Raw genomic sequence first — 57,671 nt, forward strand, 5'->3', positions numbered from 1 at the left:
ACGAGGCCGGCGCCGGTCTCCCGCTGCGCGAGCCTGAGCACGTCGAGGATCTGGGCCTGCACGGTGACGTCGAGCGCGGTGGTGGGTTCGTCGGCCACGAGGACGGCGGGCCGATTCGCGATGGCCAGCGCGATGACGACGCGCTGGCGCATGCCGCCGGAGAACTCGTGCGGGAAGGCGGTGGCCCGGCCGCGCGGGTCGGGGATGCCGACCAGGTCGAGCAGTTGCACGGCCTGTTCCCAGGCGGCCCGCCTGGTCAGGTCCTGGTGGACGCGCAGAGCGTCGGCGAGCAGCCTGCCCACCGAGTAGATCGGCGTGAGGGCGGACAGCGGGTCCTGGAAGACCATGCCGATGGACTTGCCGCGTATCTTCGACAGCGCCCGGTCGTCGAGGCCGACGAGGTCCTGTCCGTCGAGCAGCACCTGGCCGCGCACCTCGGCGGAGGGCGGCAGCAGGCCCATGACGCCCAGGGCGGTGGCGGACTTGCCCGAGCCGGACTCGCCGACGACGCACAGGGTCCGGCCGGGCAGCAGGTCGAAGCCGACGCCGCGTACCGCCCGCACGGGGCCCGCTTCGGAGGGGAAGGTGATGTGCAGGTCCCGTACGGACAGCACGGGCCGGCCGTCCTTTCCGGGCGCCGGGTCGAGCAGCGGCGTCGCGAGGGTCATCGTCGGCCTCCTGCCGAGCCGGTCGCCGAGGTGGGGTCGAGGGCGTCGCGCAGGCCGTCGCCGATGAGGGTCATCGAGACGGTGAGCAGGACGAGCAGTCCGGCCGGGAACGCGAACAGCCAGGGGGCGCTGGTGAGGGTGGTCGCGCCGTCGGCGAGCATGGTGCCGAGGGAGACGTCCGGGGTCTGGACGCCGAACCCGAGGAAGGACAGGGCGGTTTCGCTGAGCACGGTGGCCACGACTCCGAGCGTCAGGTTGACGATCAGCAGCGATCCGAGGTTGGGGATGAGGTGGCGCAGGATGACGCGCAGCGGGCCGACCCCCATGAACTCGGCCGCCTTCACGTAGTCCCGCTCGCGCAGGGAGGTCGAGACCGCCCAGATCACCCGCGCGGTGGACATCCAGCCGAACACGGTCAGCACGACGATCAGCACCCGCCAGTCGCCGGCCAGCCGGTGGGAGACCAGGGCGAGGATGAGGAAGGAGGGGACGACCAGCAGGAAGTGGATGACGGCGAGCGTCGCCCGCTCGACCCGGCCGCCGAAGTAGGCGGCGCCGGAGCCGATGACCGCGGCGAGGACGACCGTCAGCACAGACACGCTGACCGCGATCGTCAAGGAGCGCTGGAGGCCGTGCACGGCGCAGGCGTAGACGTCGTTGCCGCCCTGGTTGGTGCCGAACCAGTGCACGCCGCTCGGCGGCGCGGTGAGCGCGGTGAAGTCGGCGTCGGTGTACGCGTAGCGGGTGAGGTGGCCGCCGAGGGCGGCGAACAGCACCAGCAGCGCGAGGATCACCACTCCGGCGACGGCGAGGCGGTTGCGCGCGAAGCGCCGCGCGTACAGCCGGCCGAGGCCGAGATGGGCGTGCTCGCGGGCGGGGCGCGCAGCGCGCGGCGGCTCCGCGTCCGGGCGGACGGGCGCGCCGGACGGAGCGCCGGCTCTCGCGTCGGTGCTCATGTCAGCTCACCCGCACTCTCGGGTCGAGGAAGACCGTGGCGATGTCCGCGAGGATCGCGCCGACGGCGGTCAGGGTCGCGGCGAAGGCGGCCGTGGCGACCGTGCCGTGCACGTCGTTCTTGCTGATCGTCTGGACGAAGTAGCGGCCCATGCCGTTCCAGGCGAAGACCGACTCGGTGATGACCGCGCCGGTGAAGACGGCCGGGATGCTGAACGCCACGGAGGCCGCGGTCGGGATCAGCGCGGTCCGCAGGGCGTGCCGGCGGATGGCCTGGGCGCGGGTGAGCCCGGTGGCCCGGGCGGTGCGCACGAAGTCGGCGCCCAGGGTGTCGAGCAGCAGCGAGCGCTGGGTGAGGTGGTAGCCGACGTACCCCATCAGGGTGAGGCTCGCGGTCGGCAGGATCAGGTGCAGCAGGCGGTCGGCGATCGTGGGCAGCAGGCCCTCGACGCCGGGCGAGTTCTCCCCGGCGACGTAGAGGAAGCGCAGCCCGGCGTGCTGGTTGAGCCAGATGGCGACGAAGACCACGAGCAGGGCGGCGACGGAGGCGGGGACGTTGAAGACCAGGATGGACACGGCCTGCGAGAACCGGTCGGCCCAGCCGTACTGCCGGGCGGCGGTGTAGACGCCGAGCGCGACGCCGATCACCACGGACAGGACGGTCGCGAGGGTGACCAGCTCGGCGCTGACCAGGGCACGGTAGCCGATCTCGCCGTTGACGGAGACGCCGGTCGGGGACCTGCCCCAGTCGAAGTGCAGGGTCACCGAGGTGAGCCAGTCCCACCAGCGGTGCACGAGCGGTTCCCGGGGATCGAGGTGGTACGGCGCGAGGGCGCGGTCGATCTGGTCCTCGCTGCGCACGGGCCGCAGGTCCCGGTAGTTCGACCGTGGGTCCAGGAACCAACTGGCGAGGAAGTAGGTGGCGTTGGTGGCGACGACGATCATCAGGAGCCAGCCGGCCGCCTTGCGGATCACATGGCGCACCATGCGCGGAACCTCCTCTGCGCACCTGTGGGCCGCGCCGGGGGAGCGCTGGGAGGAGGGGCTTGATACATGGGTGGGGGAGGCTTTCTGCGGAAGCGATACGAAGACCCGTGGGGGGGCGATGTCAGCCTGGTCCGCGCTTCGCCGTCACGCCAGCCTTCGCCCGGCGCCGCCACGAGGTCGTCATGCCGCCGTAGCAAAGAAACCGGTGTACGGGGCGAATCGGATGATCTCGCGGCGGTGGCCCCGGACTACGGGAAGAGCCGGCCCGCGCTCGGGTGGTCCTGGGCGGCGTCCACGCAGACGTTGGCGCCGTTGATCCCGCCGGCGCGGGCCGAGAGCAGGAAGCACGCCACGTCCGCCACCTCGCGCGGCTCCACCAGCCGCCCCCGGGGGAAGTCGTCGCGGGCGAACTCCTCGTACCGCTCGGGCCGGTTGTCCCGGAACCAGGCCCAGCCCCCGCCCTCGAACAGCACCGAACCCGGACTGAGCGCGTTCACCCGGATGTTGCGCGGCCCCAGCTCCTGGCCGAGGGCGGCGGCGAGGTGGATCTCCGCCGCCTTCGCCGAGGCGTACGACGACTTCGGGCCCGGCTTCCATCCCGTGATCGACGCCACGACGAGCGCGCTGCCGCCGCCGCGCCGCTCGAAGTGCGGCACCGCGCTGCGGATGGCGTGGGCGGCGTGCAGGACGTTCACCTCGTAGGTGCGCAGCCAGTCCTCGGGCGTCGAGTCCAGCAGGCCGCCGCCGGACGCGCCGCCGGCGTTGGCCACCAGCAGGTCGAGACCGCCCATCCGCTCGGCCGCCTCGTCGACGGCCCGGGCGAGCGCGTCCGGGTCCGTGACGTCCGCCCGGACGCCGGGCAGTCCGCACTCCTGGAGCCGCCGCGGGTCCCGTCCGCAGACGGTGACCGCCGCGCCCTCCTCGTGCAGCGCGCGGCCGATGGCCAGCCCGATGCCGCCGCTTCCGCCGGTGATGAAGGCCGTCTTCCCCGCGAGTCCCAGATCCATGGCGGCAGCGTCCCAGCACCCGCCGGCATGATCAACCCATCGCGCCCGGCCCGTGCCCGGCCCGTCCGGGCCGGGCGGCGGTCACACGGTGGTGCGGGGCCCCGCGGCGCGGCGCAGCCGGTTGGCGATCGCCAGTCCCAGCCCCTCCTCCGCCGGCAGCGACGCGACGATGAGGTCGCACCCCTGCTGGTCGAGGTCGCGCAGGAACCCGTACAGCCCGCGCGCATAGGCGGCCGTGGAACCGGGCACCCGCGCCACGGCGTGCGCCCGCACCGGGGTGTCGGCGAGGGCGGGCGGCAGGAAGACGCCCACCCGGTGCCCCAGCTCCCGCGCGAGCTCCGCCTCGGCGACGACCTTCTCCGGCTCGACGAGGACGACCCGCGCACGCGGCGCGTAGTGCGACGGGTGCTGGCCCGGCACCCGGACGGAACTGGTCGCGGGGACGGCGAGCGGGTGTCCCAGCACCGCTTCGAGCTCCTCGCGCGTCACCCCGCCGGGCCGCAGGATGCTCGGCGCGTCGCCGGTGACGTCCACGATGGTCGACTCGACGCCGACCTCGCAGGAGCCGCCGTCCAGCACGAAGTCGACGGCGTCCCCCAGCTCCGCGCGGACGTGCTGCGCGGTGGTGGGGCTGACCGAGCCGAAGCGGTTGGCGGAGGGGGCCGTGACACCGCCGCCGAAGGCCGCGAGCAGCGCGAGCGCCACGGGGTGGTCGGGGACCCGCACGGCCACCGTCTCCAGACCGCCGGTGGCTTCCAGGGGCACCCGGCGGCCGCGCCGCAGGACCAGGGTGAGCGGCCCCGGCCAGAAGTGCTCGGCCAGCAGGCGCGCCGTCTTTGGCACCTCCTCGACCCAGTCGTCCAGGAGCCCCGCGCCGCCCAGGTGGACGATCAGCGGGTGGTTGGGCGGACGCCCCTTGACCTGGAAGATGCGCGAGACGGCGACGGGGTTCTCGGCGTCGGCGCCCAGACCGTAGACGGTTTCGGTCGGGAGGGCCACGAGCCCTCCGGCGCGCAGCACACCGGCTGCCTTCTCGATGTCACTGGTTCTTGCCGTCACCCTCACATCCTAGGCGTCCGTCCGCACCCCACCGCACCGCGCGGCGGCCGCCCGGTCAGTCGCCGGCGCCGCCGCGCAGGTCCAGCGCGCGCAGGACCGCCTCCAGGGCGAAGCGGTGGTCGGGGTCGGTGAGCCGGTCGCCGAGCCGGGCGTCCAGGTTGCGCAGGCGGTAGCGCACCGTCTGGGCGTGCACGCCCAGGATCTCGCCGACCTGCTCCGCGGTGGCCCGGGTGGACACGTGCACGCGCAGCGTCTCCAGGAGCCGGTCGCGCCGGCTGGCGGGCAGCTCGCGCAGCGGGGCCAGCTCCCTGGCCGCCACCTGGGACATGAGGGGCGGGTCGGACAGCAGCCAGAGGGTGACCAGGTGGTCCTCGCAGGAGATCAGGGGGGCGTCGGCCAGGACGCCCTCGTCGACCAGTTGCAGCGCGCGCCGGGCCCAGCGGACGGAGTCGGCCGCCTGGTCGTGCGGCACGGTCAGGCCCACGGCGGCCTGCGTGCCGGCCAGCGCCTTCTCCAGCGTCGCCAGCCGCTGCGGGGTCATGGCTCCGGGGAACAGCAGGTGCGGCTGGGGGATGTCCAGGTCCGCCAGGACGTCCGCCGGGAGTCCCGCCTCCAGCTGGTCGGGGACGGGGGAGCGCAGGGCGACGAGGGTGACCTCGGCCGGCAGCTGCCAGGCGGCGGCCTCGCACAGCTCCATGACGGTCGACTGGGACAGCGGCGGCGCGGCGAGGATCAGGTGCAGCAGCTTCCTGCGCAGCGCGGAGACCTCGGAGGCGGCCCGGGACTGCACCTCGACATATCCCTCGCGGGAGATCGCCTCCAGTTCCTCGACGTAGGCGAACAGGGCGTCGGCGAAGGCCAGGACGACGGTGGCGGAGAGGTGGTAGTGCCGGCCGACGGCCTTGGCGCGGCGCAGGGCGACCCGCGCGCCGAGCCGGTACGCGCCCTGGAGGGTGCCCATGTCGCGGCCCTCGTAGGCCTCCACGCGCCCGAACTTGCGCAGCAGCTCGTCGCGCACCGTCGAGTCCTTGCCCGGTTCGGCCACCCGGTCCACGAAGGCGGACAGGGCCTGCTCGACGCCCTGGCGGATGGCGTCGGCGTTGGGGCCGTTGAGCAGGCGGGCGTAGACGGGATAGGCGCGGATGACCTCCAGGCGTATCTCCTTCATGAGCCCGGGTAATTCCGGTCTGATGAGGGCCGCGAACTCCCTGGGCAGGGGGTCGAGCGGTTCTCCGAGTTCCGGTGGCCTCATGGTTGACGGCATGAGTCTGTCGTTCCTCGCTCTCGACGCGCCTGGTGGGGGAGAGCGACCGGTGTCACCCGTCCCGGGGGCGGGTGACACCGGCCTGCCTACAGGTGCATGTCAGTGTGAAAGGTGAAGTTAAATCAACTCCTCCGGGATGTGCACCAGTCGTGCGCACATTGGTGTCGTGCGGGGGCCGTCGGCGGCCGGGTCGGCTGATACTCGCCGGTGGGCGGCCATTACCTGACGGCGGAGTGCCAGCCCTGGGAGAGCACCTTGCCGGCGTCGGGCGCGACCGTGCCGGGGGCCAGCAGACCCGCCAGCGAGGTGTGGGTGTCGTTGAGCGTGAGGTTGTTCTTCCCCGCGGCCGACGGCAGCCCGGTCTTGAGGTTGACCGCCGCGTCGATCAGGCCGAGCAGTCCCAGCCCGCAGCCGCTGGCGCCGGGCACGGCGAAGGTGCTGTCGCTCTGGACCGACCCGGTGAGGTTGATCCGGCTCATCTCGCCGTCGTCGGCGAGGGTGCCGTCGGCCTTGAAGAACGTCATGCCGAAGTCGGGCAGGTTGAGGTTCTTCGGGCGCAGCACGATCGGGTTCGACTTGGTGCCGATGTAGCAGTTGGAGCCCAGGAACGGGTTCTGGAGGTGGATGCGGACCGGGATGGCGACGATCGTCTGGTCCGTGAGGATGCCCGCGGTCTGGTCGAATTCGCTGGGTGTGCCGACCGACTCCACGGTGGCCGTGATCTTGTTGAGGCTGCTGTCGGTGATCTGCCGGCAGATGGCCGAGACGGCCGGGATGTTGCTCGGACACATCAGGCCCAGCAGACCGCCGGGCACGGTCGCCGAGTCGGCGATCAGGGAGCCGCCGGCCGGGGCGGCGACGGTGCTGGTGCCGTCCGCGTTCTCCACGACGCCGATCTGGAGGTCGGTGCGGCCGGTGGTCACGGTGGTGTTGCCCAGCTTGATGGAGCCGCTCGCCGAGGTCGACACCACGCACTGCGGGGTCCGGTCCAGGCCGTCCGCGGCCACCAGCGCCGGGGCGTCCACGGGACAGCGGGTGAAGGGCGCCCACTCGCCGTTGAGCTGGGTCGTCGCGGCGGTGGCCGCTCCTATGGCGGCGAAAGAGGCGAGGGCGGTGCCGAGCGCGGTGACGGTGGTGACGAGTCCGGCACGGCGGGAGATTCCGGTCATGAGATGCCTTCCGTGAGGGTACGGGGAGTGGCGGGATTCAGCGCTGGGCGACGGGGATCTTTATCGGCTGCTTGTCATCGGTGCACTCGGTTCCGTAGTGGGGCTCGAACTGGCCGCATGCCTGCCCCTGGATCTGCTTGACGTAGTTGTCCGGCCCGGACACCGAGGCCGTCAGCAGCCGGTCGACGTTCTCGCCGTCCGCCGTCCTGCAGCCGGTGAACTCGGGGATCGTGACGCTGCCGGTCAACTCGCCGCCGGAGGACAGCTGGTAACCGGTGGCCGGCATGCCGCCGACGTACTCGCCGTGGCCCTTCACCAGCAGATGGTCCCCGGGGTGCTGCGCCGGGTCCGGGTCGGGCGAGCGGAGCGACGTCCTGGTGCGGCAGGAGGCTCCCACGTCCAGGGGCGTGCCGTTGACGCTCAGCGAGGTGACATGGAGCACCACCGGGACGCGGATGTAGGTGTCCAGTGAGCCGCCGAAGGTCGACATGTCCAGGGCGCCGACGGAGTCGACGGTCAGGGGACCCGTCTGCTCCAGCACCATGGTGGCCGTCGCCGGGACGAAGTCGAAGGTCAGGAAGGTGGCCGTGAACGGCGCGGTGCTGGCCTCCTGCCGATAGTAGAACTGGCCCTCGGAGTGCTGGGTGAGGAGGTATTGACTGCCGTCCGGCGACAGCGACCCGAGCAGGTCCCCCTGCTCGATGAACGTGCACGACGGCGGGAGCAGCGTCGCGGCCTTCTGCTTGCGCACGTTCGTGTAGCCGGTGACGTACGTGTCCAGCGACCTCGTCGTCGCCGGGTGGTGCTCGTCGTACTTGCACGGTGCCACGCCGGCGCGGTCCGTGGTGGTACCGGGCGTGTCCCCGGCGATCCTCGGGGCCCGCCGGCTCTGCGAGGCGCCGGGCTGTCCGGACGGCTGTCCGGAGGGCGAGGACGACCCGGAGGGCGTGGCGGAGCCGGAGGGCGAGGACGGCCCGGAGGGCGAGGACGACGGCGAGCCGCCCGACGTGAACCCGACCGGCACGGTGGCCAGCAGGCCGTGTCCGGACGCGTCCTTGTCGAGGGTGCAGGCGACCGTGAGCGGAGCGGGCCCGGCGCCCGCGCCGTCGGTCGTGGTCACGGCCAGATCGACGGCCAGGTTCCCGGCCGAGATCGTCAGGTCGCCGGCGCTCTGCCCGGTCACCGAGGGGACGTCGCCCGTCGCGGACAGGGTGAGCGGCCCCGAGCCGGGGACGGCGACCGGGGCGGCCGTCCCGTGCCAGGTCGCCTCGGCCGTGGCGTCGTTCTGGGCGACGCCGACGGAGAGGCGGGTCGCGGCTGTGATCCCGGCCCCCTCGGGCGCCTTGAGGTCCGTCACCGCCTCGGCGGGGAGTTCCACGGTGGTGGTGACGTCCGAGGGCCGGATCGCCTCACCTGGCACCACCCGGTCCGGGAAGGCCGCCGAGACCCGTACCGTCGCCTGCCGCTGCCCGGACGGAAGCGTGCACACGTAGGGCAGCGTGGTGTCGACCTGCTGGGTGCCCGCGGCGGCGACCGCGGCCGGGACCATGGCGGCGAGCACGACGAACGCGGCGGTCGTCGCGGTCCTGGCCCGGGCGTGCGCGGCGCGCCGGGCGGCCACGCGGGGGAACGCCGGCCGCTGCTTCGTCCGGGCGGGTGCGGAGGGAACACCGCGGGGCCGCTTCACGGTTGGGAGCCAGTGATCTTCGGGATGGTGCTCGTGCCCTTCACCTTGACGAGGTAGTCGCCCTTGAAGGTGGGTCTGGTGGAGGTCGTGACGAGCGTGCCGCAGTTGGTGGCCGAGGCGACGGTCAGTTCGCCCGGGACGCTGTTGACGGCCAGGACGCCGGTGGAGTTGTCGTACGAACTCGACGCCTTGCCCGCCACGGTGAAGAAGCAGGCGCCCAGGACCGCCTTGGCGCTGATGTCGCCGACGTGGCCGGTGGTGACACCGGTCGAGGGGTCGTAGTCCCGCGCGACGATCGACCACGGGGTGGTGGCGGTGATCGTGATGTTGCCCAGGATGGTGCTGCAGGGCGAGGTGATGGTGCCGATGGTGACGGCGCCGACGCTCCCGACCTTGGCCGGGTTGCCGTTGCCGCCGGTCAGGGTGCCGGACGCGCTGGATGCCGTGCAGGTGACCGGAATGTTGAAGGTCATCGTGATGTTCCCGCTGTTGACCGCCGTGAAGCCGGCCGCCGAGGGACTGACGGTCCAGACCGTGGACGGGTTCGCGGAGGCGGGGACGACGGCGATGCCGAACGCTGCCGTGCCCGCGCCCACCGCGACGGCGACCCTGCCGAGGGGCCTCTTCATGACTGGGTGACTCTCCTTCTTCCGGGCGGCGCCGCCGGGGACGCCGCGGTGCCGGTACGCCCCGGACCGGCGGCAACCGCCCGGCCGGGGGTGACCCGGCCAGGCGGTTGCGAGCGGACTCGTCGGGACTACGGGTTGGAGCCGACGATCGTCGGGATGGTGCTCGTGCCCTTCACCTTGACGAGGTAGTTGCCCTTGAAGGTGGGCTTGGTGGAGGTCGTGACGACCGTGCCGCAGTTGGTGGCCGAGGTGACGACCAGTTCACCGGAGACGCTGTTGACGGCCAGGGTGCCGGTGGAGTTGGTGTACGTGCCCGACGCCTTGCCGCTGACGTTGAAGACACAGGCGCCGGCGCTGACCTTGGCGCTGATGTTGCTGACGTAGCCCGTGGTGACGCCGGTCGAGGGGTTGTAGTCCTTCGCGACGATGGTCCACGGGGTGGTGGCCACGGTCGTGACGTTGCCCAGGAGGCTGGTGCACGGCGAGCTGGCGGTGCCGAAGTTGATGGCGCTGATGCTGGCGACCGTCGCCGGGTTGCCGGTGGCGCTGGCCATGGTGCCCGAGGCGCTCGACGTCGTACACGTCATCGGGATGTTGGCGGTCAGCAGGATGTTGCCGCTGTTGGTCGCCGTGAAGCTGGACGGCGACGGGTTGACGGTCCACACCGTGGAGGCGTTCGCGGAGGCGGGGGCGACGGCGATGCCGAACGCGGCCGCACCCGCGCCCGCCACCACCGCGAGCGTTCTGAGGGTCTTCTTCATGGCTCTGGGACTCTCCTTGTGGATTGACCGGCAGAGATCGGCCGCGACGGAACCGACGGAGGGCGGAGCAGCGGCCCGCGGTCCGGATCTGTCGACCGCGAGCACCGACGTTACTTGCGGGAAACTTGACCGAACAATGCCGCCGACCATGATTCTTTGAAAAGGACAACCATCTGTTGCTCAGGTGAGCAGCCCGCGCCGCCGCTTCATCACCCGCTGCCAAGAAAGACGGCCGCCGGTTGTGCACCCGTCGCGCCCGTGAAACAGCGCGCGCAGCTCCCGGAAACAGTCGTCAGGGGCGGCCCGTACGCATCCGATGACAATTCCGGGCGGGGAAATTATCACTGCGTTGACAGCTCGCCGAAGAGCGGATCACATATCGCGGTAAATATGCGATCGCCTATTGCCCGTCCAGGTTACTCGGCCGTAACGTGCCGGATGCAGCACTGACCTCCGCATCGGCGGCCCCCCGTCGGCCGGAGGTGTGGCGGTCGTGCGGCCCGTGTCCTCCTTCAGGGCCGTGCGCCCGCCGGCAGGGCCTCGCGTATCCCACCCCCCGGAGACGCGCGGCCCTGCTCTGTCGTCCGGAGACAAGGTCGTGGACCGCACCTTGTCTGCGCGGTGACAAAGTCCGGGAGGGCATCGGGAAACCGGTGCCGTCCCTGTTGCCACAGAACCGCGCACCGGCTTAGCGTGCGCACCCGGTGCGCACTGGCTCACCCTTGGCGGAGGTGATATGGGAATCGAAGTCGTGGTCGAGGGCCTGACCAAGTCGTTCGGCAAGCAGAACATCTGGCAGGATGTGACTCTCACGCTTCCGGCCGGTGAAGTCAGTGTCATGCTCGGCCCGTCCGGCACCGGTAAGACGGTGTTTCTTAAATCGCTCATCGGTCTCCTCAAACCGGACCGCGGCCGTGTCCTCATCAATGGGGTGGACATGGTGAACAGTCCGGAGCGCGAGATTTTCGAGACCCGGAAACTCTTCGGGCTCATGTTCCAGGACGGCGCCCTCTTCGGCTCCATGTCCCTCTTCGACAACATCGCCTTCCCGCTGCGCGAGCACACGCGCAAGAAGGAGGCCGAGATCCGCCGCATCGTCATGGAGCGGATCGAGGTCGTCGGACTCCTGGGCGCCGAGCGCAAACTGCCGGGAGAGATCAGCGGCGGCATGCGCAAGCGGGCCGGCCTGGCCCGCGCCCTGGTGCTCGACCCGCAGATCATCCTGTGCGACGAGCCGGACTCCGGCCTCGACCCGGTGCGCACCGCCTACCTCTCCCAGCTGCTGATCGACCTCAACGCCCAGATCGACGCGACGATGCTGATCGTCACCCACAACCTCGACATCGCCGCCACGGTTCCCGACAACATGGGCATGCTCTTCCGCCGCGAACTGGTCACCTTCGGCCCGCGCGAGCTGCTGCTCACCAGCGAGGAACCGGTCGTCGCCCAGTTCCTCGCCGGCCGCCGCGAGGGCCCCATCGGCATGTCGGAGGAGAAGGACGCCGCGGCCCTGGCCGCCGAGGCCGCCGATCCCCGGACCCGGGCGAACACGCCCCGCGAGATCGTCCCGCAGCTCGAACCCTCCCCGGGCCTGCCCGCGCGGCGCGCCGCCGCCCGGCGCCGCGAACGCGTCCTCGGCATGCTCGACCGGCTGCCGCCCGCCGCCCGCGCGGCCATCGAGCGCACCTACGCCTCGGCCCCCACCGCACCCGCCATGCCCCTGCCGGCGACCGGGAGCGGCTCATGATCACCGGGGCGCTGCGGCAGACCGGACGGCTCTTCGCGCTCTCCGCCGAGGTCAGCCGGGCCATCTTCAAACGCCCTTTCCAGTTCCGGGAGTTCGTCGAGCAGTTCTGGTTCCTCGCCAGCGTGACGATCCTGCCCGCCGCGCTCGTCTCGATCCCCTTCGGCGCCGTGATCGCCCTCCAGGTCGGCTCGCTCACCCAGCAGCTGGGCGCCCAGTCCTTCACCGGCGGGGCCAGCGTGCTCGCCGTCGTCCAGCAGGCCAGCCCCCTCATCGTGGCCCTGCTGATCTCCGGCGCGGGCGGCTCCGCCATCTGCGCCGACCTCGGCTCCCGCACCATCCGCGAGGAGCTGGACGCGATGGAGGTCATGGGCGTCTCGCCGGTGCAGCGCCTGGTCGTACCGCGGGTCCTGGCCGCCATGGGCGTGGCCGTCCTGCTCAACGGACTGGTCTCGGTGGTCGGCATCCTCGGCGGCTACTTCTTCAACGTCTACCTCCAGGACGGCACCCCCGGCGCCTACCTGTCCAGCTTCTCCTCGCTCGCCCAGCTGCCCGACCTCTACGTCAGCGAACTCAAGGCCGTCATCTTCGGGTTCATCGCGGGCATCGTCGCCGCCTACCGCGGCCTCAACCCGCGCGGCGGACCCAAGGGCGTGGGCGACGCCGTCAACCAGTCCGTCGTCATCACCTTCCTCCTGCTGTTCTTCGTCAACATGGTGATCACGGGCGTCTATCTCCAGATCGTCCCGCCGAAGGGGGGCTGAGGAACCGTGGCCTCCCCGCTCGTATGGCTCGACCGCTCCGGCGAGCGCATGATCTTCTACATCCGCTCCGTGCTCTGGGTTCCGCGCACCCTGCGCCGCTACCTCAAGGAGGTGCGGCGGCTGCTGGCCGAGGTCGCCTTCGGCACCGGCGGCCTCGGCGTCATCGGCGGCACCATCGGCGTGATGATCGGGATGACGCTGTTCACCGGGACCGTCGTCGGACTCCAGGGCTACGCGGCCCTGGACCAGATCGGCACCGCGGCGTTCACCGGTTTCGTCTCCGCCTACTTCAACACCCGCGAGATCGCCCCCCTGGTCTCCGGGCTCGCCCTCTCCGCGACCGTGGGCGCCGGCTTCACCGCGCAGCTCGGCGCCATGCGCATCAACGAGGAGGTCGACGCCCTGGAGGCCATGGGCATCCGCTCCCTGCCCTACCTGGTCACCACCCGCATCATCGCCGGCGTCGTCGCCATCGTCCCGCTCTACGCGATCGGCCTGCTCTCCTCCTACCTGGCCTCCCGCGTCGTGACGGTCATGTTCAAGGGCCAGTCCAGCGGCACCTACGACCACTACTTCAACCTGTTCCTGTCCCCCACGGACGTGCTGCTGTCGGTGCTGAAGGTGCTGATCTTCAGCGTGATCGTGATCATCGCGCACTGCTACCACGGCTTCCACGCCCACGGCGGGCCGGCCGGCGTCGGCGTCGCCGTGGGCCGCTCGGTGCGCAACGCCATCGTGCTGATCTCGGTCACCGACTTCTTCCTCTCGCTGGCCCTGTGGGGCGCCACCACGACCGTGAAGGTGGCGGGGTGAGATGAGCAGTCCACGAGGCGAGAAGCTGCGCCGCCGGCTGGCGGGCGTGGTGTTCGTGACCGTGCCCGTCCTGCTGATCTGGCTGGCGGTCGCCGTCTACGACAAGACGTTCACCGACAGCGACCCGGTGGTCGTGGAGACCGGCTCCGTCGGCAACGAGATGCACCTGGGCGCCGAGGTGAAGGTGCGCGGCGTCGTCGTCGGCGAGGTGCGCGCCATCGACCCCACCGCCGACGGCGCCCGGCTCACCCTGGCCCTGCGCCCCGGCGCCCTGGACCGCATCCCGGCCGACGTCAGCGCTCAGATGCTGCCCACCACCCTGTTCGGCGAACGCTTCGTGGCCCTGGTCCCGCCCGCGCACCCCGACGGCCGGACGCTGGCCGCGGGAACCGTCATCCCGCAGGACCGCTCCGCCAACGCCGTCGAACTGCAACAGGTGCTCGACAACGTGCTGCCGATGCTCACCGCCGTCCAGCCGCAGAAACTCTCCGCCACCCTCTCGGCCGTCTCCCAGGCGCTGTCCGGACGCGGCGGCCGGCTCGGCGAGACCCTCAGCCGGCTCGACGACCACCTGCGCAGGTTCAACCCCGAACTGCCCACCCTCAACCGCGACCTGAAAGAACTCGTGAAGGTCAGCAACGTCTACGCCGACGCCGCGCCCGACATCGTCACCGCGCTCACCGACTTCACCACCACCAGCCGCACCCTGGCCGAGAAGGACGGCGACCTGGCCGCCGCGCTCGGCGCCACCACCACCACCGCCCAGGACCTCACCACCTTCCTGCGGCAGAACAAGAGCAACATCATCCGGCTCAGCGCCGCCTCCCGGCCCACCCTGAGCCTGCTCGCCGAGTACTCCTCGTCCTTCCCCTGCACCCTGCGCACCCTCGCCGACTTCGTGCCCCGGATGGACCAGGCCCTCGGCAAGGGCACCGGACAGCCCGGACTGCACGTGGACGTCACCACCGTGGCCTCACGGGGCGCCTACGAAGCCGGCCGGGACACCCCGTCCTACGACGCCACCGGCGGCCCGCACTGCTACCCCGTGCCCTACCTCGGCGTACCCGCCGCGGCCGCCGCGCAGGTGCCGGCCACCGCCGCCCAGAGCCTCGGACCGGCCAACTCCCCGCAGGAGAACCAGCTCGTCAACGAACTGCTCGCCCCGGCCACCGGCCGGCAGCCCGACGACCTGCCGGACTGGAGCAGCCTGCTGGCCGGGCCGACGCTGCGCGGCGCGGAGGTGACGCTGCGATGAGGATCCGCCGCAGCGCGGGCGAACAGCGCGCCGAGGCGCACCCGAGCCGCCGCCCGCTGACCGGACCCCTGCTGAAGTCGCTCGTCTTCGTGGTGGTGACCGCGCTGGCCACCACCGTGCTCGGCCTGAGCGTCGCCAACACCGGCGTGGGCGACGGCACCCTCTCCTACAAGGCCCTGTTCACCGACGTCACCGGCCTCGTCGACGGCGACAGCGTGCGCGTGTCCGGGGTGAAGGTCGGCGAGGTCACCGACGTACGCGTCGTCGACCGGCGCACCGCCCAGGTCACCTTCGCCGTGCGCGAGAGCCAGTCCCTGCCCCGCTCGACCACCGCCGCCGTGAAATACCTCAACATGGTCGGGCAGCGCTACCTCGCCCTCGACCGGGGCAGCGGAACCCTCACCGGCACCCTGGAGTCCGGCGACACCATCCCGCTCGACCGCACCCAGCCCGCACTCGACCTCACCCTGCTCTTCAACGGATTCAAGCCGCTGTTCGAGGGACTCTCCCCGAAGGACGTCAACGAACTGGCCGGCTCCATCGTCCAGGTGCTCCAGGGCGAGGGCGGCACCGTCGACAGCCTGATCCAGCACATCGGCTCGCTCAGCACGACGGTGGCCGCCAAGGACCAGGTCGTCGGGGAAGTGGTCAAGAACCTCGACACGGTCCTGACCACCCTCAACGACCGCGAGGCCGGATTCGACGACCTGGTCGACACCCTGCGCCGGCTCGTCAGCGGATTCAACGACGACCGCAAACCGCTGGGCCAGGCCGTGGCCGCGATGGGCGACCTCACCACCGTGACCGCCGGCCTCCTCCAGGACGGACGCGCACCCCTCAAGCAGGACATCGGCGAACTGGGCAGGCTCTCCGGCAACCTCGGCGACGGCACACCGCAGATCGAGAACTTCCTCGCCAAGAGCCCCGCCAAGATGACCGCCCTGGCCCGCCTGTCCTCCTACGGATCATGGTTCAACCTCTATCTCTGCGAGGCCCGAGTGAACGGAGTGACGACCAGCGACGGCTCCAAGGCGCCCACCGGCATCCAGGTCACCGAGGCGAGGTGCGGCGCATGACCCTCCTGCAGCGGCCCGAACGCCGCACCGAGGACCGCGCCCCCCGCACCCGCCGGCCGCTCCTGAAGCCCGTCAAGGAACGCGACCCGGTCGCCGTCGCCCTCGTCGGCCTGCTCCTGCTCGCCCTGCTCGTCCTCCTCGCCTACAACGCCGACCGGCTGCCCCTGGTCGGCGGCGGCACCGCCTACAGCGCCGACTTCAGCGAAGCGGCCGGCCTCGACAAGGGCGACGAGGTACGCGTCGCCGGCGTCAAGGTCGGCAAGGTCACCGGCGTCTCCCTCGACGGCGACAAGGTCAAGGTCACCTTCGAGACCAAGGGCGCCTGGATCGGCGACCGCACCACGGCCGCCATCGCCATCAAGACCCTGCTCGGCGACAAGTACCTGGCCCTCGACCCGCTCGGCGCCGCCCGCCAGGACCCTGGCAGCCGCATCCCGCTCAACCGCACCACCTCGCCCTACGACGTGACGCAGGCCTTCCAGGACCTCGGCTCCACCGTCGACGCCATCGACACCCAGCAGCTCGCCAAGAGCTTCGAGACCATCTCGCAGACCTTCAAGGACTCGCCGCCCGACGTGCGCAACGCCGCCACCGGCCTGTCCGCCCTGTCGCGCACCGTCTCCAAACGCGACCAGGAACTCTCCAAACTCCTCCAGGGCAGCCAGCGGTTCACCAAGACCCTCCAGGACAAGAAGTCCAGCTTCGAGACGCTCATCGAGGACGGTGGCTCCCTCCTCGGCGAACTCCAGGACCGCCGCGACGCCATCCGCGCCCTGCTCACCGGCAGCAGGGCCCTGTCCACCCAGCTCAGCGGCCTGATCGCGGACAACGACAAACAACTGGCGCCCACGCTCAAGGCGTTGGGCCGCGTCACCGACGTCCTGAACGCGAACAGCAGCCAGCTCGACCGGACCCTGGCCCTGGTCGGCCCCTACTACCGCCTCGTCGGCAACACCCTCGGCAGCGGACGCTGGTTCGACAGCTACCTGTGCGGAGTCGTGCCCCGAAGCTACCTGCCCGCCAAGTCCCAGCCCAGCACCGGGTGCATGCCGCCGAAGCAGTCGGGGCAGGCCCAGGGGAGCGGTGAGTGATGACCGAGCGCCGAATACCGCCGCCCAAGCGCCGCATACCGCTGCCCAGGAGCCGCGGCGCCCGGCTCCTCGCCGCCGCCCTCGCCCTCGTGGTGGTCGCCGCCGGCCTGGCCGTCGCCGGGACCTTCGACTCCACCGGCACCCGCCTGACCGCCTACTTCGACCGCGCCGTCGGCATCTACGCCGGCTCCGACCTGCGCATCCTCGGCGTCCGCGCCGGCGAGGTGGCGTCGGTGCACCCGCAGGGCACCCAGGTACGCGTCGAACTCCACCTGGACGACGGGGTGAAGGTCCCGGCCGGCGCGCGCGCCGTGATCGTGGCGCCGAGCGTCGTCGCCGACCGGTTCGTGCAGCTCACCCCCGCCTACCGCGACGGGCCGGCCCTCGCCGACGGCGCCGTGCTGCCCGCCTCCGGCAACCGCACACCCGTCGAGATCGACCAGCTCTACGCCTCGGTCACCGACCTCAGCAAGGCGCTCGGGCCCAACGGCGCCAACGCCACCGGCGCCCTGTCCGACCTGCTGAAGACCGGCGCCGCCAACCTCGACGGCAACGGCGCGGCCATCGGCGACAGCATCGAGCAGTTCGGCAAGGCGGCCAAGACCCTCAACGGCTCCAGCGACTCCCTGTTCACCACCCTCAGCCAGCTCCAGACGTTCACCACCATGCTCAAGGACAAGGACACCGACGTCCGCACCGCCCAGGAACGCCTGGACACCGTCGTCGGCTTCTTCGCCGACAACAAGGACGACCTGGCCGGCGCGCTCAAGGAACTCGGCACGGCGCTCGCCCAGGTCAAGCAGTTCATCAAGGACAACCGCGGCGAGCTGAAGAAGAACGTCGACAAGCTCGTGCCGATCACCCAGACCCTCGTCCGGCAGCGGGCCTCGCTCGCCGAGGCACTGGACGTGGCGCCGCTGGCCGCGAGCAACCTCGTCGGCGCCTACGACACCGACACCCGCTCCATCGACGGCCGCGCCAACCTCAACGAGATCAGCATGGGCGGCCCGCTGCTGCCGCTGCCGGCCACCGGCGGCGCGGCCGCCTCCGGAGAGGGGGCGCGGTGAAGCGCCGCACACCACGGCCCGAGGACGCACCCGAGCCCGAGGAGACGACCCGGCGGGAGACGGCGGCCACCGAACCGCCCGAGGACGGGGAGCCGACCGTGAGCGGCCCGCGGCACGCCGCCGCGACCGCGGCACGCGGCCTGCGCACCGGCGCGATGGCCGTCGGCACCTCCGCGGGCGGCCTCATCGCCCTCGCCCTCGGCTTCACCCTGGCGCTCGGCGCGTTCACCCTCACCGTGCCCCGCTTCGACGGGATCGAGGACCTGCCGCTGCCCGGCGGCGCCGACCTGGGCTCCCACCCCTACACCGTCACCGCCGAACTCGACGACGTGCTCAGCCTGGTCCCGCAGGCCGCGGTCAAGGTCAACGACGTCGCCGTCGGCCGGGTCACCGCCATCCGCCTCGACGGCTGGCACGCCCGCGTCACCATGAAGATCAACGGCGATGTGCGGCTGCCCGCCGACGCCGGCGCCCGCCTGGAGCAGTCCAGCCTGCTCGGCGAGAAGTACGTCCAGCTCGTGGCCCCCGCCAAGGACACCACCACCGCGCGCCTCGCCGACGGAAGCGTCATCCCGGTCGCCCGCACCGGCCGCAACACCGAGGTCGAGGAAGTCTTCGGCGCGCTGTCCCTGCTGCTCAACGGCGGCGGCGTCAACCAGCTCAAGTCCATCACCCAGGAACTCAACGCCGCCCTCGGCGGACGCGAGAGCACAGTGCGTTCCACCCTCGAACGGGTCAACACCCTCGTCACCGACCTCGACGACCACCGCGGCGACATCACCGACGCCCTCGACGCCGTCAACCGGCTCTCCGCGACGCTGGCCGGCCGCAAGGACGACGTACGGACCGTCCTCACCGACCTCTCGCCCGGCCTGAAGACCCTGGACGAGCAGCGCGGCTCCCTGCTCACCATGCTGCGCTCCCTCGACACGCTCTCCGGCGTCGCCGTCTCCACCGTCAAGGCAAGCAAGCAGGACATGGTCGCCGACCTCAAGGCGCTCGCACCCACCCTGCGGGCCCTCGCCGACGCGGGCACCGACCTGCCCGACTCGCTCCAGGCACTGCTCACCTACCCCTTCACCGACGAGGTGCTGAACGGAGTGAAGGGCGACTACCTCAACGTGTACCTGAACATGACCGCCACGCCCGGTACGCAGATCATCCCGCCGCTGGTGCCGCAGAGCACGGCCGCCCCGTCCGCCTCCGCCCCGGCCGGCGGACAGGGCGCGGCGGCCGGACCGGGCGCGAAGAAGGGCGCCGCCGGCAAGGACGCCGGGAAGAAGGGCGCCGCGAAGAAGAGCCCGGCCCGGCCGTCGGGCGGGGCGACCCCCTCCGGCGCGGCCTCGCCCACGGCCGTGCTGCCGCTGCCGACCGTCTCCACCTCGGCCCAGGACGGAGGCGCCTCCCGGTGATCACCCTCGCCGTACGCCTGAAGAACCTCGCCTTCCTGGTCATCGCCGTCCTCGTCCTCGGCTTCGTCGGCATCCGCTACGCCGACCTGGGCCGCTTCGTCGGGGTCGCCGACTACTACACCGTCGACGTCCGACTCCCGGCCACCGGCGGCCTGTTCACCCACTCCGACGTCACCTACCGAGGAGTGTCGGTGGGGCGCGTCGGCCCCATCGACCTCACCGGCGACGGCGTGGTGGCCGAACTGCGCATCAAGAAGTCCGCCCCGCACATCCCCGCCGACACCCGGGCCGTCGTGGCGGGTCTGTCCGCCGTCGGCGAGCAGTACATCGACCTGCGGCCGCAGAGCGACGACGGCCCCTACCTCGCCGACGGCTCCCGCATCGAGCAGGACGACACCCAGATCCCCGCGCCCGTCACCGACGTCCTCAGCAGCGTCGACGACCTCACCCGGTCGGTGCCGCTGGACGACCTGCGCACGGTCGTCGACGAACTGGGCAAGGCGTTCGAGGGCCACGGCGACGACCTCCAGGTGCTGCTCGACAACGGCAACGCCTTCGTGGAGGCCGCCGACCGGGCGCTGCCGTCCACCACCCGGCTGATCGACGACGGCGAGACGGTGCTGCGCACCCAGGCCGAAGAGGGCCGCGCCGTACGCGACTTCGCCACCGGAGCCAGAGAACTCACCAAGACCCTCAAGGGGTCCGACGCCGATCTGCGCCGGCTGCTCACCGTCACCCCGGACGCGGCCACCCAGATCAGCGGCGTCCTGCGCGACCTCGACCCGAGTCTGGGCGTGGTCCTCGCCAACCTCCTGACCACCTCCGAGATCGCCGTCACCCGTCAGCACGGCATCGAGGAACTCCTCGTGAAGTACCCGGCGGCCATCGCCGCCGGCGCCACCGCCGTCGACGGAGGAAAGGTGCACCTCGGCATGGCCGTCACCTTCTTCAAGCCACTGCCGTGCACCGCCGGGTACGGCGGCACGCGCTACCGCAACGGACTCGACCTCGGCACCGCGCCCGCCCTCAACACCGGGGCGTCCTGCACCGCGTCGGCCGCGTCGGGAGTGAACGTACGGGGCTCGGCGCACGCCCCGGGCGGCGGCGCGGTGCCCGAGCCGGCCAAGCCGGGCTCGCTGCCCTCGGGCAGCGCCGGCGCCACGGCCGAGGGCGCCGCCGCCCCCGAACTGCCCGGCGCCCTCGCCCTGCCGAACGCCGCCGAAGGCGGCCCGGCGGGCATGGCGGGGCTGCTCGCACCGGCCGCGGGGGACGCCCGATGAACAAGGCCCGCGTCGTCATCGGCGCGGCGCTCGCCCTGGCGGTGGGATTCTGCGGCACGGGCGCGTGGACGTACGCCCGGGCCCGCGGCGACGACTCCCTCGCCTACGGCCGTGCGCGCGACGAGGCGCTCGCCGACGGGCGCGCCGCCCTCACCGTGCTGACCAGCCTGGACGCCTCCACCCGGCAGCGCGCCCAGGCGGGCATCCGGGACTGGGGCGCGGCGTCGACCGGACCGCTGCGGGACGAACTGGCCAGGACCGCGCCCAAGGCGGGAGCGTCGGCGCGCGGCACGGTCACCGAGGCCGCCGTCACCGCCCTCGACACGCACTCGGGCACGGCGAAACTCATCGCGACCGTGCGGGTGGACGTCACACCCGCCGGGACCAAGACGGCCACCACGGACCGCAAACGCCTCGAAGCGGTCCTGGAGCGCACCGGCGCGGGCCGGTGGAAGGTCAGGGCACTGGACGCCGTACCGGTCGCGGGCGCGGCACAGGAGGACGACGGCCGATGACACGTCTGGTGCGCGAGGACGGGACACGCGAGGACGCCGCCGCCCCGGCGGACGAGACCGCCCGGTCCACGGCGGGCGACCTGCCCGCGAAGGACTCCGAGCCCGGTGCGGGCGGCAGCGGCCCGGAGCCGCGCGGGGAGGAACGCGGCGCGGCGGAGTCCGGCACGCGGGCCGTCGACGGGCGGGCCGGGGGTTCGGTGGCCGATGGTCCGGTGGCCGATGGCGCCGTGGCCGGTGATCCGCAGGCCGGGGGTTCGCTGCCCGACGGCGCGGAGGCCGCCGGTTCGCGGGCCGGGGGTTCGGTGGCCGCCGGTTCGCGGGCCGGGGCTTCGGAGTCCGGGGCTGCGGAGGCCGGCGGGGACGGGCCGGGTACGCGGGCCTGGGAGGACCGGGCGGACCGGGCGGACCGGGCGGCCGGTGAGGATCAGGCGGACCCGGAGGCCGGTGAAGACGCCTCGGCGGGGGAGACGGGCGGGCGCCGCCGCTTCGGCGGCCGGCGGCTGCGGGCGACCGCCCTCGCCGTGCTCGCCGCCGTGCTCGTCCTCGCCGGCTGCGGCTTCTTCTACCGTGCCCACGAGCTGAGGTCCGCCCCGGCGGCCGAGAACCGGGCGCTGACCGACACGGCGGCCACCACCCGCGTCGCGGGTGACATCGCCGACGACCTCGCCCGCGTCTTCTCGTACACACCGGACGGCCTCGACGCCACCGAGCGCTCGGCGCGCACCGTCCTCACCGGGCGGGCGGCACGCCAGTACACCCAGCTGATCGACCGGATCCGCGCGGACGTCACCAAGCAGCGCGTCACCCTCAGCACCCAGGTGGTGCGCACCGGAGTGATCCGGCTCGACGGGGACGACGCGCGGCTGCTGGTCTTCCTCGACCAGGTCTCGCGCCGCGGCAAGGCCGCCGGCGCCTCCGCCGCCGCCCAGCTCACGATCACCGCGCACCGGGAGAACGGCCAATGGCGGATCGTCGACATCACCACCCGCTGAACGTGCGCGGGAGACGGGAGACACCCATGGAAGGCACGGCCCGCACGGCCCGCCCGCTCGCGAGGCTCCGGTCGCTGCCGGCCGTGCTCCTCGCCCTGGCCCTGGTCGCGGGCGGCTTCGCGGCCTGGGCCGGCTGGGACTGGTACGCGGCGGCCCACGACGACTCGGCGGCGTACGCGGTCCAGCGGGACCGTGCCCTGGCCGCCGGCGAACAGGCCGTCCAGAACCTGAACACCCTCGACCACGACGACCTCGACCACGGCCTCGATCTGTGGGAGTCCTCCACGACCGGCGAACTGCACGACCAACTCGCCTCAGGACGCAAGGAGTTCGCCGCGCAGGTGCAGACGGCGAAGACCGTCACGACAGCCCGGGTGCTCTCGGGCGCGGTCACCGAGCTCGACGACCGGGCGGGCCGGGCCCGGGTGCTCGTCGCGTTGCGGGTGACCGTGAAGGCGCCCGGCGGCAAGAGCACCGACAAGGACAGCCGGATGCTCGGCGAACTGACCCGCACCGGCGGTCAGTGGAAGCTCAGCGCCCTGGGCCAGGCGCCCGTCGGCGGCTCATCGGCCGGCTGATCGGACGGCACGCGACGACAGCCGGCAGCACGAGAGGACCACACCCGATGCCCACGACCCGCCACACCCTCAACCACCAGCGCCGCCGCCAGGCCCGCGAGGCCGCTTCCCCCGCCCCGGCCGCCCCGCCCGCGCGCACCCCGGAGCCCCCCGCCCCCGACCGCGCCGGGGCCGCCCGCGCACAGCGGCAGGCGACCGCGCCCGGGAAGGAGGCGCCGAGCCGGGACACGGCGACGAGGGCGACGACCCCGGCACGGGCGAAGCGGGCGGACCCGGTGCGGGACACACCGCGCCCCGGGCGGATCCGCCGGCCGCCCCGCTCCGTGGGTCTGGCGCTGCTGTGCCTGCTGACCCTCGTCCTCGGCGGCTTCGCCGGCTGGGCGCACGCCCGCGCCCAGGACCTGCGCGCCGACCCGGCGGTCCGCAACACGGCCCTGACCGACGCCGCCCGCACCAGCGAGATCAAGGGCCAGACGGAGAAGGCCGTCGCCGCGCTCTTCTCCTACGACCACGCCGACCCCGCCGCCTACGAGAAGGCCACCAAGACTCTCCTCACGGGGAAGGCGGTCGCCCAGCACAAGGCCCTGCTCGACGCCGTCCGCACCCGGGCCGACCAGCAGAAGGCGGTCATCACCACCACCGTCACCGACAGCGCGGTCGAACGCGTCGACGGCGACCGCGCCCGGGTCCTCGTCTACGCCGACCAGAGCAGCGTCAGCACCGCCGGGACCAAGGCATCGGCGAGCGGCAAGGGCAAGCAGTCGGCGCAGGACGAGGGAACCTACGCCGGAGCCATGTTCGCCGTCGACGTGCTGCGCCGCGATGGGCGGTGGCTCGTCTCCGGCATCGACACCTTCGGCCGCTGACGCCGGACCGCCCGGCGCCGGCCGCGACCGCGCCCGGCCGTACCGACGCGGCGAGCGGACCCGTCGAACCCACGGATGCACCGACGCAGCGCTGTACCGATGTACCGACGTACCGACAGGAAGGGACGCCCATGCCCGCACGCCGTGCGCGACGTCTGCGAGTCCGGACCCGACAAGGTCTGCGGAGCACCGCCATCGCCGCCGCGGCCGTGGCGGCCCTCACCGCCTCGCAGGCGCCCGTCCCCCAGGCGGCGGCCCGCAGCGCGCCCGACGCCCCGGCCGCCGGGGAGCAGCCTCCGCCGCCCGCGGAGGTTCCCCGGGTGACGTCGGCGCCGCCGCCCGACGACGGCACGTATCACACCGAACTGCCGCCGCTGACCACCCGGGGCGCGCCGCTGACGCCCCGCCAGGTCAGCGAGGTGCGGACCGAGTCGGGCATCCCCGCCACCGTGCTGCGCGCCTACCGTGCGGCCGAGCGGTCCGTCGCCCGCACCGACCCGGGATGCCGGCTGCCGTGGCAGCTGCTCGCCGCCATCGGCAAGGTGGAGTCCGGCCAGGCGCGCGGCGGCGCGGTGGACCCGCGGGGCACGACCCTGGGCCGGATCACCGGCCCCGCGCTCGACGGGCGGGGTTTCGCGCTGGTCCGGGACACCGACGGCGGGCGCGAGGACGGGGACGCGGTCTACGACCGGGCGGTGGGGCCCATGCAGTTCCTGCCGTCGACCTGGGCCGGGTGGGGCGTGGACGGCAACGGCGACGGCCGCGCCGATCCGAACAACGTCTTCGACGCCGCCCTGGCGGCCGGACACTACCTGTGCGCCGGGAACAGGGACCTGGGCCGGGCGGCGGACGTGGACGCGGCGATCCTCAGCTACAACGACTCCCGGCCCTACCTCCAACTGGTGCGGTACTGGCTGGACTTCTACCGTCGCGGTGTGCACGGCGTGCCCGACGGCAAGGGGGTGATCCCGACGTCCGCAGGTGCGGGCAGCGACACCCAGGCCACGAAGCCCGTGGACGACAAGGGCGGGAATAACGACAAGGGCGACAAGAACGACAAGGGTGACAAGGGCGGGGGCGGGATCGTCATCGGTCCCGATCCGGCGGGCTCCGTGCCGGGCTCCCCGGCGACACCCGCGCCCTCGTCCAGGCCGACCAGGAAGCCGATCCCCACGCCGTCCGGCGGGTCGTCGGCGCCCGAACCGTCGCGGTCCCCGACCGGCTCGCCGACGCCCGGCGATTCGCCGTCCCCGGACCCGAGCGACTCGGCGAGCCCGTCCTCCTCACCGAGTCCGTCCGACTCGGCCGATCCGTCCGATGCGGCGAGCCCGTCCGGCGACACGTCCACTGAACCGACCGGCGGCTCCGCCGCCCCGGCCGGCGATTCCTCCGCCGCAACGCCCTGACCTGCGGCGGACGCCCCCGGCGGGCGGCCCCGCGCCGGCCTGCCGCTTACCCGAAAGAGTGGACATAAGGGTGCTGATCCGACAAAAGGCTGTCAAGATGATCTACGCTTGCTCCTGTCAGTGATCATCCCGCCACACACCGTGGCGGCGTGACGAAGGAGAGGCAATGCGCAAGTTCCAGAAGGCCGCTGTCGTCGTGGCCATGCTCGGCAGTGTCGGCTTCGTGGGTGCCGGTGCGGCCCAGGCCCACGGTGGCGACGGCGGAGCGGCGTTCGACATCAAGCAGAGCCAGACCTGCACGGGTCAGGTCGACAGCCAGCAGGGCCTCGTGAACGTTCAGGACCTGGGCGTCGCCGCCAACGTCCTGGGCATCGGCAACCCGGTCGGCAAGGTCACCTCGGTGGTCTGCCCCTCCAGCATCGGCTGACGATCACCGGCCGAGTGAGCTAGACGGATCTTGGGGTGCGGACCTGCGGGTTCGCACCCCGAGCCGCGTTCGGCCCCCGCGCCGCCCGGCCGCCGACGCGTCGTGCACGGCGCCGGCTCGCCGTGCGCGGTGCTCCACCGCGGCGGCCGCCGCCCGACGCCACTCGATCGGCGCGATTATTACGGCGTAATGGCGTACGGCCGGTTCAGGCGGTGGGCGCCACCGGCAGACCGGTGGAGGCGGGCGCCAGGTCGAGCGCGTGCAGCCGGTTCCAGTGCCCGCGCAGGACGTCCTCGGGCGCACCGGTGAGCGCGGCCGCCGGATCGTGCAGGACCAGGCGCAGTTCGTCCTGGTCCCGGTCCGCGGCGGGGGAGCCGGGCGCCGACAGCGGATGGTGACGCGCCCACCAGCGTGCGGCGACGACGGCTCCGACGACGGCCGCGGCGGTGATGGTGAGGGCGTCGCGCGGCGTGGCCGACTGCATGGCGGATCCTCTCGACAGCGGTGGGCGAGCCCGCGGATCACCTCAACGAGCCCACGGGCACCTCAACAGGTTGCCCCGCCGGGGGAATTCATGCCTGTGCCGCCCGTCCGCTCCGGACCGGCGCGTGCGGCCTCCGGCCCGGGGTACGCGGAAGGCCGGGCCCGGGCTCGGGCATCGCACGGAGGGGAGAGACGGCTCATGTCGCTGCGGGAGAAGATCGGGGCGTCCGGAACGGGTGAACTGCGGCCCGGCACCAGGCAGCGCGCTCAACTGCGCGTCCGTGTCGCCGACATCGCCTGGACCGCCACGTGTGTGGTCCTGGCCCTGTGGGCGGTGTGGAGTTCCGTCGGCGTCGCACGGGGCGCCACCGCCTGGGCGTACTGCGCGGTGGCGTGGGTCCTGCTGGCCGTCGCCCTGTGGATGCGGGTCAACGCCGTCCGCCACCGGACGCGGATCTGACGGTCCGGCAGACGCTTCCGCGGGTCCGTCCGGCGCCGTCCCCGCCCCGCTCACACGGCCGGCGCGCCGAAGGCCCGTGCGGCGCCGAACATCGCCTGGACGGCGCGGGACACGGTGATCTGGCCGTTGCCGGCGACGATGTGCAGTCCGTACGCGTCCTCCAGCGCCACGAGGTTCAGGGCCGCCGTCGACGTGTCCAAGGACAGGTCGAACACCCCGGAGTCGGCCCCTCGTTCCAGCACGGCGAGATACGTGGCCAGTTGCCGTTCGTACATCGCCTCGACCAGCGTGGTGTGCAGCGGTGAACTGCCCGCCACGACGTCGAACTCGTACAGCAGGCGCATCAGCGCGTCGTCGGGCCCGGTCGGCAGGCCGGCGCGGATCGTCTCCCCGAGCAGCCGCGCCGGGTCCGTGACGGTGTCCCGCAGCGCGTCGCGCCGGTCGCAGAAGCGCTCCATGCCCGCCCGGTACGCCTCCCTCAGCAGCGCGTCCAGGTCGTCGTAGTAGTACAGGACCGCCCCGCGGGTCAGCCCCGCCCGGCGCGCCACGTCCGCCAGCGAGAGGGAGCGCAGCCCGGTGCTCGCGGTGGTGTCGATCACCGCCTGGATGAGGTGGGCGCGGCGTTCGTCCTGGTTCTTGGGGCGGGCCATGTCTTGACACTAGCCGAGATCCTCATGACACTCGACCCATTCTTTGACGCCTACGTAAAAAAACTCGCGTACCGCCTCCGCGCCCCCTCGCGCCCGTTCGCGGTGCGCCCCGAGCCGCGCCGGGCCCGTGCCGTCGCGGGCGCGGCCCAGAACCGAGGACCACCATGCTCGACACCCTGATCACCGGCGCACGTGTGCGCACCTTCGACGACGCCCGGCCGTGGGCCGGCGCCGTCGGCATCACCGGCGGGCGCATCGCCTACGTCGGCGAGGAGACGGACGCCCCCGCCGCCCGCGAACACCGCCGCCTGGACGGCGGCCTGCTCACACCCGGCGTCATCGACAGCCACAACCACCTGCTGCTCGGCTTCGACCCCGACGCCGTCAGCCTGGAGGGCGCCGACACCCTGGAGGAGGTCCGCCGCCGCCTCGCCGAACTGGCCGGAGCACGCCCGGACCTGACCTGGATCTGCGCCGAGAACGCCGTCTACTCGGTGGTCCACGGCCGCCGCCCGCACGCCCGCGACCTGGCCGGCATCACCACCCGCCCGGTCTTCGTCACCACCTACGACCAGCACTCGGTGTGGCTCAACGACGCCGCCGTGCGCGCGCTGGGCCTGGACGACGGCGGCGACATCCCCTGGGGCCGCCCGGAGCGCGACGCCGACGGCCGGGCGACCGGCTGGGTCACCGACTTCTACACCAGCGCCATGACGACGGCGGGCCTGGCCGGGCTCCAGCGCGACATCCCCATGTACTCGCCCCAGCGCCGCTACCGCAAGCTGCTCGGCAGCCTGGAGATGGCCACCGCCGCCGGCATCACCACCGTCGTCGAACCGCAGGTCCCGCTCGCGGAGATCGACCTGTTCCGGCGCGCCCAGGACGAAGGCCGCCTCAGCTCCCGCGTCATCGCGGCGCTCTTCCACCCGATGGGCTCCGACGGCGCGTTCCGCAGGCAGCTGCGCGAGGCCGCCGACGCGGCCCCCGGCGGCGACCGCCTGGCCTTCGGCCCCGTCAAGCTCTACGCCGACGACGTGATCGAACCGCACAACGCCTGGATGCTGGACGACTACGCCAACCGGCCCGGCCACCGCGGCCACCCCTCCGCGCCGCTGGGCGAACTCACCCAGGTCGTCACCGAACTCGACCGCCTCGGCTTCCAGACCCACACCCACGCCACCGGCGACGGCGGCATCCGCCTCGCCCTGGACGCCGTCGAGCACGCCGCGCGCGCCAACGGCACCCGCGACCGCCGCCACGGGATCGTGCACGTCGAGTGTCTCGCCCCCGAGGACCTGCCGCGCTTCGCCCGGCTCGGCGTCACCGCGGCCATGCAGCCGCGCCACTGCTCCCCGGACCTGGTGGCCGGCACCTGGATGGAGAACGTCGGCCAGGCCCGCTGGGACCGGGCCTGGCGGCTGCGCTCCCTCATGGCCTCCGGCGCACACGTGGCCCTCTCCAGCGACTGGCAGGTGGGGGAGATGGACCCGCTGGTCGGCTTCTACTCGGCCCTCACCCGGGCCGGCCTCGACGGCAAGGACGCCTGGACCCCGGCCGAGCGCCTGGGCCTGGACGAGACACTGCGCGGCTACACCGCCGAGGGCGCCTGGGCCTGGCACCGCGAGGACGAGTACGGCGTCATCCGCGAGGGCGCCAAGGCGGACCTCGTCGCCTGGTCCGAGGACCTCTACGCGCTCGAACCGGACCCGGCCGCCCTGCTGCACCAGCGGGCCGAGATCACCTGGGTGGGCGGCGAGGTCGTCCACGACGCCGCCACGGCACGCCCCACCGCGGGCCACTACGGCGCGCTCACCTCCTGCTCCGCCCACACCGAAGGCGGTCACACCCATGCCTGACCTCTCCGCACAGCCACCCGGCGCCCCACCCACCCCCGTCGCCACCCCTGAGACCGCCACCGCCGGACACACCCACACCGCTCCGGGCGGCGCGGGCCTGCGACGCGGCCTGAAGCTGCGCCACATCGTCTTCCTCGGCCTGGCCTTCATGGCGCCCCTGGCCGTGTTCGACACCTTCGGCCTGGTCTCCGAAGCGACCGACGGCCATGTGCCGCTGGCCTACCTGGCCGTCCTCGTCGCCGTGGGCCTCACCGCGCTCAGCTACGCGCGGATGGCCCGCCGCATCACCTCCGCCGGGTCCGTGTACACCTACGCGGGCAAGGCGCTCGGCGCCCCCGTGGGCTTCCTGGTGGGCTGGTCCGCCACGCTGGACTACGTCCTGCTGCCCATGCTCAACGCCCTGCTGGCCGCGATCTACATGGGGGCCGTGCTGCCCGCCGTCCCGGCCTGGGTGTGGGTGCTGTCCACCGTGGTCCTCTGCACGGCGCTGAATCTGGTCGGGGTGCGACTGGCCGCCAAGGTCAACGTGGCACTCGTGATCGTCCAGGCCGGGGTGGCCATCGCGTTCCTCGTCTTCGCCGTCCGCGCCGTCCTCACCCACGGCCGGTCCTTCGGGACCACCGGGTTCGACCCGGCCACGGTGGGGCTGCCCGACCTGTTCGGCGGCGCCTCACTGCTGGCCCTGTCCTTCCTCGGCTTCGACGCCGTCTCCACGCTCTCCGAGGAGGCCGAGCGCCCGCGCCGGGACATCCCACGGGCCATCCTGCTCATCGTGGCCGCCGCCGGGGTCTTCTTCCTCGCCATCACCTACGTCATGCAGACGCTCTTCCCGGACGTCTCGGCCGTGGGCGACATCGTGGGAGCCTCACCGCAGATCGCCCGGTACATCGGCGGCGCCGCGTTCCAGACCGTCTTCGTCGGCGGATACCTCACCGCCGTCCTCGGCTGCGGCCTGACCCAGCAGATGAGCGCGGCGCGGCTGCTGTTCGCCATGGGCCGCGACGGGATGCTGCCGCGCAAGGTCTTCGGCCGGGTCGACCCGCGTACCGGCGTGCCCGCCGCCAACGTCCTCGTCGTGGGCGTCATCGCCGCCTCCGCGGTCTTCCTGGACCTCGGCAGCGCCGCGTCACTGATCAACTTCGGCGCCTACGTCGCCTTCGCCGCGGTGAACGTGGCGGTGATCGGCTTCTGGGTGCGCGACCGCCGCGCGGGACGGCCGGAGGCCCGCGGCGCCGCGGCCGCCGTACTGCAACTGCTGCTGCCGGCCCTCGGGCTCGTAGTGAACGTCGCCCTGTGGATCAGCCTGGACACCCCGGCCAAGGTCGTGGGCGTCGTCTGGGCCCTCGTCGGCGTCGCGATCCTCGCCCTGCGCTCGGGCGGCTTCCGCCGCCCGGTGCGCACCCCGGACCTGGCGGAGTAGCGGCGGGCGACCCGGCGGACCGCGGCCGCCCGCGGCCGGAGAAATGAGCGGCGCGGTCCCCGGACCCCTTGGTACGGTGCGCCGATGTCAGCGATCAGGCAGGTCCAGGTCACCTTCGACTGCGCGGAACCCGAGCGCCTCGCCCGCTTCTGGTGCGAGGTGCTCGGGTATGTCGTACCGCCGCCGGACGGGTTCGCCACGTGGGACGACTTCACCCGTGCGCAGCCGCCCGAACAGCGCGACGCGTGGTGCGCCTGCGTGGACCCCTCGGGTGTGGGCCCGCGCCTGTTCTTCCAGCGGGTCCCCGAGGGGAAGGCCGTCAAGAACCGGGTGCACCTCGACGTGCGGGTCGGCACCGGGCTGGTGGGGGAGGAGCGCCTCGCCGCACTCGACGCCGAACGCGCCCGCCTGGTCCCGCTCGGCGCGGTGCACGTGCAGACCCTGTACGACGGCGACGACGCGTGCATCCCGATGCTGGACATCGAGGGCAACGAGTTCTGCATCGACTGAGGCCGACCTGAGACCGACCGAGGCCGACCGAGACCGACCGGGGCGGTGGCGGGCGCGATCGCGTGCGGGCTCACCGCCGTCCGTCGGCGGTGAGGAGTTCCAGGAGCCGGGCCACCTCGCTCTCGACCGCGGCACGGGCGGCGCTCAGGTAGGCGCGGGTGTCGGTCAGGGCGGTGTTCGCGGCGAGTTCCCTCCGCGCGGCCTGGGTGAAGAGCTTGTTGAGGTGGGTGGAGATGTTCACCTTGGTCATGCCCGCGGCGACCGCGCCGGCCAGTCCGTCGTCGTCCACGCCGGACGAGCCGTGCAGCACCAGCGGCACGTCGAGCACCTCGCGCAGCCGTGCGATCAGCGCGAAGTCGACGGCGGCGTCACGGGTCACCATGGCGTGCGAACTGCCCACCGCCACGGCCAGGGCGTCGACCGCCGTGGCCCCGGTGAAGGCGAGCGCCTCCCCGGGATCGGTCCGCACACCCGGAGCGTGGGCGCCGTCCTTGCCGCCGACCTCGCCGAGTTCGGCCTCGACCCACACGTTCGCCCGGTGGCAGTACCGCGTCACCTCGCGGGTGGCGGCGAGATTCTCCTCGTACGGCAGCCGGGAAGCGTCGAACATGACCGAGGTGAAGCCGAGTTCGACGGCTTCGCGGACCAGGTCGACGGACTCCGCGTGATCGAGGTGGACGGCGACCGGGACGCGGGAGGAGCGGGCGATGGCCAGCGAGGCGTGACCGAGGGGCGCCAGGGCGCGGTGGTAGCGCGCGGTGTTCTCGCTGATCTGGAGGATGACGGGCTGCCCGGCCCGCTCGGCCCCGGCCACGATGGCCTCCGCGTGCTCCAGTTGTACGACGTTGAACGCGCCGACCCCCCTGCCCGCCTCGTGAGCCGGGCCGACGATGTCGTCAGTAGGTGTGAGCGGCACTGATCTTCTCCAGAGCGACGTGGGTGCGGAAACGGTGGTGGAGCCGGGCGTCGAAGTCGCCGGCCAGGGGGCACGGCACGGCCGCGGCGGACAGGGCCACCGCCTCCCGCAGGACCGCGTCCCAGGTCAGGCCGTCCACCAGACCCGCGGCGAGCGCGGCCACGCAGGCGTCGCCCGCGCCGGTGGGATTGCCCGCCAGGCGCTCCGGCGGGACGGCGCGCCAGCTCTCCGTCCGGGTGACGGCGAGCAGGCCCTCGGGGCCGCGGGAGACGACCACCGCCTTCGCGCCGTGGGTGCGCAGGTCGGCCGCGGCCCGGGCCACGTCCTGCCGGCCCGTCGCTTCGAGGATCTCGGCGGCGTTGGGCTTGACGACGTCCGGACCGGCGCTCAGGGCGTCCAGCAGGGCGCTGCCACTGGTGTCGAGGACCGTCGCCGCGCCCGCCTCGTGGGACGCCCGGATCAGTTCGGCGTAGGCGTCGGACGGCAGCCCCGGCGGCAGGCTGCCGGAGAGCACCACGACGTGCGCGTCCCGCACGAGGCGGGGGAAGCGGTCCGCGAAGTCCTCCCACTCGGCGGTGCTCACCCTCGCCCCGGGCTCGTTGAAGACGGTCGCGTCGCCGTCCCGGCGGGAGACCACGGTGACCGTACGGCGGGAGTCGTCCGCCACCGGCACCAGGGCGTCCGCAAGTCCGGCCGCGCGGAGGTCGGCGCGGATGACCCGGCCCGTCGCCCCGCCGGCGAAACCGGTCACGAGGGTGCGGTGACCGAGTGCGGCCAGCACCCGGGCGACGTTGACGCCCTTGCCGCCGGCGCGTCTGCGCAGGACCTGGGTCACCCGGTGCGACCCGTGCGGGATCAGGGCCTCCACCTCGTAGGTGACGTCGAGCGCGGCGTTGAGGGTGACGGTGACGATCACGGTGTCCGGCTCCTCTTCGGCTCGCCGCCGTCGCTCACGCGGCCGCTCGCGGCGGGGGCGTCAGGCATGGGAGTCGAGGATCACCGAGCGGGTCAGGTTGCGGGGGCGGTCCGGGTCGAGACCGCGCGTCCGAGCGAGTGCCACGGCGAGCCGCTGCGCGAGGATCAGATCCGCCATCGGGTCCGAGCCCCCCGCCGTCTCCGCTCCGGCGAACGTGCCGCCGGCCCGGGCGACCTCGTCGGCCAGGCCCTGCGGCGCCGTGCCGAACATCCAGGTGACGCGCCCGGGGGCGGCGATGCTGATCGGGCCGTGCCGGTACTCCATGGCCGGATACGCCTCGGTCCAGGCGCCGGCGGCCTCCCGCATCTTCAGCCCGGCCTCCAGGGCGAGGCCGTACGTCCAGCCGGCGCCCAGGAAGGTGAACTGCTCGGCGTCGCACAGCCGCGGATCCAGCGGCGCGGCCACCGCCCGTTCCGCGTCCTGGACGGCTCGGGACAGCGGACGCGTCCCGGCCGGCAGGGCGCCGGCCGACTCCAGGTGGCCGCGCAGCAGGGCCAGCACGCTGGTGGCGAAACGCGTCTGGACCACCGACTCCTCGTCCGCGAAGTCCAGCACGACCACCGAGTCGGCCGCCTTCATGACGGGAGTGCGGGGGTCCGCGGTGAGGGCCACGGTCGGCACCGTCCCTGCGAGCCGGGACAGCAGCTCCAGCACCTCCGAGGTGGTGCCGGAGCGGGTGATCGCCAGGACTCGGTCGTAGCGCCGGCCCACGGGGAACTCCGAGGCCGCGAAGGCGTCGGTCTCCCCCTGGCCACCGTCCTCGCGCAGCCGGGCGTAGGCCATGGCCATGAACCAGGAGGTTCCGCAGCCGACCACGGCCACCCGCTCTCCGTCACGGGGGAGCACGTCCCGCACCTGTGCGACGAGAGCGGCCGCCCGCCGCCAGGTGTGGGGCTGTGACGCGATTTCCGTGGTGGTGCGGCATTCGGTCGAGTCGGCCATGCGCGGAGTCCTTCTTCTTCGGATGAGAGATGCACGGGAGCGATGTGCAAGAAGGTGCTCGATGCGAGCGACTTTCGAGCAGAATCGAGCACGCGCCCTCAGTATTGACGGCGGCCGGGTGGGAGCCAAGGCGGGTTATCGGACCGTTACTTCCGCCCTGGGGGCGGCGGACCGCCGGGTGCGGCGGGGCGGCGGCGCCGGTCCGGCCGCCGCCGCCCCCGGGTCTGCTTCAGCCCAGCGTCCAGCGCTGCAACGCCGAGCCGGTGTCGGGCTGCTGGGTGACGAGGGCGCCGTCGGCGGTGGAGGCGGTGGTGAGCAGCAGACCGCTCTTCTGGGAGGCGACCGTGTAACCGCCCGGGACGGCGCTGAGCACCCACCGCTGGTTGCCGCTGCCGGTGCAGGTCCACTGGATGACCTTGGCGCCGGCGGCGGTCGAGCCGCCGCTGATGTCCACGCACAGCTTCGACTGGCCGTTGACGATCTGGTACGAGCCGTCCGGCTGCCGGGTGAAGACCCAGCTCTGGTTGGCGCCGGCGTTGGGGGTCCAGGTCACCAGCTGGGTGCCGGCCGTGGTGGAGTGGTCCGGATCGTCCAGGGCCTTGTCGCTCGCGGTGAGGGTGTGGACGCCGTCGAGGGACGCGGTGCCGACCGGAGTGAAGGCGAGGGTCTGTTCGGCGGCTGTGCGCGATCCGCCGACGGCGTTGCCCGAGGCGTCGGTCCAGGAGCGCACGGGTGTGGTCTCGGCGAGGCGGCCGGCGGCGGAGGACAGGCCGATCACCAGGCCGCTGTAGCGGTTGACCAGCCGGTAGGCGCCCTTGGACCCGGTGCTGGGGATGATCCACCACTGCTGGCCGACGGAGGGGCCGCCCGCGCCGGCCGCGGTGACCGTGGGCTTGGCGCCCCAGGCGCGGCCGGTCGTGGACGTGGCGTCGACGCCCAGCAGTTGGCCGGTGGCGCCGTTGGCGATCCGGTAGGAGCCGTCGCCGTCGGCGGCGAACGACCAAGACTCCAGGGCGGATCCGGTGGCGGCGCCCAGCGATGTGGTCGCCGAGCCGCCCGATGCCTGGGCGAGGACGCGGCCGCCCGCGCTGGTGATCCGGTAGGACTTGGACAGATCCACCGGCGCGGCGGCGGGCGCGGAGGAGCCCACGGTGACGTCGACGTACTCGCCGGAGGCGCCGTTGGAGCAGCCGAAGGAGCAGTAGGAGCGGAAACTGCGGCCCAGGATCGCGGAGTTGGTCTTGTTCGCGCCGTCGAGGAACCAGCGGTACCAGGACGCGGTGCGGTAGGAGCCGGTGTCGCCGATCGGGTACCACTTCTGGGTGGCGAGGTCGTCGGTGGCGTAGAGCTGCTGGGGTGCGTTGCCGGACTGGTCGACGGCCTGGGGTTCGCCGATGTACAGCCCCAGGTACGCGTCGTAGGCGATGTCCATCACGAACAGGGGCGAGGTCGCGGGCATCTTGCCGGCCGCGATCTGCTGGCTCACCGTGCCGGTGTTCGCCGGGTCGTACTCGCCGGAGACGGGGGTGTACCCGGTCGAGCCGGCGGAGCCGGCCGGCACCATGTTGCTCTCCTTGCCGCCCACGCCCGGCTGCGACCAGGCGCCGTCGTACCACTTCTGCCACGACCCGGGCGCCATCTTGGCGGAGATCGGCGCGCGCGCCACGTGCTCCTGGAAGGCTTTCCAGCCGCTGCCCTTCTCGACGACCCGGGAGCCGTAGTAGACGTAGAAGTAGCCGGAGGCGGCGTCCACGAACAGCCGCTGGTCACCGTCGCCGTAGTAGTACGTCTGCTGGGGGAAGGCGGCGGTGTCGCCCCGCTTGGTGCTGTAGGGGGACGTGAGGGCGTGGCCCTTGATGCTCCATGTCCTGCCCTGGTCGGTGGAGACGGCGTAGTCGATCGCGTCGTAGTGGACGCCGTCGCCGAAGGGCTGCGGGGTGAACTCGTTGTGGACCAGGCCGTACCAGTCGCCCGTGTCCGGGTCGGTCCACACACCGACCAGGTCGCAGTAGTTCTTCTGGGAGTAACTGGAGCCGCTGGGTGCGGCGGTGGCCTCCCGGCCGGTGGGGCTGTTGTTGCACCGCCAGGTGGTGTCGCCGTTCTTGTCGAGCGGGTTGGCGGGGTTCACCGCGTCGCTGATCGTGCTGGAGAAGGCGGCGCTGTCGAAGTCGCGGCCCGTGTAGAAGTCCCACTTGCGGGGTTCGCTCGCGCCGTACAGGGCGGCGGACTGCTGGTAGTAGAAGGTGCCGTCCTTGTCGATGAACGGGGCGGCCGGGGTGTCCGTCGGGTGGGTCCAGGAGCCCTTCGCGCCGACGGTCACCGTATAGGCGGCGTCGGACGGGGCGGCGGCGGCCTGGGGCGGGGTGTTCCCGACCAGCGCCAGGGCCGCGGCGGCGGCTATGGCGGGCAGGACGAAGCGGGGGCGTGGCACAGGTGCTCCTTGAGTGTGCGGGGGACGTCGGCGTCCGGCGCCGTCGGCTCGGCGACACCGGGACGACCATGAGCGTGTTGCGCGACCTCCGGAAGGGAGGGAGCTGGGAAGCCCCTGGGGGGAGAACGCGGGGAATCCCGGAAGGGAGGGGCGTTGATCAGGGGCTGTGAAGGGCGCAGGGGCATCGCGTCACCTGTCGGCTTCCTCCTGGCGACGAGGACCCCGAGGGAAGGTGAGGGAGACAGTAGACGAATGGCATCGATAACACTAGAGCCGCGGCACCGTCACTCCGCCGCCGTCACCGCGGTGCGTGCGAGCCGTCCGCACACGGAAAAGCGGCCGAGCGGCCCCTGATCCGGGCTGCTCGGCCGCCGGCCGGTGCGGGTACGGGCCGCCTACCGGTCCTCGCTCCGCGCCGCCGCGGTGCTGCCGCGCACGATCAGGGCCGGCTCGACCGAGGCGGGCTCGACGGGGGCGTCCGGGTCCTTCAGATGGCGCAGCAGATGGGCGACGGCGAGCCCGCCCATCTGCGCGAACGGCTGGGCCACGGTGGTCAGCGACGGGGAGCAGTACTCGGCGAGGGCGATGTCGTCGACGCCGACCACGGAGATCTCCTCGGGCACCCGCCGGCCGAGTTCGTGCAGCGCCCGGATCACTCCGAACGCCATCTCGTCGCTGGCCACGAAGACCGCCGTGACGTCCGGGATGCGGCCCAGGATGAGGCCGTTGCGGTAGCCGGAGGCCGGTGACCAGTCCCCCTCCAGCTCGGGCGGCACGGCCCTGCCCGCCTCCTCCAGCGTGTCGCGCCAGCCCCTGGCGCGGCTGGCCGCGTCGAGCCACTCGCCGGGCCCGGCCACGTGCCAGACCGTCTCGTGCCCCAGCTCCAGCAGATGGCGGGTGGCCAGGCGTGCGGCCAGGGACTGGTCCACGGCCACGACCTCGGTGGCGGAGGTGCGCGACCCGTCGATGGTGACGGTCGGGATCGAGCTGGTGAGCTGCTCGATCCGGCTGCTGGCATGGGTGAGCGGAACGGCCAGGACGACCCCCTCGACGCCCTGGTCCGCCAGCCGCGACAGGGCGCTCTCGATGGCGGAGGTGTCCAGGGAGGAGGTGGTGGCGGTGGAGACGGTGTAGCCGACGTCCCGCGCCGCGCTCTCGATGCCGTACAGAACGGCCGTGCGCGAGTAGAAGTTGGTCTGCAGCATGACGACGCCGATGGTGCGGCTGCGGCCGGAGGACAGCATCCGGGCGGCGTTGTTCTTGCGGTAGCCGAGCTGGTCGACGGCGGCCAGGACCTTCGCCCGGGTCTTCTCCTGCACATTGGGGTGGCCCGCGAGGGTCCGCGACACCGTCTGCGGCGAGACCCCGGCCAGCCGGGCGACGTCGACCATCCCGGGGGGCCGTGCGGTGTCGCCGTCCGCGTTCTGCCTCTTCATGATCCTCCTCCCATGTCGCGACGATGGTAACGCCCTCATCACGCATCATCCCTGTCTCGGCACCGGGTGAACCCTCCAGCTGACCACTATTGGCATCGATAACATCGTGTGCCATAGTTCCGGCACATCAGCGAGCCCGCGACGGGCCGCGGGGAGCCGGGTCGCCGCTTCCCCGACGCACTCCGAAGGAGAAGCCGTGAAGAAGCCACCCCTGCGGACGGCGGCCCTGGCCGGCGCCGTCACCCTCGGACTCCTGCTCGCGGGTTGTTCCGGCTCCGGGTCCGACTCCGGCGCCGGCTCCGGCGGCAGGACGACGGTGACGTTCTGGGGCTGGGCCCCGGGCTACGCGGACGCCGTCAAGGCGTTCAACCGCACCCACACCGACCTCCGGATCGACTACCAGCAGGTCCAGCCCGGCGCCAAGGGCGGATACCAGAAGACGCTCAACGCCGTCCAGGCCGGCAACGCCCCCTGCCTGGCCCAGCTCGGCTACGAGACCCTGCCGAGCTTCGCCGCCCAGGGCGCGCTCCAGGACGTCGCCGAGTACGCGGACGCCGGCAAGGGCGACTTCTTCGACGCGTCCTGGAAGTCCGTCTCCGTGGGCGACGCCGTCTACGGCGTGCCCGTCGACACCGGCCCCATGGCCCTCTTCTACAACAAAAAGGTCTTCGACTCGCTCGGCCTCAAGCCGCCCGCCACCTGGGCGGAGTACAAGGCCGACGCGAAGAGGATCCACGCCGCCGACCCGCACAAGTACATCTCCTCCCCCTACCTCGACTACGACTACGCGGGCCTGGCCTGGCAGAACGGCGCCCACTGGTTCGGCGTCGACGGCGACTCCTGGAAGGTCAGCCTCGCCTCCGGCCCGAACCGCCAGGTCGCCGACTACTGGCAGGACCTGGTCCGCACCGGCGCGATCAGCAACGCCCCGATGTACGACCAGGCCTGGTACAAGGGGCTCGGCGACGGCAGTATCGCCACCGTCGTCGGCGCCGTCTGGCAGGCCGGCGTCATCAAGGGCGGCGCCAAGGACGGCGCCGGCCAGTGGGCCGTGGCACCGATGCCGCGGTGGAGCGCGGGCGACGAACGCACCGGCAACGCGGGCGGATCGGCCACCGCCGTCCTCAAGGGCTGCAAGTCCCCCAAGGCCGCGGTGAAGTTCGCCCACTGGCTCAGCACCGACCGCACGGCCTACGGCATCCTCGTGGACAAGGCGGGGCTGTACCCGGCCGCCGAGAAGCTGACCGACCTGCCCCAACTGAGCGCGACCGACCCCTACTTCGGCGGCCAGAAGATCTACGACGTCTTCGCCAAGGCGGCGCCGAAGGTCGACGCCGACTGGACCTGGGGCCCGGTCATGACCAAGACCGCCGCCGACCTGGACGACGGCCTCGGCAAGGCGTGGGCGGGCAACGGCACCATCGCCGACGCGCTGCGCACCGCCCAGGACAAGACCGTCGCCGAGCTGAAGCACCAGGGCCTCAAGGTCTCCGGCTGAAGAAAGTGCCTCTCATGACCAACCTCGCCACGGCGCGGGACACCGCACCCGCACGACGCGCCGCACCCCGGCGCCCCGGCCGCGGGCCCCTCGCCGCCCGGAGCCGGACCCGGGGCGCCGCCGGGCGCCGGCGCACACCGCTGCTGTTCTGGTGCCCCTTCGCGGTGCTCTTCGCCGCCATGTACCTGGCCCCGATCGTCTACGCGGCCGTCAGCAGCCTGTTCGTCGTCCACCGCTCCGGCCTGGGACTGACCGCGCCGACCAAGGTCTTCGACCCGATCGGCAACTACACGCACGCCTTCGGCGACGGAGGCTTCACCTCCTCGCTGGGCCGGGTCGCCCTCTTCGGCGTCGTCCAGGTGCCGGTGATGCTGGGCCTCGCGCTCGGCCTGGCCCTGCTGCTCGACTCCCGGTCCGCCCGCGCCAAGGGCTTCTTCCGGCTCGCCGGCTTCCTGCCGTACGCGATCCCCGGCGTGAGCGCCGCGCTGGTGTGGTCCTTCATGTACTCGCCCCAGTCCAGCCCGGTCAACCACCTGCTGGAACCGCTCGGCCTGCACGTCCCCTTCTTCTCCGGCGGCACCGTGCTGTGGTCGGTGGCCAACATCGTCACCTGGGCCTGGACCGGCTACAACATGGTCATCATCTACGCCGCGCTCCAGTCCGTGCCCGCCGAGGTGCTGGAGGCCGCCCGCGTGGACGGCGCCTCCGCGCTGCGCATCGCCTGGAGCATCAAGATCCCGGCGGTGCGCGGCGCCATCGCGCTCACCGCGGTCTTCTCCATCATCGGCTCGGCCCAGCTGTTCAACGAGCCGGTCGTGCTGCAACCGGTATCCAGCGGCGCCATCTCCTCCGCGTTCACCCCGATCATGTCCGCGCAGGCCGCCGTCGCGGCCGGCGACTACCCCTACGCGGCAGCCCAGTCGGTCGTCCTGGCCGTGCTCGTCGGCGTCGTGTCCTTCGTCTTCTTCAAACTGACCAACCGGGGTGAGCAGGCGTGAGCACCACCTCCACCAAGCCGCAACGGCTGCGGCCGCGCCGCGAGACGACCCCGCTGAGCCGCACCGCCGTCATGCTGCTGCTGGCCCTGTCCACCCTCTACTTCCTCCTCCCGCTGTGGTGGCTGCTGGTCGCCGCCACCAAGCCGTTCGGCGCGCAGTTCAGCGGCAGCGGACTCTGGTTCGACGGCTTCGGCCTGTTCGACAACCTGTCCCGCCTCAGCGCCCAGGACGGCGGCATCTTCTGGCGCTGGATGCTCAACAGCGTCCTGTACTGCGGCGTCGGCGCCCTGGTGGGCACCGCGCTGTCCGCCCTGGCCGGATACACCATCGCCAAGTACGAGTTCCGGGGGCGCGGTGTGCTGTTCGGCGCGGTGCTCGCCGCCGTGCTGGTGCCCAAGGTGCTGTTCACCCTGCCGCTGTACCTGATGTTCTCCGGCGTCCACCTGATCGACAACCCGCTCGCCGTGCTGCTGCCCAGCGTCGTCAGCCCGTTCGGGGTCTACCTCTCCCGCGTCTTCGCGGCGCAGGTGCCGGACGAGGTGATCGAGGCCGGCCGGCTCGACGGGGCGGGCGAGTTCAGGATCTTCCGCACCCTCGCGACGCGCATGATGCTGCCCGCGCTGGTGACGATCTTCCTGTTCCAGTTCGTCGAGATCTGGAACAACTACCTGCTGCCCGCCATGGTCCTGGGCGACGACCGGCTCCAGCCGGTCACCGTCGGCCTGGTCGGCTGGAACGCCAGCCATGTGGCGGTGCCGCCGCCGCTGGTGGTCATCGGCTCACTGGTGTCCGTCGCCCCGCTCGTGATCGCCTTCCTGGCCCTCCAGCGGTTCTGGCGCGCGGGCATGACCGCCGGAGCCGTCAAGTGACCCCGCCGGCCCGGCCCGACCCGACGACGACCGCAGCGCCCCCGAGGACATCCGTGAGCCCACCGCCCCAGGCCGGCCCCGCGACCGCCGCGGCGGCCGTCCGCCACCCCGCACCCCGCCACCCCGCGCCCCTCCTCACCCACCGCGACGGCCGGCTCCTGCGCGACGGCCGCCCGCACCGGATCCTGGCCGGATCGCTCCACTACTTCCGGGTCCACCCCGACCAGTGGGCGGACCGCCTGGACCGCCTCGCGGCCATGGGCCTCAACACGGTCGACACCTATGTCGCCTGGAACTTCCACGAGCGCCGCCGGGGCCGGGCCCGCTTCGACGGCTGGCACGACGTCGAACGCTTCGTCCGGCTCGCCCAGGACGCCGGCCTCGACGTGATCGCCCGGCCCGGCCCCTACATCTGCGCGGAATGGGACAACGGCGGCCTGCCCGCCTGGCTCACCGGCACACCCGGCATGCGGGTCCGCTCCTCCCACCGGCCCTTCCTGGACGAGGTCGCGCGCTGGTTCGACGACCTCGTGCCCCGCCTCGCCGCCCTCCAGGCCGCCCGCGGCGGCCCGATCGCCGCCGTGCAGATCGAGAACGAGTACGGCAGCTACGGCGACGACCACACCTACCTGAGCTGGCTGCGCGACGCGCTCGTCGAGCGGGGCGTCACCGAGCTGCTGTACACGGCGGACGGACCGACCGAGCTGATGCTCGACGGCGGCACCCTGCCCGGCCAGCTCGCCGCCGCCACCTTCGGCTCCCGCGCCGCCCAGGCCGCCGAACTGCTGCGCGCGCGCCGCCCCCACGAGCCGTTCGTCTGCGCGGAGTTCTGGAACGGCTGGTTCGACCACTGGGGCGAGCGGCACCACATCCGCTCGGTGGACAGCGCGGCCGGCACCCTCGGCGACATCATCGACGCGGACGGCTCGGTCAGCGTCTACATGGCCCACGGCGGCACCAACTTCGGCCTGTGGGCCGGCGCCAACCACGACGGCGACACCTTCCAGCCGACCGTGACCAGCTACGACTCCGACGCGCCGATCGCCGAACACGGCGCGCTCACCGCGAAGTTCACCGCCCTGCGGGAGCGGCTGCTCGCCGCCTCCGGCACCGCGCCCCACCGGCCGCCGCCCGCCGACCCGCCGCTGCTGAAGCCGCGCACCCTGCCCGTCGTCCGCGGCGCCGGACTGCTTCGAGCCCTGGAAGCGGTGTCCCCGGCGACGCCCTCCCCGCATCCGCTCAGCTTCGAGGAACTGGGCCAGGCGTCCGGTCTGGTGCTCTACCGCGCCCGCCCGCGACTGCCCCGCGGCGCCAGCCCGCTGACGGTCACCGGGCTGCACGACCGGGCCCAGGTCTTCGTCGACGGCACGCCGGCCGGCGTACTGGACCGGGAGACCGGCACGGTGACCGTCGAGGGCACGGGCGAGCGGGTGCGGCTGGACCTGCTGGTCGAGAACCAGGGCCGGATCAACTACGGGCCGCTGCTCGGCCAGGGCAAGGGCATCCTCGGCGGCGTCCGCGTGGAACGCCGCCTGGTGCACGGCTGGACCATGCACCGGCTGCCGCTCGACGAGTGGACCGCCGAGGACCTCGGGCGCGCGGTGTCCGGCGCGCCCGCGCAGGGCGCCGCCGGCTTCGCGACCGCGCGGTTCACGGTCGCCGAGCCGGCCGACGCGTTCCTCGCGTTCCCCGGCTTCGGCAAGGGTTTCGTCTGGGTCAACGGCGCACTCCTCGGGCGCTACTGGGAGATCGGCCCGCAGGTCACGCTCTACCTCCCCGCGCCCTTCACGGTACGGGGCGAGAACACCGTCACGATCCTGGAGCTGGAGCGGCTGGGAGAGCGGGTCGAGATCCGTGACCGGCCCGAGCTGGGACCGGCCGAGGAGTACGTCGAGACGTTCGAGTGACGTGAGAACCCTCTGGCAGCGATAACGCAAGCTCCTCCTGCCCCTACGGGCCTTCTAGTGTTATCGCTGCCATACCACTAGGGTCGTCCCCGCCCTGACCGGGCAGAGTCCTCCGCAGGTATCCGAGAGGTGGAGTTCATGACCTCACGCTCGTCCCGCAAGCGCCTGTACCCACCCGCCCTGAGACCCGGTACGGCGGCATCGGTCGCCCTGCTGCTCTCCCTTGGAATGCTGTCGACCGCCGCCGCACCCGGACACGCCCGGGCCGGCGGGACCGCCGCCACGGGTTCCGGCACGGCCGCCGTCTGGAACCCGGTGACTCCGCCGCCGCCCGACCACCCGGCCACCGCGGCACGGCTGTCCGGTGCGGGACTGAACGTGACGGTGGCCAAGGAGTTCCCCCAGGTCGTCTCGTACGACCTGAACGGCAGGACCATGGACGGCAGGGCGGCGGTCCTGGACTCGTTCACGATCAACGGCACGGCCCACCGGGCCACCACCACGTTCAGGGCGAGCCGGAACAAGGCCACCTACACGTCCACGTTCGGCGACCTCCCCGACCTCACGATCACCTCGTCCCTGACGGTGACCGACCGGCACAGCGTCGTCTTCGCCGTGGAAAAGATCTCCGGCGGCGCCGCCGCCACCGTCGACCAGCTGGCGATACCCGGCCAGTCCCTCGTGTCCGTCGACTCCGGCGACCGCGGGGCGCGGCTCGCCCGCACCAGGATCTCGGCCGACTCCACGACGACCGCCGACCGGTTCGTCGACATCACCGGCGACACGGCCGCGGACGACGCACCCGTGGGCACGCCCTACGGCTTCGTCAGCAACGCCGAACTGTCCGCCGGACTGATCACCAACGCCACGGACGACGCGGCCCAGGCCGACAACGACAACGGCAACACCCGGCTCCAGTCGCGGATCGTGGACGCCGGCGGCGGCGCCCGCCGGGCCGAACTCTCCGTGGGGAACTACACCTACGCCGCCAAGGGCGCCACCGACCCCCGGGTGGCCCGCTACGAACTGCCCAGAACCACGGTCGTCCTGGCCGCCGACGCCAACGGCGACGGCCGGATCGACTGGCAGGACGCCGCCCTCGCCCAACGCGCCGCCACGCCGCCGCCTGCGGGCGCCGACCGGGTGCCCGAACGGGTCGTCCAGCACATCCCGTTCAACTTCGCCAGCCAGGCCACCAACCCGTTCCTGAAGACCCTCGACAACGTCAAGCGGATCTCCATGGCGACGGACGACCTCGGCCAGTGGGCCCTGGAGAAGGGGTACGCCGGCGAGGGCCACGACTCCGGCCACCCGGACTACGGCGGCAACGAGAACGTCCGGGCGGGCGGCCGCGCCGACCTCAACACGCTCATCCGCGACGGCGCCCGCTACAACGCCGACTTCGCCGTCCACGTCAACGTCACCGAGGCATACCCCCAGGCGAAGCACTTCAGCGAGGTCCTCATCAAGGGACAGGCGAACGGCTGGGACTGGCTCAACCAGTCCTACCAGATCGACCAGCGCACCGACCTGGGCACCGGCGCGGTCCTGGACCGCTTCCGGCAACTGCGCGAGGACTACCCGCAACTCAAGGGCGTCTACATCGACGTCTACTACTCCAGCGGCTGGCTCGCCGACGAACTCGCCGCCGAACTGCGGAAGATGGGCTTCGAGGTCGCGACCGAGTGGGCCTACAAGTTCGAGGGCGACTCGATCTGGTCGCACTGGGCGAGCGACAAGAACTACGGCGGCGCCACCAACAAGGGCATCAACTCCAACATCGTGCGCTTCCTCGCCAACTCCGACCGCGACGTGTGGAACGTCGACCCGCTGCTCGGCGGCTCCAGCGTCAAGGAGTTCGAGGGCTGGACCGGCCAGGACGACTGGAACGCCTTCTACCGCACCATCTGGACCGACAACCTGCCCACCAAGTTCCTCCAGCACTACGACGTGCTGGACTGGGACTTCGGCAGGAGCGCACGCCTCACCGGCGATGTGCGGGTCACCCGGGCCGACGGACAGCGCCGCATCACCATGGGCGACGCGACGGTCCTGGAGGGCGACACGTATCTGCTGCCCTGGGGCGACGCCCGCACCGCCGACGACACCACGTCCCCCAGCAGGGCCGACAAGATGTACCTCTACAGCGCCTCCGGCGGCGCCCACACCTTCGACCTCACCCGGCAGTTCGCCGCCACCCGGCACTTCACCCTGTACCGGCTCACCGACCAGGGCCGGGTGAAGACCACCCGGGTGACGGCGCACGACGGCCGGGTGACCCTGACCGCCGCCAAGGACACCCCGTACGTCCTCGTGCCCGACGGCGGCAAGGCGCCCCAGCCCGCCCCCCGGTACGGCGCGGGCACCGCACTGACCGACCCCGGCTTCAACGCGGGCGGCCTCAAGGCGTGGAACCCGCGCGGCGGAGCCGGGACGGCACGCGCCGGCAACGGCGACAACGTCGTCCGCCTCGGCGCCGGCGCGTCGGGCATCTCCCAGAAGGTCACCGGCCTCACCCCCGGCAAGCGCTACACCCTGAGCGCCGACGTGGAGATCGCCGCCGGTGAGCGCCGCGCGACCACCCTGCGCGCGGACGGCCGCGGCACCGCGGCCGCGAAGACCTTCGACACCACACCGGCCCGGAACACGATGGCGTCGGACGAGAAACGCGACACCTACGCCCAGCGCGCGTCCCTCGCCTTCACCGCGCCCCGCGACGGCACGGCCACCGTGTCCCTCGCCGCCGCGCCGGGCCGGGCGGCGGTGGTCCTCGACGACGTACGGATCATGGCCGACACCACGACGCCGCTGCCGCGGTCCGGCGGCGCGCCCGGCGCCGCGGTCGTCGCCGGCGACGACTTCGAGGGCAACCAGCCCGGCTGGGGGCCGTTCGTGAAGGGCGACGCGGGCGGCGTCACCGACCCGCGCACGAGCATCAGCGACCTGCACGAGCCCTACAGCCAGAAGACCTGGAAGAACACCTACCGGCCCTACGACAGCGGCGCCCTCAAGGGCCAGGCCGTGGACGACGTGATCGACGGCAGGCACTCGCTGAAGTCCCACGCGGAGAACAGCGGGCTCGTCTACCGCACGGTGCCCGCCACCGTGCCGTTCACCGCGGGCCACAAGTACGCGGTGTCCTTCGACTACCAGACCAACGTCGAGGACCAGTGGGCCTGGGTGACCGGCGCCGACACCGTCGGGGACGGCGAGGTCGTGTCCAAGGACATCACCCGTGACACGTTCGCTCCCGCACGGGACACCGCCACCTACGCCAAGGAGATCGTCACCGGGTGCGGCGACACCTGGGTCGGCCTGCGCCGGATCGGCGGCGCCGCCGCCACGGACTTCGTGCTCGACGACTTCCGGGTCACCGACCTCGGCCCGGTGGACGGCGGCCCCGCCTGCGCCGGCGTCACCGCGCCGGCCGGCGCCGACCTCAGCCCCGGGATCCCCGGCGAATACCGGACGACCTTCACCAACAACGAGCGCAGCGACGCGGTGAACGTCGCGCTGTCCCTCGACGGCCTGCCCGCCGGCTGGACCGCCGAGGTGAAGGAGAAGGACGGCAACCTCTTCGACACCGTCGAGCCCGGCCGGTCCGTCACCACGACCTGGCTGCTCACACCTCCCCGGGACGCCGCGGGCACCACCGCCGCCTGGCGGACCACGGCCGCCTACGACAACGCCGGCGCCACCAAGACCGTCAGCGCGGACTCCAGGGCCGCGGTCTCGGACGTCCCGGTGCTCTCGCCCGGCTCCATGACGGCCACCGCCGACTCCGAGAACAGCTCCTCCGGGGCCGGTGAGGGCCCGGCCTCGAACGTCCTCGACGGCGCCACGGACACCATCTGGCACACCGACTACACCGAGGCGGACGCGCCCTACCCGCACTGGGTGACGCTGGAGCTGGGCGCACCCGCCACGGTCGACGGCTTCGGCTACCTCGGACGGCAGAGCGGCGGCCCGAACGGCAGGGTCAAGGACTACGAGATCGCCGTCTCCGACGACGGCACGGACTGGACGGTGGTCGCCAAGGGCTCCCTGAAGGACACGACGCAGATCCAGCGCGCCGCCTTCGCCCCGGTGCGCGCCTCGTACGTCAGATTCACGGCGTCGAACGCGCTCAACGGCCAGCCCTTCGCCGCGGCGGCCGAGATGCGCGTCTACGGCACACCCGTCGACCTCCCGACCGGCTACCCGCCGGGCACCCGCCCGGCCTGACAGCCACGGCCCCACCGACGTGACTGACACCCCTGCCCGGGCACACCCCGCGACCACGGCGGCCCGGGCGGGGCGCGTCGTCCGTTCGCCCGGCCTGTGCCGCAACCGGCGAGAGCAGCGCAGCCGACCGCCAAGACGGCGAGGGACGTGGCAAGAGATGTGGATCGCATGAGGAGAGCGTCGCCGCCGCGGCGGGTCACACCCATGAGTATCCGTACTCAAGTCGGCGACCGCCGACACCACTGCCTGCCCCCTCCCATGTCTCCGTCCGGCACACCGCCGGGTTCGGTGACCGCGGCGGTGGGCCGCGCCCGCCGCCGTAGTGGCACGGATCGCGTCGGCGCGGACGCGGACGCGGCGGCTCCGGCGGCCTCTCCGCGCCAGGTGTCACCTGACCCCTTGTCACAGAGTTCACACCTCCCTACCTTTGTGCAGCGAGCGGGTCCACCGGCCCGCGTCGGCTCTTGCCGGCAACTCAGCGCACGACACCCATGGAGGCGTCACATGCCCGTAGCCGTGCCCGCTCTTCTGGAGACCGACGGATTCCGCGACGCGGGACCGCTGGAGATCGACGACGAGGCCATCGTGTTCGAGGACGACGACCGCGGCGACCGCGAGCCCTCGGCGTGTCTGGCCGACCCCTGGGTGACCGCCACCACCCGCCTCGGCTGCGACCTGAACTCGTAACCGTGGCCGTTTCCATCGCCGGCCGCGTCGGTGCGTGTGACGACACGTGGTCGTACCTGAACGATCCGCGGATGCCGGCGATGGAACACGGCTGGAAACTGCACGTCTCGGCGCGTCCGGGCGACCTGGACGCGGTGACCCGGCTCGTCCTGCCGGTGCTGGCCCGGCACATCTGCCACGCGAAGTTCGCCCGCGACCCGGAGACGCTGCGCCGCCTCAACTCCGGTGCGGTGAGCACCGGAGCCGTCGGCAAGGCCATCACCGTCTACCCCCTCGCGGGCACCGTGGTCGAGGTCGCCCGGGACCTCGCCGCCGCACTGCGTGACCGGGAGGGCCCGCGGATCGTCAGCGACCGGCGGGTCGACCCGAGGGCCCCGGTCTACTACCGTTACGGCCCCTTCACGGGCGAATACCGGACCGGCCGCAGCGGACGGCTCGAATCCGTCATGACCGGACCGGACGGGCGGGTCTTCGACGGCCTGGCCGTCGGCCGCTACCGGTGCCCGCCCTGGGCCGAGGACCCCTTCGACACCTCCTCCGGACAGGACGACGGACCGACCGCGCCCGGCCTGGGCGGCGGCCGCTACACGGTCACCGCCGGCATCGCGCGCGCACCCCGCGGCAACGTCTACCGCGCGCTCGACCGCACCCTCGGACGGCCGGTGGTGGTCAAACAGGCCAGGGCCTTCGTGGGCGAGGACGAAACCGGCACGGACGCCCGCCACCGGCTGCGCAACGAGCGCGCCGTCCTCACCGCGCTCGACGGCGTCACGGGTGTGCCCCGCGCACTGGACTACTTCGCCCATCACTCGGACGAGTATCTGGTGCTGAGCAGCTGCGGCGACCGCGACCTGCGCAGGGACGTCCTGCGCGACGGCCCCTACCGGGACGACGGCATCCGGCCGGAACGCGCCCTGTCCGTCCTCGCCGCCCGGCTCCTGGGCGTCCTGGACGCGGTCCACGGCCGCGACGTGGTCGTCCGCGACCTCAAACCCGACAACGTCGTGCTCGACGACTCCGGCCCCGGCCACTGCCACGTGATCGACTTCGGGATCAGCGAGTGGGAGGGCACCGGCCCGGGCGGGGCGACACCCGGATACAGCGAGCCGGTGCTGCGCGCGACCGGACCGGCCGCCCCCGCCGACGACCACTACGCCCTCGGCGCGACCCTCTTCTTCGCCGCCACCGGCATGGACCCGGTGATCGTCGACGGCGACCACGCGGTCAACCGGGACCGGACTCTGGCCTGTCTGGAGTGGGCACTGCCCGGGCGCGCCCACCGGGCGATCCGGGCCTCGATCACCGGTCTGCTGAGCTTCGACCCGGCCGTACGGACCGCCGCCGCCGACCGCCTGCGCACCGGCACGGCCCCCACCGTACGCCGGCCCGCGCGCCCCCGGATCGACGGCGACCTGCTGGACGAGATCATCGAGCACACGACCGCGTACTGCGTCCGCGAGGCGCACGCCGTCGTGGACCCGGTACGGGCCGCACACCTGGCCGTCCCCACCTCCATCGACGTCTACGGCGGCACCTCGGGACTCGGACTGGAGCTCCTTCACCACACGCACCGGCCACATGTGCGGTCCACCGTCACCACGTTGGCGCGGTGGACGGCGCGACAGTCCAGAAACCTGCCACCCGGCCTCTACACGGGGAGCACCGGCGTCGCCCTCTTCCTCGCGGAAGCCGGCTCGGCGACGGGACCGCGGCCGGAGCCGGAAACAGACGCGGACGCGCGCTCCCCGCACCCCGTCCTGCCCGACCGCGCACCGGACGGCGGACCGCCGGAGGCGGACCTGATCGCGGGCGTCGCCGGAGTCGGCCTCGGCCGGCTGCTGCTCGCCCGGCACGCCCGCCGCTCCGGCGACCCGCACGCCGCCGACCTGCACCTGGCCGTCGCCGCCGACTGCGACCGGATGCTGGCCGAGGGCGCCGCCCGGCTGACCCCGGCCGGCCCGGACACGGCCGGCCGCGCCGCACTGCGCGAGGGCATCGCGCACGGCGAGGCGGGCATCGCCTGCTTCCTGCTCGCACACGGCGCCGCGACCGGGGACCCGGACGTGATCAGCCGCGCCGAGGAGGCCGCCGCGCGGCTGGCCGCCGTGACCCCGGACATCATCGTGGCGGCCGCCGCGCCGGGTGCGACCCGCCGCTACGGCTCCTGGTGCCGGGGCCTGGCCGGCATCGGGACCGTCCTCGTACGGGCCGCCGAACACCTCGACGAGCCCGGGTATCTCGACCTCGCCCAGCGGGCCGCGCGCGCCTGCGCCGATCTGGCGCCGCGGATGCCGCTGGTCACCCGGTGCTGCGGGCTGGCCGGGGTCGGCGACCTGATGGTGGACGTCGCGGAGGCGTCGGCGTCCGAGGAGTTCTGGGACGCGGCCGAGACCGTCGCCCTGCTCATCCTGAGCCGCAGCGGCGGCACCTGGTCCCGGCCCGTGTTCCCGGACACCTCTCTCGCCGGGCCGAGCGCCACCTGGGCCGGCGGCTCCGCGGGTGTGCTCGCCTTCTTCCGGCGACTGCGCGACCGGGGCGGCCCCCGGCTCGGCCTCGTCGCCTGACCGCCGCCCTCCTCCCGGCCGCGGTGGGGCAGCCGGCTGCGATCAGCGAAGCGTGCCGACGCCCTCCGGCCGGCGGCTGGTACGGCAGGTGAGCTGTGCGTCCAGCTGCGCCGCCGTCCTCGGGCCGCTGTCGGTCCAGTACGTGCCCTCGGGGACGTGCGCGGAGGCGACCTCGGCGACGTCGACGATTCCTCCGGTGCCGCCGTCCGTACCGGCGTACGTCGAGACGACGTCGAGGTGTTCGGGCAGCGTCCCAGGTACCGGTCGCGGGGCCGCTGTCGAGAAGTCGGCGGCCCTCCACAGGGTCACCGTGCCGTGCCGGCCTTCGGCCGTCTTGGGGCCGGTCGCCTTCCACAGCAGCTTCTCGGAGTCGCGGTCGTAGACCTCCACCGTCCGCACCTCCTCGAAAGGGCAGGTGGGGAACTTGACCGAGACGCGCGATCCGTCGACGCGCACGCCGATCGCGAGGACCGTCGCGGGGTCGGACATGCGGTGAACGAAGTACGCCCAGGCGCCGACGACGCCGAGGAACGCGAGCGCGAGGGCGGCCCCCGCCAGCGCGAGGACGCCCCGCCCCGGTCGCCGCCGATACCCGTTCACCGACATCCGTCCTCCGTTCTCGCGGTCCTGAAGCGCGTGGGCCGGTTCGTCGGGCGGGTCGTCGGCCCAGATCGCCTCGATGAGCCCGGTCCGCCCCACCGGGTGCCCGCCGGCGAGGGCCAGCCGTACGAGCAGGGCCCGCAGCCGGGCGCCCGGCACGGCCAGGACGGCGCCGTCACGCGATGCCTGAAAGGCGCCGAGCAGCGTGACCCGAAGCCGCCCGGTCCCCTCCATTCCCCGATCCTCGCACACCGGCGAGCAGGCCCTCCCCACCGAGCCGGACGCGACCGCGCGCTCCGCGAGTCGACCGGGTGCGTCGCGTGTCAGCGGCGTGTGCGCTCCGTGTGAGCGGCCCGCGGCAGTCTCAGCGGGACGCGGAGGCGCCGCGGACAGGCCGCGGACACAGCGCGCGGGAGCCGGCGAGTACCGGCTCCGGAAAGGTGGTTGGGGTGCATGACGTGGTGATCGTGGGGGCCGGCCCGGTCGGGCTGTTCCTCGCCTGCGAACTCGGCCTCGCGGGCTGCTCGGTCCTGGTGCTGGAACGGGAGCCGGCGCCCTCCTCTCCCTGGCGGGCCGAACCGCTCGGCATGCGGGGCCTGTCCGCCGCGTCGGTCGAGGCGTTCCACCGGCGCGGGATGCTGCCCGCGCTCCTCGCGGCGTCGGGCGCCGAGGCCGGCCCCGGACCGGACGCCGACGCGGACGAACCGGCGCCGCCCCGGGCCGTGGGCCACTTCGCGGGCATGGCGCTCGATCCGGCCCAAGTCGACCTCGTCGCACTGCCGTTCCGGCTGCCCGGGCCGACGGGTGAGGGCGTGCTGACCTCTCTCGCGGCCGTCGAGGCGGTGCTGTCCGAGCGGGCCCGCCGGCTCGGCGCGGAGATCAGGCGCGGCGTCACGGTGTCCGCCGTCGGACAGGACGACGAGCGCGTGGTCGCGTGGGCCGGCGCACAGGCGTACCCGGCGCGGTGGCTGGTCGGCTGTGACGGCGGACGCAGCGCGGTGCGTCGCCTCGCGGGCTTCGAATTCACCGGCTCCGCGCCCCTGTTCACCGGCTACGTCATGCTCGCCGACGTCGCCGGTCCCGACCCGCTGACCCCTGGGTTCAACCTGACGCCGACGGGCATGTACCTCAAGCTGCCCGCCGAGGGCCACATCGGCATGATGGACTTCGACGGCGGCGCGTTCGACCGCACGCGGCAGCCGACGCGCGGCCACCTCCAAGCGGTCCTGCGCCGGGTGTCCGGCACCGACGTGACACTGGACGCCGTTCCTTCCGTCTCGACGTTCACCGACCGGGCGATGCAGACCACGGCCTACCGGCTCGGACGCGTCCTGCTCGCGGGCGACGCCGCGCACATCCACTCGCCCCTCGGCGGCCAGGGACTCAACCTCGGCCTCGGCGACGCCATGAACCTGGGGTGGAAGCTCGCGGCGACCGTGCACGAGCACGCGCCGGACGGGCTCCTCGACACCTACACCCGCGAACGGCGCCCCGTCGGCGCCGCGGTGCTCGACTGGTCGCGCGCCCAGGTGGCGGCGATGCGGCCGGACGCGCACGGCCGGGCGCTGCAAGGGGTGCTGCGCGACCTGCTCACGACCCGCGACGGAACGACCCTCGCGTTCGCACGGATCTCGGGGGCGTCGATCCGCTACGACCTCGGCGGCGCACACCCGCTGACCGGGCGCAGCGCCCCGGACCTCCGTCTGAAGGACGGCGTCCGCCTCGGTGAGCTGCTGCGGGACGGACGGGGCCTGGCGCTCGACCTCAGCGCCGACGGCCGCCTGCGCCACACCGCGGCGGTCCGGCAGGACCGGGTGCGGTACGCGGCCGGCCCGGTGACGGACGACCTCGGTCTGGGCGGCGTCCTCGTCCGGCCGGACGGCGTCGTCGCCTGGGCCGGCGACCGCGATGTCGACCCGCGACCGTTCGAGCAGGCCGCCGACCGGTGGTTCGGCCACTAGCGGAAGCGGCGCTTCACGAGGAACGCCCCACCCCTGACGACCCCTTTCTCCCCCCACTCCACCCACACCTCAAGGAGCACACATGACGATCACCCTGCGCCCGGGAAGCACCGTGATGTTCACCGGCGACTCGATCACCGACAGCCGCCGGTCGGCGAGTGAGGACGGCCTCGGGTTCGGCTACCCGCTGCGCATCGCGGGCGAGTGGGGCCTGAGGCACCCGGACCGGCCCATGACGTGGCGGAACTCCGCGATCGCGGGACACAAGGTGCGGGACCTCGAAGCCCGTTGGCAGGCGGACGTGCTCGACGCGCGTCCGGACGTGGTGTCGGTCCTCGTCGGCATCAACGACGTCGGCTGGCGCTCCTTCGACCCGGACGGCCACGAGATCCCGGTCGAGGAGTACGCGGCGGGCTACGACCGCCTGCTCGCGCCGCTGGCCGCGAGCGGCACCGACCTGATCCTCATCGAGCCGTTCCTCCTGCCCTACAGCACCGCCCTGGAGATCGACAACGAGAACCTCGGCGCCGAGGTCTGGCAGCAGTGGCGCGCCGACCTGGACCCCAAGATCCAGGCCGTACGCGAACTCGCCCACCGCTACGGCGCGCGACTCCTCGCCGCGGACGGCATGTTCGCCGGGCACGCGGCGGCTACCGGCCCGGCGCACTGGGCCGCCGACGGCGTCCACCCGACCCCGGCGGGCCACGCCGCCCTGGCGGCGGCCTGGCTGCGCCTGGTCGCCTGACCCGGCCGTACGGCCTGCCGGAGGCCGCGTGCGGAGCGGGCACGACGGCCGCGGCCCTCCGGCGGGTCGCCGGTCAGCGCAGTCCGGCCGCCTTCATGGCCTTCAGCGCGCCGGTCAGGAGGGCGGCCCAGGTCTCGGGGGAGATCCGGGCCGGCGGATAGAAACCCTGCACGCGCTGGTGGGCGACGGTCTGGGCCTCGGTGTACTTGAGGATTCCGTCCGCGCCGTGGCGGCGGCCGAGTCCGGAGTCGCCCATGCCGCCCATCGGCGCGTCGATGCTGCCCCAGGCGGCGGCGAATGCCTCGTTGACGTTGACGGTGCCGGCGCGCACCCGGGCCGCGACGGCGCGTCCCCGGGCGCCGTCACCCGACCAGACGCTGGCGTTGAGGCCGTACGGCGTGGAGTTGGCCAGCTCGATCGCCTCCTCCACGTCGCGGTAGGGGTAGATCGAGACGACCGGGCCGAAGGTCTCCTCGGCGTACAGCGTCATGTCGGGGGTGACGCCGGTGAGGATGGTCGGCTCGTAGAACAGCGGGCCGAGATCCGGCCGTGCCTTTCCGCCGGCGAGGACGGTCGCGCCCTTGGCGACGGCGTCGTCGACATGGGCGGTGACGGTGTCCAGCTGGGACGGGGTGGTCAGGGAGCCGACGTCGACGCCGTAGTCGAAGGCGGCGCCGATCCGGAGCCGGCCGGTGCGGGCGACGAACGCGGCGACGAACCGGTCCCAGAGGGACTCGGCCACGTACAGGCGCTCGATGGAGACGCAGAGTTGGCCGGCCGAGGGGAAGCAGGCGGCCACGGCGCCGTCGGCGGCCTGGTCGATGTCGGCGTCGTCGAGGACGATCATGGCGTTCTTGCCGCCGAGTTCGAGGGACGCGCCGATCAGGCGCTCGCCGGCGTCGCGTGCGATCCGCCGCCCGCTGGCGGTGGAGCCGGTGAACATCATGAAGTCGGCGTTGTCCATCAGCGCCCCGCCGATGGAGCTGCCCCGGCCGATCACCATCTGCCACACACCGGCCGGCAGACCGGCCTCCCGCATCAGGCCGAGCGCCCACAGCGCGCTGAGCGCGGTCTGGGTGTCGGGTTTCTGGACGACGGCGTTGCCGGCCATGAGGGCGGGGAGGGCGTCGCCGGCGGCCATGCTCAGCGGGTAGTTCCACGGGGAGATGACGGCCACGACGCCCTTGGGATGGCGCAGTTCGGTGGTGTGGGTCAGCAGCGGGATCGCGCCGCGCCGGCGCTTGGGCTCCAGGTACTTGGCGGCGGTGCGCGCGTAGTAGCGGGACGTGATCGCGATGTCGGTCACTTCGAGGAAGGCGTCGCGGCGGGTCTTGCCGTTCTCGGCCTGCATCAGGTCGAGCACCTCGTCCTGGCGGGCGAGGACGAGGTCGTGGAAGCGCAGCAGGATCCTCCTGCGCGCGCTCAACGGCGTGGCGGCCCAGGTCTTCTGGGCGATGCGGGCGCGGGCGAAGGCGTCCTCGACGTCCGTGGGCGCGGAGACCGGCAGGCCGGCCAGCGGGGCGCCGGTGTACGGGGCGTTCGTGGTGACCCGCCCGGCGTCGGGCGCGGCCGACACGTGTGCGGCCAGCCGCTCGATGCGGGCCGGGGTCAGCCAGGCGGGCAGCCCGGCGCGGCGGGGGGCGGTGGTGGGAGAAGGCGCGGTGGCGGGTTCGGCGACCATGGCGGGGCTTCCTTACTTCCGGCGCTTGACCGAGGTGGGGACCGGCATGTGCAGGGCCAGTTGGCCCTCGGTCACGACGTCGAGCTGGACCTGCCTGATCGGCCGGAGCGAGCGCAGGTCTTCGGCCATCCGGCCTTCTCCGACGTGCAGTTCGGCGGCGCGGGGGACGAGCGCGGTGCCGGCCGAGAGCACGTTGGTCTGGCTCAGGGTGGAGTGCCAGGCGCCGTGGACCGTCGTGTACGAGGTGAGGGCGGAGACGCGCTCGCCGCTCGGGTACACGCTCTGGGCCGGGGTGGGCGCCGAGAGGGACAGGTCGGTGCCGCCAGTGTCGTTGGCCACCCGGGCGGTGGTGCGGTGGGCGTCGATGTCGACGTCGAGGCCGGTGACCCACTTGGGGAAGCCGTAGCCGTCGTGGCCGCGCACCTGGGCGATCTCCGTGCTGACCGGCAGGGACAGGACGTAGGTGTCGAGGTGTTCGTTCTTGAGGGCGGCGACGAGGTCGAAGAAGCCGAGTTTCCCGTGCCGGGCCGGTCTGACGGCGATCCCGACGGCGGCCTCGGTGTAGAAGTCGATGTCGCACACGTCGTAGCGGAAGAACATCGCCGAGACGAGACCGAGCCCGGGGGCGACCTCCAGCGGCGCCAGCTCCCGGGGCAGGCGGGCGCGGATCGCGCGGGACGGGGCGAGCATCGTCAGCCGGGCGGTCGAGACGCGGTAGTAGAAGTTGGGTGTGAGGGTGGGGCCGATCGCGGAGTCGACCTTGGTCTTGGGCAGCTCGCGGAAGAAGTCCACGCCGCTGACCCGGGGGTCGCGGGCGACCTCGTCGAGATCGGTCGCCATCCGGTACCGGTCGTACAGGCCCCCCTTGGGGACCGCGACCGAACGGCCGCCGAGGTCGACCTCGACGGTGTCCTTCTGTGTCGTAGCCATGACGTAGTTCCCTCACTCGCTCATGTTTACGATGCACACATGACACTAGTCGGCCATGTGTGCACCGTCAACACTGGGCGGTGCGGTGCGCCCGCGCGGCTGTCTCAGCCGTCGTGCACCTGGTCGAAGAGGGCGAGGGCCGCGGCGGGGTCCGGGCTCACGAGGCGCTCCAGACCGGCCGTCGTGATCGCCGCCCACTTGCCGGCCCGCGCCCACATCTGTTCCTCGAAGGCGCGGACGGCCTCGTCCGGATCCCCCGGCGCGGCGGCGACGGCCTCGGCGAGTTCGGCGCCGTCCAGCATCGCGAGGTTCGCGCCCGCCCCCAGCGGGGGCATCAGATGGGCGGCGTCGCCCAGCAGCGTCACCCCGGGGACGTGGGTCCAGGTGTGGGAGACGGGCAGGGTGTGGAAGGGACGGTGGACGAAGGCGGCGCCGTGGCGCAGGAGGTCGAGGACGGGGGCGGCCCAGCCGTCGAACAGGGTCAGCAGGCTCGCCCGCACGGCCTCCGCGTCGGCCGGGTCCACGTCCGCGTGCCAGTCCAGCGGCGCGCGGAACTTGGCGTACACCTTGACGTGACCGCCGCTGTTGCGCTGGGCGACGACGGAGCGGTTCGCGCCGTACGCGGCCACGGAACCGTCGCCGATCAGCCGGGCGAGGCCGGGGTGGCGGACGTCGACGTCGTCGAGGGAGGTCTCGACCGAGGTGACGCCGGTGTAGTGCGGCGTCACCGGCGAGAGCGCCGGGCGGACCCGGGACCAGGCGCCGTCCGCGCCGACCACGAGATCGAACGCCTCCTGCCGCCCGTCCGCGAAGTGGACCAGGGCGCCGTCCCGGCCGCCCGGCGTCACCCGCGTCACGCCCCGGCCCCACTGGACGTCGAGCGGGCCGAGCAGCAGGTCACGCAGGTGCCTGCGGTCGATCTCGGGATTGGCCAGGTCGTCCGGACGCGGGCGCCAGTCGCGCAGGACGGTGCCGTCCGGGGCCAGCACGCGCATGGCCTGCCCCTCGGGGCGCGACAGTGCCTGGAACCCGGCCAGCAGTCCCGCCCTGTCCAGCGCGCGCTGGCCGAGACCTTCGTGCAGGTCCAGCGTGCCGCCCGGAGGGCGGGCGTCGGGGGAGGGGTCGCGTTCGAGGACGGTGACGGGGTGGCCGTGCCGGTGCAGGACGCGGGCGAAGGTGAGTCCGGCGGGTCCGCTCCCGACCACGGCGATGCGTTGTCTCATGCCGATACACTGTATTCCGCTGACGCATCGCAAGAGAACGGTGTGACCATGAACGTGTGGGACCGGCCGGAGCCGCCGGCTCGCCCCGTGCCGCTCGACCGGGCGCGGATCGTCGCCGCCGCCGTCGCCCTGGCCGACGAGGGCGGCCTGGAAGCGGTGTCGCTGCGCAAGGTCGCCGCCCGGCTGGGCGCGGGCCCGATGCGGCTGTACGGCTACATCGCCACCAAACAGGA

General features: G+C 72.9%; 50 protein-coding genes (2 of these 50 cut by a window edge). 29 read left to right on the plus strand and 21 right to left on the minus strand.

Going from position 1 to position 57,671, the window contains the following annotated elements:
* From ABEB07_RS12145 to ABEB07_RS12190, 10 genes are all read right to left on the minus strand, one after another.
* Window positions 1-668, minus strand: the 5' end (the start) of a protein-coding gene (locus ABEB07_RS12145) for an ABC transporter ATP-binding protein (protein WP_345668335.1). The gene continues 1,417 nt to the left of window position 1, outside the view; only the first 668 of its 2,085 coding nucleotides appear in the window; its start codon is at window positions 666-668; the stop codon falls past the left edge of the window.
* Window positions 665-1,624, minus strand: a complete 960-nt coding sequence (locus ABEB07_RS12150) for an ABC transporter permease (protein WP_345668336.1) — start codon at window positions 1,622-1,624, stop codon at window positions 665-667. The genes ABEB07_RS12145 and ABEB07_RS12150 overlap by 4 nt, the downstream gene beginning before the upstream one ends.
* Before the next feature lies 1 nt (window position 1,625).
* A complete protein-coding gene (locus tag ABEB07_RS12155) occupies window positions 1,626-2,609 on the minus strand; it encodes an ABC transporter permease (RefSeq protein WP_345668337.1) in 984 nt (327 codons plus the stop codon).
* Window positions 2,610-2,857: 248 nt separating this feature from the next.
* Window positions 2,858-3,616, minus strand: coding sequence for an SDR family NAD(P)-dependent oxidoreductase (locus tag ABEB07_RS12160; RefSeq protein ID WP_176147503.1), 759 nt, complete (start codon window positions 3,614-3,616; stop codon window positions 2,858-2,860).
* Window positions 3,617-3,697: 81 nt separating this feature from the next.
* Complete coding sequence (locus ABEB07_RS12165) at window positions 3,698-4,675, minus strand: L-threonylcarbamoyladenylate synthase (RefSeq protein WP_345668338.1); 978 nt, start codon at window positions 4,673-4,675, stop codon at window positions 3,698-3,700.
* A 55-nt stretch (window positions 4,676-4,730) separates the two neighbouring features.
* Window positions 4,731-5,939: a helix-turn-helix domain-containing protein gene (locus tag ABEB07_RS12170; protein WP_176147505.1), complete on the minus strand. Its 1,209-nt coding sequence runs from the start codon at window positions 5,937-5,939 to the stop codon at window positions 4,731-4,733.
* A gap of 218 nt (window positions 5,940-6,157) precedes the next feature.
* A complete protein-coding gene (locus tag ABEB07_RS12175) occupies window positions 6,158-7,108 on the minus strand; it encodes a hypothetical protein (RefSeq protein ID WP_345668339.1) in 951 nt (316 codons plus the stop codon).
* A 37-nt stretch (window positions 7,109-7,145) separates the two neighbouring features.
* The gene (locus ABEB07_RS12180) at window positions 7,146-8,729 is read right to left on the minus strand and encodes a DUF6801 domain-containing protein (protein ID WP_345668340.1); all 1,584 of its coding nucleotides are present in this window, start codon (window positions 8,727-8,729) and stop codon (window positions 7,146-7,148) included.
* Between the two features lie 62 nt (window positions 8,730-8,791).
* The gene (locus ABEB07_RS12185) at window positions 8,792-9,424 is read right to left on the minus strand and encodes a hypothetical protein (RefSeq protein WP_345668341.1); all 633 of its coding nucleotides are present in this window, start codon (window positions 9,422-9,424) and stop codon (window positions 8,792-8,794) included.
* A gap of 128 nt (window positions 9,425-9,552) precedes the next feature.
* Window positions 9,553-10,185 (minus strand): hypothetical protein, encoded by a 633-nt coding sequence (locus ABEB07_RS12190; RefSeq protein WP_176147508.1) that lies wholly within the window; start codon window positions 10,183-10,185, stop codon window positions 9,553-9,555.
* A gap of 736 nt (window positions 10,186-10,921) precedes the next feature.
* On the opposite strand from ABEB07_RS12190, the gene ABEB07_RS12195 reads away from it, so the two are divergent.
* From ABEB07_RS12195 to ABEB07_RS12265, 15 genes are all read left to right on the plus strand, one after another.
* Complete coding sequence (locus tag ABEB07_RS12195) at window positions 10,922-11,932, plus strand: ABC transporter ATP-binding protein (protein ID WP_345668342.1); 1,011 nt, start codon at window positions 10,922-10,924, stop codon at window positions 11,930-11,932.
* Window positions 11,929-12,693, plus strand: coding sequence for an MlaE family ABC transporter permease (locus ABEB07_RS12200; protein WP_176147510.1), 765 nt, complete (start codon window positions 11,929-11,931; stop codon window positions 12,691-12,693). Before ABEB07_RS12195 ends, ABEB07_RS12200 begins: the two co-directional genes overlap by 4 nt.
* 6 nt (window positions 12,694-12,699) lie before the next feature.
* Window positions 12,700-13,506: an MlaE family ABC transporter permease gene (locus tag ABEB07_RS12205; RefSeq protein WP_164584717.1), complete on the plus strand. Its 807-nt coding sequence runs from the start codon at window positions 12,700-12,702 to the stop codon at window positions 13,504-13,506.
* A 1-nt stretch (window position 13,507) separates the two neighbouring features.
* Window positions 13,508-14,761, plus strand: a complete 1,254-nt coding sequence (locus tag ABEB07_RS12210) for an MCE family protein (protein WP_345668343.1) — start codon at window positions 13,508-13,510, stop codon at window positions 14,759-14,761.
* On the plus strand, window positions 14,758-15,837 hold the full coding sequence (locus ABEB07_RS12215; RefSeq protein ID WP_176147512.1) for an MCE family protein: 1,080 nt from the start codon (window positions 14,758-14,760) through the stop codon (window positions 15,835-15,837). Before ABEB07_RS12210 ends, ABEB07_RS12215 begins: the two co-directional genes overlap by 4 nt.
* A complete protein-coding gene (locus ABEB07_RS12220) occupies window positions 15,834-16,928 on the plus strand; it encodes an MCE family protein (RefSeq protein WP_345668344.1) in 1,095 nt (364 codons plus the stop codon). The genes ABEB07_RS12215 and ABEB07_RS12220 overlap by 4 nt, the downstream gene beginning before the upstream one ends.
* Window positions 16,928-17,995 carry an MCE family protein gene (locus ABEB07_RS12225; RefSeq protein WP_345668345.1) on the plus strand — a complete coding sequence of 356 codons (1,068 nt, stop codon included), beginning with the start codon at window positions 16,928-16,930 and terminating at the stop codon, window positions 17,993-17,995. Before ABEB07_RS12220 ends, ABEB07_RS12225 begins: the two co-directional genes overlap by 1 nt.
* Before the next feature lie 155 nt (window positions 17,996-18,150).
* A complete protein-coding gene (locus ABEB07_RS12230) occupies window positions 18,151-19,407 on the plus strand; it encodes an MCE family protein (RefSeq protein WP_345668413.1) in 1,257 nt (418 codons plus the stop codon).
* On the plus strand, window positions 19,404-20,687 hold the full coding sequence (locus tag ABEB07_RS12235; RefSeq protein ID WP_345668346.1) for an MlaD family protein: 1,284 nt from the start codon (window positions 19,404-19,406) through the stop codon (window positions 20,685-20,687). Before ABEB07_RS12230 ends, ABEB07_RS12235 begins: the two co-directional genes overlap by 4 nt.
* The gene (locus ABEB07_RS12240; RefSeq protein ID WP_176147516.1) at window positions 20,684-21,202 is read left to right on the plus strand and encodes a hypothetical protein; all 519 of its coding nucleotides are present in this window, start codon (window positions 20,684-20,686) and stop codon (window positions 21,200-21,202) included. The genes ABEB07_RS12235 and ABEB07_RS12240 overlap by 4 nt, the downstream gene beginning before the upstream one ends.
* A 302-nt stretch (window positions 21,203-21,504) precedes the next feature.
* Window positions 21,505-22,194 (plus strand): hypothetical protein, encoded by a 690-nt coding sequence (locus ABEB07_RS12245; RefSeq protein ID WP_425588994.1) that lies wholly within the window; start codon window positions 21,505-21,507, stop codon window positions 22,192-22,194.
* A 26-nt stretch (window positions 22,195-22,220) separates the two neighbouring features.
* Complete coding sequence (locus tag ABEB07_RS12250; protein ID WP_239146171.1) at window positions 22,221-22,772, plus strand: nuclear transport factor 2 family protein; 552 nt, start codon at window positions 22,221-22,223, stop codon at window positions 22,770-22,772.
* Window positions 22,773-22,819: 47 nt separating this feature from the next.
* Window positions 22,820-23,638, plus strand: coding sequence for a hypothetical protein (locus tag ABEB07_RS12255; RefSeq protein ID WP_345668347.1), 819 nt, complete (start codon window positions 22,820-22,822; stop codon window positions 23,636-23,638).
* A 131-nt stretch (window positions 23,639-23,769) separates the two neighbouring features.
* Window positions 23,770-25,044: a lytic transglycosylase domain-containing protein gene (locus ABEB07_RS12260; protein ID WP_345668348.1), complete on the plus strand. Its 1,275-nt coding sequence runs from the start codon at window positions 23,770-23,772 to the stop codon at window positions 25,042-25,044.
* A 166-nt stretch (window positions 25,045-25,210) separates the two neighbouring features.
* Entirely contained in the window at window positions 25,211-25,471 is a 261-nt protein-coding gene (locus ABEB07_RS12265) for a hypothetical protein (protein ID WP_176147519.1), read from the plus strand.
* 205 nt (window positions 25,472-25,676) lie between these two features.
* Here the strand turns inward: ABEB07_RS12265 and ABEB07_RS12270 are convergent, their stop codons facing one another.
* The gene (locus tag ABEB07_RS12270; protein ID WP_176147520.1) at window positions 25,677-25,955 is read right to left on the minus strand and encodes a hypothetical protein; all 279 of its coding nucleotides are present in this window, start codon (window positions 25,953-25,955) and stop codon (window positions 25,677-25,679) included.
* A 198-nt stretch (window positions 25,956-26,153) separates the two neighbouring features.
* On the opposite strand from ABEB07_RS12270, the gene ABEB07_RS12275 reads away from it, so the two are divergent.
* A complete protein-coding gene (locus ABEB07_RS12275; RefSeq protein WP_345668349.1) occupies window positions 26,154-26,414 on the plus strand; it encodes a hypothetical protein in 261 nt (86 codons plus the stop codon).
* Window positions 26,415-26,464: 50 nt separating this feature from the next.
* Here ABEB07_RS12275 and ABEB07_RS12280 read toward each other — a convergent pair whose 3' ends face one another.
* Window positions 26,465-27,064, minus strand: coding sequence for a TetR/AcrR family transcriptional regulator (locus ABEB07_RS12280; protein WP_345668350.1), 600 nt, complete (start codon window positions 27,062-27,064; stop codon window positions 26,465-26,467).
* A 164-nt stretch (window positions 27,065-27,228) separates the two neighbouring features.
* Between ABEB07_RS12280 and ABEB07_RS12285 the strand changes: the two genes are divergently transcribed.
* The 3 genes from ABEB07_RS12285 to ABEB07_RS12295 all read left to right on the plus strand — a co-directional run bounded on the left by ABEB07_RS12285 (window position 27,229) and on the right by ABEB07_RS12295 (window position 30,850).
* A complete protein-coding gene (locus ABEB07_RS12285) occupies window positions 27,229-28,920 on the plus strand; it encodes an amidohydrolase (protein WP_176147523.1) in 1,692 nt (563 codons plus the stop codon).
* Entirely contained in the window at window positions 28,913-30,340 is a 1,428-nt protein-coding gene (locus ABEB07_RS12290; RefSeq protein WP_345668351.1) for an APC family permease, read from the plus strand. Before ABEB07_RS12285 ends, ABEB07_RS12290 begins: the two co-directional genes overlap by 8 nt.
* 84 nt (window positions 30,341-30,424) lie before the next feature.
* A complete protein-coding gene (locus ABEB07_RS12295; protein ID WP_345668352.1) occupies window positions 30,425-30,850 on the plus strand; it encodes a VOC family protein in 426 nt (141 codons plus the stop codon).
* 70 nt (window positions 30,851-30,920) lie between these two features.
* Here ABEB07_RS12295 and ABEB07_RS12300 read toward each other — a convergent pair whose 3' ends face one another.
* From ABEB07_RS12300 to ABEB07_RS12320, 5 genes are all read right to left on the minus strand, one after another.
* A complete protein-coding gene (locus tag ABEB07_RS12300) occupies window positions 30,921-31,766 on the minus strand; it encodes a class II fructose-bisphosphate aldolase (RefSeq protein ID WP_345668353.1) in 846 nt (281 codons plus the stop codon).
* Window positions 31,747-32,682, minus strand: coding sequence for a 1-phosphofructokinase family hexose kinase (locus tag ABEB07_RS12305; protein ID WP_176147526.1), 936 nt, complete (start codon window positions 32,680-32,682; stop codon window positions 31,747-31,749). The genes ABEB07_RS12300 and ABEB07_RS12305 overlap by 20 nt, the downstream gene beginning before the upstream one ends.
* Window positions 32,683-32,742: 60 nt before the next feature.
* Entirely contained in the window at window positions 32,743-33,684 is a 942-nt protein-coding gene (locus ABEB07_RS12310) for an SIS domain-containing protein (RefSeq protein ID WP_345668354.1), read from the minus strand.
* 229 nt (window positions 33,685-33,913) lie between these two features.
* The gene (locus tag ABEB07_RS12315; RefSeq protein ID WP_345668355.1) at window positions 33,914-36,115 is read right to left on the minus strand and encodes an RICIN domain-containing protein; all 2,202 of its coding nucleotides are present in this window, start codon (window positions 36,113-36,115) and stop codon (window positions 33,914-33,916) included.
* Between the two features lie 395 nt (window positions 36,116-36,510).
* Entirely contained in the window at window positions 36,511-37,551 is a 1,041-nt protein-coding gene (locus ABEB07_RS12320) for a LacI family DNA-binding transcriptional regulator (RefSeq protein ID WP_345668356.1), read from the minus strand.
* Between the two features lie 196 nt (window positions 37,552-37,747).
* On the opposite strand from ABEB07_RS12320, the gene ABEB07_RS12325 reads away from it, so the two are divergent.
* From ABEB07_RS12325 to lanL, 7 genes are all read left to right on the plus strand, one after another.
* Window positions 37,748-39,049: an ABC transporter substrate-binding protein gene (locus tag ABEB07_RS12325; protein ID WP_345668357.1), complete on the plus strand. Its 1,302-nt coding sequence runs from the start codon at window positions 37,748-37,750 to the stop codon at window positions 39,047-39,049.
* A gap of 14 nt (window positions 39,050-39,063) precedes the next feature.
* Window positions 39,064-40,047, plus strand: coding sequence for a carbohydrate ABC transporter permease (locus tag ABEB07_RS12330; protein WP_345668358.1), 984 nt, complete (start codon window positions 39,064-39,066; stop codon window positions 40,045-40,047).
* Window positions 40,044-40,916, plus strand: coding sequence for a carbohydrate ABC transporter permease (locus ABEB07_RS12335; protein ID WP_345668359.1), 873 nt, complete (start codon window positions 40,044-40,046; stop codon window positions 40,914-40,916). Before ABEB07_RS12330 ends, ABEB07_RS12335 begins: the two co-directional genes overlap by 4 nt.
* A gap of 158 nt (window positions 40,917-41,074) precedes the next feature.
* On the plus strand, window positions 41,075-42,823 hold the full coding sequence (locus tag ABEB07_RS12340; protein WP_345668415.1) for a glycoside hydrolase family 35 protein: 1,749 nt from the start codon (window positions 41,075-41,077) through the stop codon (window positions 42,821-42,823).
* 138 nt (window positions 42,824-42,961) lie between these two features.
* Window positions 42,962-47,047, plus strand: coding sequence for an endo-alpha-N-acetylgalactosaminidase family protein (locus ABEB07_RS12345; protein ID WP_345668360.1), 4,086 nt, complete (start codon window positions 42,962-42,964; stop codon window positions 47,045-47,047).
* Window positions 47,048-47,551: 504 nt separating this feature from the next.
* Window positions 47,552-47,734 carry an SflA family class IV lanthipeptide gene (locus tag ABEB07_RS12350; protein ID WP_164587241.1) on the plus strand — a complete coding sequence of 61 codons (183 nt, stop codon included), beginning with the start codon at window positions 47,552-47,554 and terminating at the stop codon, window positions 47,732-47,734.
* Window positions 47,735-47,736: 2 nt separating this feature from the next.
* Window positions 47,737-50,298, plus strand: coding sequence for a class IV lanthionine synthetase LanL (gene lanL / locus ABEB07_RS12355; protein ID WP_345668361.1), 2,562 nt, complete (start codon window positions 47,737-47,739; stop codon window positions 50,296-50,298).
* A gap of 42 nt (window positions 50,299-50,340) precedes the next feature.
* Here the strand turns inward: lanL and ABEB07_RS12360 are convergent, their stop codons facing one another.
* A complete protein-coding gene (locus ABEB07_RS12360) occupies window positions 50,341-51,132 on the minus strand; it encodes a hypothetical protein (RefSeq protein WP_345668362.1) in 792 nt (263 codons plus the stop codon).
* Between the two features lie 215 nt (window positions 51,133-51,347).
* Between ABEB07_RS12360 and ABEB07_RS12365 the strand changes: the two genes are divergently transcribed.
* Window positions 51,348-52,859 carry an FAD-dependent monooxygenase gene (locus ABEB07_RS12365; RefSeq protein ID WP_345668363.1) on the plus strand — a complete coding sequence of 504 codons (1,512 nt, stop codon included), beginning with the start codon at window positions 51,348-51,350 and terminating at the stop codon, window positions 52,857-52,859.
* Window positions 52,860-52,941: 82 nt separating this feature from the next.
* Window positions 52,942-53,604: a GDSL-type esterase/lipase family protein gene (locus ABEB07_RS12370; protein ID WP_345668364.1), complete on the plus strand. Its 663-nt coding sequence runs from the start codon at window positions 52,942-52,944 to the stop codon at window positions 53,602-53,604.
* Window positions 53,605-53,677: 73 nt separating this feature from the next.
* On the opposite strand, the gene ABEB07_RS12375 is transcribed toward ABEB07_RS12370, so the two are convergent.
* The 3 genes from ABEB07_RS12375 to ABEB07_RS12385 all read right to left on the minus strand — a co-directional run bounded on the left by ABEB07_RS12375 (window position 53,678) and on the right by ABEB07_RS12385 (window position 57,438).
* Complete coding sequence (locus ABEB07_RS12375) at window positions 53,678-55,285, minus strand: succinic semialdehyde dehydrogenase (protein ID WP_345668365.1); 1,608 nt, start codon at window positions 55,283-55,285, stop codon at window positions 53,678-53,680.
* Window positions 55,286-55,297: 12 nt separating this feature from the next.
* Window positions 55,298-56,215, minus strand: a complete 918-nt coding sequence (locus ABEB07_RS12380) for an acetoacetate decarboxylase family protein (RefSeq protein WP_345668366.1) — start codon at window positions 56,213-56,215, stop codon at window positions 55,298-55,300.
* A gap of 104 nt (window positions 56,216-56,319) precedes the next feature.
* A complete protein-coding gene (locus tag ABEB07_RS12385) occupies window positions 56,320-57,438 on the minus strand; it encodes an FAD-dependent oxidoreductase (protein ID WP_345668367.1) in 1,119 nt (372 codons plus the stop codon).
* Between the two features lie 48 nt (window positions 57,439-57,486).
* Between ABEB07_RS12385 and ABEB07_RS12390 the strand changes: the two genes are divergently transcribed.
* Window positions 57,487-57,671, plus strand: partial view of a TetR/AcrR family transcriptional regulator gene (locus ABEB07_RS12390; protein ID WP_176151800.1) — the 5' end (the start) only. The gene runs 508 nt beyond the window's last position; 185 of the gene's 693 nt are visible here — the first part of the coding sequence; the start codon lies at window positions 57,487-57,489; its stop codon lies beyond the right edge, outside the window.

Source organism: Streptomyces similanensis, assembly GCF_039543625.1.
In the GTDB taxonomy this organism is placed as follows: domain Bacteria; phylum Actinomycetota; class Actinomycetes; order Streptomycetales; family Streptomycetaceae; genus Streptomyces; species Streptomyces similanensis.

Excerpts from the sequence above, each read along its gene's own strand:
- ABEB07_RS12150 (WP_345668336.1), bottom strand. The coding sequence starts at position 1,624 with ATGAGCACCGACGCGAGAGCCGGCGCTCCGTCCGGCGCGCCCGTCCGC.
- ABEB07_RS12155 (WP_345668337.1), bottom strand. The coding sequence starts at position 2,609 with ATGGTGCGCCATGTGATCCGCAAGGCGGCCGGCTGGCTCCTGATGATC.
- ABEB07_RS12160 (WP_176147503.1), bottom strand. The coding sequence starts at position 3,616 with ATGGATCTGGGACTCGCGGGGAAGACGGCCTTCATCACCGGCGGAAGC.
- ABEB07_RS12170 (WP_176147505.1), bottom strand. The coding sequence starts at position 5,939 with ATGCCGTCAACCATGAGGCCACCGGAACTCGGAGAACCGCTCGACCCC.
- ABEB07_RS12175 (WP_345668339.1), bottom strand. The coding sequence starts at position 7,108 with ATGACCGGAATCTCCCGCCGTGCCGGACTCGTCACCACCGTCACCGCG.
- ABEB07_RS12185 (WP_345668341.1), bottom strand. The coding sequence starts at position 9,424 with ATGAAGAGGCCCCTCGGCAGGGTCGCCGTCGCGGTGGGCGCGGGCACG.
- ABEB07_RS12190 (WP_176147508.1), bottom strand. The coding sequence starts at position 10,185 with ATGAAGAAGACCCTCAGAACGCTCGCGGTGGTGGCGGGCGCGGGTGCG.
- ABEB07_RS12195 (WP_345668342.1), top strand. The coding sequence starts at position 10,922 with ATGGGAATCGAAGTCGTGGTCGAGGGCCTGACCAAGTCGTTCGGCAAG.
- ABEB07_RS12200 (WP_176147510.1), top strand. The coding sequence starts at position 11,929 with ATGATCACCGGGGCGCTGCGGCAGACCGGACGGCTCTTCGCGCTCTCC.
- ABEB07_RS12210 (WP_345668343.1), top strand. The coding sequence starts at position 13,508 with ATGAGCAGTCCACGAGGCGAGAAGCTGCGCCGCCGGCTGGCGGGCGTG.
- ABEB07_RS12215 (WP_176147512.1), top strand. The coding sequence starts at position 14,758 with ATGAGGATCCGCCGCAGCGCGGGCGAACAGCGCGCCGAGGCGCACCCG.
- ABEB07_RS12220 (WP_345668344.1), top strand. The coding sequence starts at position 15,834 with ATGACCCTCCTGCAGCGGCCCGAACGCCGCACCGAGGACCGCGCCCCC.
- ABEB07_RS12225 (WP_345668345.1), top strand. The coding sequence starts at position 16,928 with ATGACCGAGCGCCGAATACCGCCGCCCAAGCGCCGCATACCGCTGCCC.
- ABEB07_RS12230 (WP_345668413.1), top strand. The coding sequence starts at position 18,151 with ATGGCCGTCGGCACCTCCGCGGGCGGCCTCATCGCCCTCGCCCTCGGC.
- ABEB07_RS12240 (WP_176147516.1), top strand. The coding sequence starts at position 20,684 with ATGAACAAGGCCCGCGTCGTCATCGGCGCGGCGCTCGCCCTGGCGGTG.
- ABEB07_RS12250 (WP_239146171.1), top strand. The coding sequence starts at position 22,221 with ATGGAAGGCACGGCCCGCACGGCCCGCCCGCTCGCGAGGCTCCGGTCG.
- ABEB07_RS12255 (WP_345668347.1), top strand. The coding sequence starts at position 22,820 with ATGCCCACGACCCGCCACACCCTCAACCACCAGCGCCGCCGCCAGGCC.
- ABEB07_RS12260 (WP_345668348.1), top strand. The coding sequence starts at position 23,770 with ATGCCCGCACGCCGTGCGCGACGTCTGCGAGTCCGGACCCGACAAGGT.
- ABEB07_RS12265 (WP_176147519.1), top strand. The coding sequence starts at position 25,211 with ATGCGCAAGTTCCAGAAGGCCGCTGTCGTCGTGGCCATGCTCGGCAGT.
- ABEB07_RS12270 (WP_176147520.1), bottom strand. The coding sequence starts at position 25,955 with ATGCAGTCGGCCACGCCGCGCGACGCCCTCACCATCACCGCCGCGGCC.
- ABEB07_RS12275 (WP_345668349.1), top strand. The coding sequence starts at position 26,154 with ATGTCGCTGCGGGAGAAGATCGGGGCGTCCGGAACGGGTGAACTGCGG.
- ABEB07_RS12280 (WP_345668350.1), bottom strand. The coding sequence starts at position 27,064 with ATGGCCCGCCCCAAGAACCAGGACGAACGCCGCGCCCACCTCATCCAG.
- ABEB07_RS12285 (WP_176147523.1), top strand. The coding sequence starts at position 27,229 with ATGCTCGACACCCTGATCACCGGCGCACGTGTGCGCACCTTCGACGAC.
- ABEB07_RS12290 (WP_345668351.1), top strand. The coding sequence starts at position 28,913 with ATGCCTGACCTCTCCGCACAGCCACCCGGCGCCCCACCCACCCCCGTC.
- ABEB07_RS12295 (WP_345668352.1), top strand. The coding sequence starts at position 30,425 with ATGTCAGCGATCAGGCAGGTCCAGGTCACCTTCGACTGCGCGGAACCC.
- ABEB07_RS12310 (WP_345668354.1), bottom strand. The coding sequence starts at position 33,684 with ATGGCCGACTCGACCGAATGCCGCACCACCACGGAAATCGCGTCACAG.
- ABEB07_RS12320 (WP_345668356.1), bottom strand. The coding sequence starts at position 37,551 with ATGAAGAGGCAGAACGCGGACGGCGACACCGCACGGCCCCCCGGGATG.
- ABEB07_RS12330 (WP_345668358.1), top strand. The coding sequence starts at position 39,064 with ATGACCAACCTCGCCACGGCGCGGGACACCGCACCCGCACGACGCGCC.
- ABEB07_RS12345 (WP_345668360.1), top strand. The coding sequence starts at position 42,962 with ATGACCTCACGCTCGTCCCGCAAGCGCCTGTACCCACCCGCCCTGAGA.
- ABEB07_RS12350 (WP_164587241.1), top strand. The coding sequence starts at position 47,552 with ATGCCCGTAGCCGTGCCCGCTCTTCTGGAGACCGACGGATTCCGCGAC.
- ABEB07_RS12360 (WP_345668362.1), bottom strand. The coding sequence starts at position 51,132 with ATGGAGGGGACCGGGCGGCTTCGGGTCACGCTGCTCGGCGCCTTTCAG.
- ABEB07_RS12370 (WP_345668364.1), top strand. The coding sequence starts at position 52,942 with ATGACGATCACCCTGCGCCCGGGAAGCACCGTGATGTTCACCGGCGAC.
- ABEB07_RS12375 (WP_345668365.1), bottom strand. The coding sequence starts at position 55,285 with ATGGTCGCCGAACCCGCCACCGCGCCTTCTCCCACCACCGCCCCCCGC.
- ABEB07_RS12380 (WP_345668366.1), bottom strand. The coding sequence starts at position 56,215 with ATGGCTACGACACAGAAGGACACCGTCGAGGTCGACCTCGGCGGCCGT.
- ABEB07_RS12385 (WP_345668367.1), bottom strand. The coding sequence starts at position 57,438 with ATGAGACAACGCATCGCCGTGGTCGGGAGCGGACCCGCCGGACTCACC.